Annotated in this window: 55 protein-coding genes (2 of these 55 running past the window's edge); 21 read left to right on the forward strand and 34 right to left on the reverse strand. The window is 44.0% G+C overall.

The window, feature by feature from the left end; all coding sequences use genetic code 11:
* Together QWZ04_RS02645 and QWZ04_RS02650 are read right to left on the reverse strand one after the other, a co-directional pair.
* Positions 1–238: the 5' portion of an oxygen-binding di-iron domain-containing protein gene (locus tag QWZ04_RS02645; RefSeq protein ID WP_290324660.1), read on the reverse strand. Its footprint begins 497 nt before the window's first position; 238 of the gene's 735 nt are visible here — the first part of the coding sequence; its start codon is at positions 236–238; its stop codon lies beyond the left edge, outside the window.
* The gene (locus tag QWZ04_RS02650) at positions 216–845 is read right to left on the reverse strand and encodes a chemotaxis protein (protein ID WP_290324662.1); all 630 of its coding nucleotides are present in this window, start codon (positions 843–845) and stop codon (positions 216–218) included. The genes QWZ04_RS02645 and QWZ04_RS02650 overlap by 23 nt, the downstream gene beginning before the upstream one ends.
* 249 nt (positions 846–1,094) lie before the next feature.
* On the opposite strand from QWZ04_RS02650, the gene QWZ04_RS02655 reads away from it, so the two are divergent.
* Positions 1,095–1,964 carry a glycerol kinase gene (locus tag QWZ04_RS02655; RefSeq protein WP_290324664.1) on the forward strand — a complete coding sequence of 290 codons (870 nt, stop codon included), beginning with the start codon at positions 1,095–1,097 and terminating at the stop codon, positions 1,962–1,964.
* Positions 1,965–2,066: 102 nt separating this feature from the next.
* Here the strand turns inward: QWZ04_RS02655 and QWZ04_RS02660 are convergent, their stop codons facing one another.
* The 6 genes from QWZ04_RS02660 to QWZ04_RS02685 form a co-directional block, all read right to left on the reverse strand.
* Positions 2,067–2,720 carry a DUF2726 domain-containing protein gene (locus QWZ04_RS02660; protein ID WP_290324666.1) on the reverse strand — a complete coding sequence of 218 codons (654 nt, stop codon included), beginning with the start codon at positions 2,718–2,720 and terminating at the stop codon, positions 2,067–2,069.
* A gap of 227 nt (positions 2,721–2,947) precedes the next feature.
* The gene (locus QWZ04_RS02665) at positions 2,948–3,757 is read right to left on the reverse strand and encodes a hypothetical protein (RefSeq protein WP_290324669.1); all 810 of its coding nucleotides are present in this window, start codon (positions 3,755–3,757) and stop codon (positions 2,948–2,950) included.
* A 138-nt stretch (positions 3,758–3,895) separates the two neighbouring features.
* On the reverse strand, positions 3,896–5,008 hold the full coding sequence (locus tag QWZ04_RS02670; RefSeq protein WP_290324671.1) for a hypothetical protein: 1,113 nt from the start codon (positions 5,006–5,008) through the stop codon (positions 3,896–3,898).
* A 123-nt stretch (positions 5,009–5,131) separates the two neighbouring features.
* Entirely contained in the window at positions 5,132–6,064 is a 933-nt protein-coding gene (locus QWZ04_RS02675) for a PfkB family carbohydrate kinase (RefSeq protein ID WP_290324673.1), read from the reverse strand.
* A gap of 112 nt (positions 6,065–6,176) precedes the next feature.
* Positions 6,177–7,547, reverse strand: a complete 1,371-nt coding sequence (locus tag QWZ04_RS02680; protein ID WP_290324675.1) for a PTS transporter subunit EIIC — start codon at positions 7,545–7,547, stop codon at positions 6,177–6,179.
* A gap of 15 nt (positions 7,548–7,562) precedes the next feature.
* A complete protein-coding gene (locus QWZ04_RS02685; protein ID WP_290324677.1) occupies positions 7,563–9,053 on the reverse strand; it encodes a glycoside hydrolase family 32 protein in 1,491 nt (496 codons plus the stop codon).
* 188 nt (positions 9,054–9,241) lie between these two features.
* On the opposite strand from QWZ04_RS02685, the gene QWZ04_RS02690 reads away from it, so the two are divergent.
* A complete protein-coding gene (locus QWZ04_RS02690; RefSeq protein ID WP_290324679.1) occupies positions 9,242–10,252 on the forward strand; it encodes a LacI family DNA-binding transcriptional regulator in 1,011 nt (336 codons plus the stop codon).
* A gap of 354 nt (positions 10,253–10,606) precedes the next feature.
* Here QWZ04_RS02690 and QWZ04_RS02695 read toward each other — a convergent pair whose 3' ends face one another.
* Positions 10,607–11,122 carry an ankyrin repeat domain-containing protein gene (locus QWZ04_RS02695; RefSeq protein ID WP_290324681.1) on the reverse strand — a complete coding sequence of 172 codons (516 nt, stop codon included), beginning with the start codon at positions 11,120–11,122 and terminating at the stop codon, positions 10,607–10,609.
* The gene (locus tag QWZ04_RS02700; RefSeq protein ID WP_290324682.1) at positions 11,113–11,571 is read right to left on the reverse strand and encodes a hypothetical protein; all 459 of its coding nucleotides are present in this window, start codon (positions 11,569–11,571) and stop codon (positions 11,113–11,115) included. Before QWZ04_RS02700 ends, QWZ04_RS02695 begins: the two co-directional genes overlap by 10 nt.
* A gap of 386 nt (positions 11,572–11,957) precedes the next feature.
* Here QWZ04_RS02700 and QWZ04_RS02705 point away from each other — a divergent pair, with 386 nt between their 5' ends.
* Entirely contained in the window at positions 11,958–12,545 is a 588-nt protein-coding gene (locus QWZ04_RS02705) for a class I SAM-dependent methyltransferase (RefSeq protein ID WP_290324684.1), read from the forward strand.
* Entirely contained in the window at positions 12,545–15,439 is a 2,895-nt protein-coding gene (locus tag QWZ04_RS02710; RefSeq protein WP_290324686.1) for a DEAD/DEAH box helicase family protein, read from the forward strand. The genes QWZ04_RS02705 and QWZ04_RS02710 overlap by 1 nt, the downstream gene beginning before the upstream one ends.
* A gap of 89 nt (positions 15,440–15,528) precedes the next feature.
* On the opposite strand, the gene QWZ04_RS02715 is transcribed toward QWZ04_RS02710, so the two are convergent.
* The 5 genes from QWZ04_RS02715 to ectA form a co-directional block, all read right to left on the reverse strand.
* Positions 15,529–16,344, reverse strand: coding sequence for a DUF3859 domain-containing protein (locus tag QWZ04_RS02715; protein WP_290324688.1), 816 nt, complete (start codon positions 16,342–16,344; stop codon positions 15,529–15,531).
* A gap of 207 nt (positions 16,345–16,551) precedes the next feature.
* Entirely contained in the window at positions 16,552–17,043 is a 492-nt protein-coding gene (locus tag QWZ04_RS02720) for a M48 metallopeptidase family protein (protein WP_290324690.1), read from the reverse strand.
* Positions 17,044–17,216: 173 nt separating this feature from the next.
* Positions 17,217–17,603, reverse strand: a complete 387-nt coding sequence (locus QWZ04_RS02725) for an ectoine synthase (RefSeq protein WP_290324692.1) — start codon at positions 17,601–17,603, stop codon at positions 17,217–17,219.
* 14 nt (positions 17,604–17,617) lie between these two features.
* The gene (gene ectB, locus QWZ04_RS02730) at positions 17,618–18,883 is read right to left on the reverse strand and encodes a diaminobutyrate--2-oxoglutarate transaminase (protein WP_290324694.1); all 1,266 of its coding nucleotides are present in this window, start codon (positions 18,881–18,883) and stop codon (positions 17,618–17,620) included.
* A gap of 19 nt (positions 18,884–18,902) precedes the next feature.
* Positions 18,903–19,445: a diaminobutyrate acetyltransferase gene (gene ectA, locus QWZ04_RS02735; RefSeq protein ID WP_290324696.1), complete on the reverse strand. Its 543-nt coding sequence runs from the start codon at positions 19,443–19,445 to the stop codon at positions 18,903–18,905.
* Between the two features lie 400 nt (positions 19,446–19,845).
* Between ectA and QWZ04_RS02740 the strand changes: the two genes are divergently transcribed.
* Positions 19,846–20,799, forward strand: coding sequence for a hypothetical protein (locus tag QWZ04_RS02740; protein WP_290324697.1), 954 nt, complete (start codon positions 19,846–19,848; stop codon positions 20,797–20,799).
* 265 nt (positions 20,800–21,064) lie between these two features.
* On the opposite strand, the gene QWZ04_RS02745 is transcribed toward QWZ04_RS02740, so the two are convergent.
* Both QWZ04_RS02745 and QWZ04_RS02750 read right to left on the reverse strand, forming a co-directional pair.
* Positions 21,065–21,307 (reverse strand): hypothetical protein, encoded by a 243-nt coding sequence (locus tag QWZ04_RS02745; RefSeq protein WP_290324699.1) that lies wholly within the window; start codon positions 21,305–21,307, stop codon positions 21,065–21,067.
* Positions 21,308–21,472: 165 nt separating this feature from the next.
* Complete coding sequence (locus QWZ04_RS02750) at positions 21,473–21,850, reverse strand: hypothetical protein (protein ID WP_290324701.1); 378 nt, start codon at positions 21,848–21,850, stop codon at positions 21,473–21,475.
* A 252-nt stretch (positions 21,851–22,102) separates the two neighbouring features.
* On the opposite strand from QWZ04_RS02750, the gene QWZ04_RS02755 reads away from it, so the two are divergent.
* Positions 22,103–22,288, forward strand: coding sequence for a hypothetical protein (locus QWZ04_RS02755; protein WP_290324703.1), 186 nt, complete (start codon positions 22,103–22,105; stop codon positions 22,286–22,288).
* An 89-nt stretch (positions 22,289–22,377) separates the two neighbouring features.
* Here QWZ04_RS02755 and QWZ04_RS02760 read toward each other — a convergent pair whose 3' ends face one another.
* Positions 22,378–22,674 (reverse strand): EF-hand domain-containing protein, encoded by a 297-nt coding sequence (locus QWZ04_RS02760; RefSeq protein WP_353958844.1) that lies wholly within the window; start codon positions 22,672–22,674, stop codon positions 22,378–22,380.
* 275 nt (positions 22,675–22,949) lie between these two features.
* On the opposite strand from QWZ04_RS02760, the gene QWZ04_RS02765 reads away from it, so the two are divergent.
* Entirely contained in the window at positions 22,950–23,501 is a 552-nt protein-coding gene (locus QWZ04_RS02765) for an aldolase/citrate lyase/malate synthase family protein (RefSeq protein ID WP_290324704.1), read from the forward strand.
* A 122-nt stretch (positions 23,502–23,623) separates the two neighbouring features.
* Here QWZ04_RS02765 and QWZ04_RS02770 read toward each other — a convergent pair whose 3' ends face one another.
* The 5 genes from QWZ04_RS02770 to QWZ04_RS02790 form a co-directional block, all read right to left on the reverse strand.
* The gene (locus QWZ04_RS02770) at positions 23,624–26,023 is read right to left on the reverse strand and encodes a beta-mannosidase (protein WP_290324706.1); all 2,400 of its coding nucleotides are present in this window, start codon (positions 26,021–26,023) and stop codon (positions 23,624–23,626) included.
* A gap of 225 nt (positions 26,024–26,248) precedes the next feature.
* Positions 26,249–27,049: an ion transporter gene (locus tag QWZ04_RS02775; protein ID WP_290324708.1), complete on the reverse strand. Its 801-nt coding sequence runs from the start codon at positions 27,047–27,049 to the stop codon at positions 26,249–26,251.
* 134 nt (positions 27,050–27,183) lie between these two features.
* Entirely contained in the window at positions 27,184–28,359 is a 1,176-nt protein-coding gene (gene rlmF / locus QWZ04_RS02780; RefSeq protein ID WP_290324710.1) for a 23S rRNA (adenine(1618)-N(6))-methyltransferase RlmF, read from the reverse strand.
* Positions 28,360–28,454: 95 nt separating this feature from the next.
* Positions 28,455–29,324 (reverse strand): response regulator, encoded by an 870-nt coding sequence (locus tag QWZ04_RS02785; RefSeq protein ID WP_353958842.1) that lies wholly within the window; start codon positions 29,322–29,324, stop codon positions 28,455–28,457.
* Positions 29,317–30,027 (reverse strand): Hpt domain-containing protein, encoded by a 711-nt coding sequence (locus tag QWZ04_RS02790; RefSeq protein ID WP_290324712.1) that lies wholly within the window; start codon positions 30,025–30,027, stop codon positions 29,317–29,319. The genes QWZ04_RS02785 and QWZ04_RS02790 overlap by 8 nt, the downstream gene beginning before the upstream one ends.
* Positions 30,028–30,257: 230 nt before the next feature.
* On the opposite strand from QWZ04_RS02790, the gene QWZ04_RS02795 reads away from it, so the two are divergent.
* Entirely contained in the window at positions 30,258–30,485 is a 228-nt protein-coding gene (locus tag QWZ04_RS02795; protein WP_290324714.1) for a glutaredoxin family protein, read from the forward strand.
* A gap of 2 nt (positions 30,486–30,487) precedes the next feature.
* Here the strand turns inward: QWZ04_RS02795 and QWZ04_RS02800 are convergent, their stop codons facing one another.
* Positions 30,488–31,360, reverse strand: a complete 873-nt coding sequence (locus QWZ04_RS02800; RefSeq protein WP_290324715.1) for a LysR family transcriptional regulator — start codon at positions 31,358–31,360, stop codon at positions 30,488–30,490.
* 139 nt (positions 31,361–31,499) lie between these two features.
* On the opposite strand from QWZ04_RS02800, the gene QWZ04_RS02805 reads away from it, so the two are divergent.
* The 3 genes from QWZ04_RS02805 (at position 31,500) to dbpA (ending at position 34,834) form a co-directional block, all read left to right on the forward strand.
* Positions 31,500–32,708: an MFS transporter gene (locus QWZ04_RS02805; RefSeq protein ID WP_290324716.1), complete on the forward strand. Its 1,209-nt coding sequence runs from the start codon at positions 31,500–31,502 to the stop codon at positions 32,706–32,708.
* A 48-nt stretch (positions 32,709–32,756) separates the two neighbouring features.
* Positions 32,757–33,323, forward strand: a complete 567-nt coding sequence (locus QWZ04_RS02810) for a DUF1415 domain-containing protein (protein WP_290324717.1) — start codon at positions 32,757–32,759, stop codon at positions 33,321–33,323.
* Between the two features lie 113 nt (positions 33,324–33,436).
* Complete coding sequence (gene dbpA, locus QWZ04_RS02815) at positions 33,437–34,834, forward strand: ATP-dependent RNA helicase DbpA (RefSeq protein ID WP_290324718.1); 1,398 nt, start codon at positions 33,437–33,439, stop codon at positions 34,832–34,834.
* A 56-nt stretch (positions 34,835–34,890) separates the two neighbouring features.
* On the opposite strand, the gene QWZ04_RS02820 is transcribed toward dbpA, so the two are convergent.
* Positions 34,891–35,259, reverse strand: coding sequence for an MmcQ/YjbR family DNA-binding protein (locus tag QWZ04_RS02820; protein WP_290324719.1), 369 nt, complete (start codon positions 35,257–35,259; stop codon positions 34,891–34,893).
* A 167-nt stretch (positions 35,260–35,426) separates the two neighbouring features.
* Between QWZ04_RS02820 and QWZ04_RS02825 the strand changes: the two genes are divergently transcribed.
* Entirely contained in the window at positions 35,427–36,002 is a 576-nt protein-coding gene (locus tag QWZ04_RS02825) for a nucleoside triphosphate pyrophosphohydrolase family protein (protein WP_102521338.1), read from the forward strand.
* A gap of 153 nt (positions 36,003–36,155) precedes the next feature.
* On the opposite strand, the gene QWZ04_RS02830 is transcribed toward QWZ04_RS02825, so the two are convergent.
* On the reverse strand, positions 36,156–37,754 hold the full coding sequence (locus QWZ04_RS02830; RefSeq protein WP_290324722.1) for an isocitrate lyase: 1,599 nt from the start codon (positions 37,752–37,754) through the stop codon (positions 36,156–36,158).
* A 149-nt stretch (positions 37,755–37,903) separates the two neighbouring features.
* Entirely contained in the window at positions 37,904–40,072 is a 2,169-nt protein-coding gene (locus QWZ04_RS02835; protein WP_290324724.1) for a malate synthase G, read from the reverse strand.
* A 178-nt stretch (positions 40,073–40,250) separates the two neighbouring features.
* Between QWZ04_RS02835 and QWZ04_RS02840 the strand changes: the two genes are divergently transcribed.
* Positions 40,251–41,858, forward strand: a complete 1,608-nt coding sequence (locus QWZ04_RS02840; RefSeq protein WP_290324727.1) for a DUF3612 domain-containing protein — start codon at positions 40,251–40,253, stop codon at positions 41,856–41,858.
* A gap of 54 nt (positions 41,859–41,912) precedes the next feature.
* Here the strand turns inward: QWZ04_RS02840 and QWZ04_RS02845 are convergent, their stop codons facing one another.
* Positions 41,913–43,391: a DEAD/DEAH box helicase gene (locus tag QWZ04_RS02845; protein WP_290324729.1), complete on the reverse strand. Its 1,479-nt coding sequence runs from the start codon at positions 43,389–43,391 to the stop codon at positions 41,913–41,915.
* A gap of 255 nt (positions 43,392–43,646) precedes the next feature.
* Here QWZ04_RS02845 and QWZ04_RS02850 point away from each other — a divergent pair, with 255 nt between their 5' ends.
* The 3 genes from QWZ04_RS02850 to QWZ04_RS02860 all read left to right on the forward strand — a co-directional run bounded on the left by QWZ04_RS02850 (position 43,647) and on the right by QWZ04_RS02860 (position 45,953).
* A complete protein-coding gene (locus tag QWZ04_RS02850) occupies positions 43,647–43,847 on the forward strand; it encodes a hypothetical protein (RefSeq protein ID WP_102521334.1) in 201 nt (66 codons plus the stop codon).
* Positions 43,825–44,163: a hypothetical protein gene (locus QWZ04_RS02855; protein ID WP_290324734.1), complete on the forward strand. Its 339-nt coding sequence runs from the start codon at positions 43,825–43,827 to the stop codon at positions 44,161–44,163. The genes QWZ04_RS02850 and QWZ04_RS02855 overlap by 23 nt, the downstream gene beginning before the upstream one ends.
* 347 nt (positions 44,164–44,510) lie before the next feature.
* Complete coding sequence (locus QWZ04_RS02860) at positions 44,511–45,953, forward strand: glyceraldehyde-3-phosphate dehydrogenase (RefSeq protein ID WP_290324736.1); 1,443 nt, start codon at positions 44,511–44,513, stop codon at positions 45,951–45,953.
* A 118-nt stretch (positions 45,954–46,071) separates the two neighbouring features.
* Here the strand turns inward: QWZ04_RS02860 and btuD are convergent, their stop codons facing one another.
* From btuD to cobT, 5 genes are all read right to left on the reverse strand, one after another.
* The gene (gene btuD, locus QWZ04_RS02865; protein ID WP_290324739.1) at positions 46,072–46,821 is read right to left on the reverse strand and encodes a vitamin B12 ABC transporter ATP-binding protein BtuD; all 750 of its coding nucleotides are present in this window, start codon (positions 46,819–46,821) and stop codon (positions 46,072–46,074) included.
* Positions 46,808–47,803, reverse strand: a complete 996-nt coding sequence (gene btuC, locus QWZ04_RS02870) for a vitamin B12 ABC transporter permease BtuC (RefSeq protein WP_290324781.1) — start codon at positions 47,801–47,803, stop codon at positions 46,808–46,810. The genes btuD and btuC overlap by 14 nt, the downstream gene beginning before the upstream one ends.
* Positions 47,804–47,871: 68 nt before the next feature.
* A complete protein-coding gene (locus tag QWZ04_RS02875; protein WP_290324741.1) occupies positions 47,872–48,978 on the reverse strand; it encodes a succinylglutamate desuccinylase in 1,107 nt (368 codons plus the stop codon).
* A gap of 115 nt (positions 48,979–49,093) precedes the next feature.
* Positions 49,094–49,627 (reverse strand): bifunctional adenosylcobinamide kinase/adenosylcobinamide-phosphate guanylyltransferase, encoded by a 534-nt coding sequence (gene cobU / locus QWZ04_RS02880; protein ID WP_290324783.1) that lies wholly within the window; start codon positions 49,625–49,627, stop codon positions 49,094–49,096.
* A 109-nt stretch (positions 49,628–49,736) separates the two neighbouring features.
* Positions 49,737–50,801 carry a nicotinate-nucleotide--dimethylbenzimidazole phosphoribosyltransferase gene (cobT, locus tag QWZ04_RS02885; protein ID WP_290324742.1) on the reverse strand — a complete coding sequence of 355 codons (1,065 nt, stop codon included), beginning with the start codon at positions 50,799–50,801 and terminating at the stop codon, positions 49,737–49,739.
* Positions 50,802–50,997: 196 nt separating this feature from the next.
* On the opposite strand from cobT, the gene QWZ04_RS02890 reads away from it, so the two are divergent.
* The 4 genes from QWZ04_RS02890 to QWZ04_RS02905 all read left to right on the forward strand — a co-directional run bounded on the left by QWZ04_RS02890 (position 50,998) and on the right by QWZ04_RS02905 (position 55,716).
* On the forward strand, positions 50,998–51,144 hold the full coding sequence (locus QWZ04_RS02890) for a hypothetical protein (RefSeq protein WP_290324743.1): 147 nt from the start codon (positions 50,998–51,000) through the stop codon (positions 51,142–51,144).
* A gap of 217 nt (positions 51,145–51,361) precedes the next feature.
* The gene (locus QWZ04_RS02895) at positions 51,362–53,362 is read left to right on the forward strand and encodes a methyl-accepting chemotaxis protein (protein WP_290324744.1); all 2,001 of its coding nucleotides are present in this window, start codon (positions 51,362–51,364) and stop codon (positions 53,360–53,362) included.
* A 92-nt stretch (positions 53,363–53,454) separates the two neighbouring features.
* The gene (locus tag QWZ04_RS02900; protein ID WP_290324745.1) at positions 53,455–54,153 is read left to right on the forward strand and encodes an NAD(P)H-binding protein; all 699 of its coding nucleotides are present in this window, start codon (positions 53,455–53,457) and stop codon (positions 54,151–54,153) included.
* A gap of 189 nt (positions 54,154–54,342) precedes the next feature.
* Positions 54,343–55,716 carry an L-cystine transporter gene (locus tag QWZ04_RS02905; protein ID WP_290324747.1) on the forward strand — a complete coding sequence of 458 codons (1,374 nt, stop codon included), beginning with the start codon at positions 54,343–54,345 and terminating at the stop codon, positions 55,714–55,716.
* 109 nt (positions 55,717–55,825) lie between these two features.
* On the opposite strand, the gene QWZ04_RS02910 is transcribed toward QWZ04_RS02905, so the two are convergent.
* Positions 55,826–56,344, reverse strand: a complete 519-nt coding sequence (locus QWZ04_RS02910) for a DUF2058 domain-containing protein (protein WP_290324748.1) — start codon at positions 56,342–56,344, stop codon at positions 55,826–55,828.
* 227 nt (positions 56,345–56,571) lie between these two features.
* Between QWZ04_RS02910 and QWZ04_RS02915 the strand changes: the two genes are divergently transcribed.
* Positions 56,572–57,671, forward strand: the 5' portion of a protein-coding gene (locus QWZ04_RS02915) for a bifunctional diguanylate cyclase/phosphodiesterase (protein ID WP_290324750.1). 295 nt of this gene lie beyond the right edge of the window; 1,100 of the gene's 1,395 nt are visible here — the first part of the coding sequence; it begins with the start codon at positions 56,572–56,574; its stop codon lies off the right edge, out of view.

The raw sequence follows: 57,671 nt of genomic DNA on the forward strand, positions 1-57,671 counted from the left end.
TGTCTGGATCTTGATGAGAAGCAAACAAATGGGTGATTTGCTCTATTGGCACTTCCTTCACAACGCTGCCTAACATAGCGGAGAACAACTCTATGCCTCCTGGGTCAAGCAATATGGCTTCGTTTCTGTTTGCTATCATGTATTGGTTGGTGTCGATGATTTTGTCTGGCTTGTCTGGATCTCTTCCAAACACAATCCAACGGTGCGAGCCTTCGCTAAAGAGTACTTTTGATTGCATAAACAGCCTTTGTTAATTCTGAAAACAACTTGAGGGATTGAGATACATGCTTTTGAATCGCGTTCGCCGATTCCGACACACTAGAGGCAATACTATTGAGCTGATCTTGATAGAGCTCCCCAGCTTGAGATGCCTCTACGCTCAACATCGTCGAAATAATTTGTGCCGTACGAAGTTCACTATAGAGCTCTTGAAGGAGGTCATTGAGCGCCTTAGCTTCTTTCCTAAACTCCGTAATGAGCAACATGTGCTTCTTGCGGGTTTTTTCATAAGCAGGCCCGATACTGGATATATGATCAGCATCTGAATATTTACTATAAACAACGTGGTATTTCGACAAGGCCAACGCTGAACGGTTTTCCGCGGTTGCGATACGGCTTAACCTTTGCGCTTTACCATTGATGATTTTGGACGAATCCAGTGTGGTTCGCACCAAGTCGTCGATTGAGTCGGTAATTGGGCGAAAACCCGCTGCGCTCTCACCCGCTCTGAGCGCCAACGCACGAGCGTTACTCGCAATGAGCAGCAATCGCTTGGCAATCACCATTCCCTTATTCAATTCAGCTGCGACCTCTGCAGCGGTTACAAATACTCTTTTATCTGACATTGCTCGTGATCTTATTTTTATATCGATTCACAATTAACTATAGACCAAGTTTCATACCCCGCTATAAATCGTTATGATATTAACGCCTTAAAACCAAAATGCGGTATGAAAACCTCGTATATCACACACTTTCTATAACTCACAATACTCACATAATGGCGAGTTGAGGCTGTGCTTTGCTGAATTTAGTGCAGTGAGTTATGATACCTGTATAAATAAACAGATCAGATAAATAGATCAGAGGTTCATGTGGACAAAAAGCTCTCGACGTCGAAACTAGCGCAAGCTCAAGACATAAAATCAGGTGAACTGTTTAAGCAGCTAGAATCCTTTGGCTACATCAGCAAAAAAGACGATGGTTGGCAGCTCACCCAAGCCGGTACTTCCGTAGGTGGCGAATACATAACCTCGACAAAATTCGGTCAGTATATTGTTTGGCCAAGTGACTTCACACTGCCTCGATTTGATGCAAAAAGTGACAAGCACACGGCATCTCAAATTGGTGAACGTTTTGATTTACCCTCGCAAAAGATAAACCAATTGTTTGCAGAACTTGGCTGGATCACCAAACACGGAAAAGGCTGGCACCTTACCCACCTTGGCCAACACTTTGGTGGTTTACAGCGTGAAAACAGCCAGTCAGACATCCCGTTTGTGGTTTGGGACACGGCTATTTTGAGCAATAAGCGATTAAGAAACTCAATAAATGAAGTGCAAGGCAACAACACTAGCCACTCGTCCACCGACAAATCCTACAGCTCATTCAGACAAAAATTTGAAGCCAAGTACCGCACGGCAGATGGCCATTACGTGCGGTCCAAACAAGAAATGTTGATAGACAATTGGCTATACATGACGGGACTCGTCCATGCTTACGAGAGAAAACTGCCCATAGAACAAGAAGTTTATAGCGATTTCTACTTGCCAAAAGGGCAAATTTACATCGAGTTTTTCGCACAGCAGCTGGATACAGAGCAAGAAAAGGAAAAACAAACCAAATTAGCGCTCTACCAACAATTTGGTTTGCATTTAATCGAGTTAAACGAAGAAGATATTGAACACTTAGATGCAGTAATGCCAAAGTACTTACGCCAGTTTGATGTATCGCTAGGCAAATAACGGCCGTTTTAAAATGAAAATACCGCCAGACACAAACATGAGCCTTGGCGGTACTTAGTAAATCTCACATCAAGCTAATGAAGGGTTAAACGATTCGTGACCTTAACCCCATTCAACTTCTTCAGAATATTCTTCGTTGTAACCGCAAGCTGGCCGGCTACAAGTATAAAAGCGTCGGCCTTTGAACTCACCTTGGTTAGACACTCTCATCACCATTGGGCTGTTACACTCTTTACAAAAACGAATCTCAGGCTCGATAGAAATCGTATCTACGTATTCGGCTAAAATCTTACGTAACCGCCCTACCTGGTAGCTGTATTTAGAGTTAGCACCAATGAGCGGAATGCCCGCCGTTTTACACACATGAATCAGCAGCTTTTCTCGTTCGGCTTTGGTCTTGTCTAATTGCGAACCGTCGTTAAAGTCGATCACACATAGTACCTCTAGTGTACCAGGGCGACAAATCACAAAGTCGATGTGCTTACGAGCAATTCGGTTAAACGCAGCTGCCCAGCGTTTCTTATTTTTACCTACCGGAGGCGTGACGACGTCAGCCATGTGTACTTTTGAAAACACCACCGCTTTGTTATCTACTGCGGCTATTAACGCATTGTAAAACGCACTTTCCGACTGACTAAGTAGCCGACCTACTTTCTTGTATGGATAGGTGATCGGCTCGTAATTCTTCGCAAAATAGCGCATGTACATCATAAAAAACGCTACAAGCACAATCAGCAAAATAGCAACGCTTTCCATATTCATTCCTTATCTAAAACGGTTTTCTAACCGTTATTCATAAACACATCGTTCGTGGCTTGCACCCATCGGGTACACTCAAAAACGGCGCTTATTAACATTTCATGGGTTAGGAATGAGTATATCCGTATATAGCAAAGTTCGAGAGTCATTTTTCGCATTCATTCAAATACTTGCCACCGTATGCAACAAATGAGCGTAAACCGCTCAACCTCGCCGCCCTTAAACTATTCAATTGGCGTGACAAGCTTGATAACACGCCTGTCTTCAATGTTTAAGTGCTCAAAGTCTTCATTCCAATGCTTTTGAATAAGACGATCAATCAAACCACTGCGCTGAGCTTTATACAGTGCACTCTCAATTAAATCGGTTTTATAGCTGTCTACGGCGCTTAAATAAAAAACAAAGTCCCTGTCGTATTCAAGCATCAACTTTTGTTCAATATCGAGGTGCAAATTGTATTTGGCTTCATTGACGATTTCGATCACCCCTCTTGGGAAGTAATTCACGCCACCGTGATTAGACAACATATGGTACAGCTTGCGCCACTCGCCATCCTTTAAAAAGTAATTTAGATCGTTTTTCTGCCATACCAACGCATCAAACCAACCAACACCGAGCCCAGCGACTAAGCCGCTTCGCTTTAAATCATCAAGGGATTGAATTCGAGTGTAAAGTGGCTGCGCCCCTTTTGGGATGAGCATAATCCGCTTGCCAATTAAGCCATTGGTCAATGGCACATCAACTCGATGGTATAGTAGGTCTTGCTGTTTTGATTGAATAAGCCACATAAGCGACAGCTCTCCCTTTTCCAACATCTTGACCACACGCCGTTGGGAAAAATGTTTAGGAGGAGAACTGATGGTCAGATCAACGTCAATATCGGCTAATGCCAAAGTAAGAAGCTCATGATAATAACGATGGCTACCATCACTAAAAACAGGCATGGTGAGGTGAATAGACTGATTAGTAGACCATGCAAAGCCATGAAACGATATTCCCAATAACAGGATCAGTACTTTGCACAATTGCTTCATATAACATCCGTTTTCATACTTTCGTACTAAAACTATAGAAGCACAATGGCCATGCTCCAAACTACAAAGTAAAAAAACCTGTTAATGGAGTGATTTAGCCTGAGCCAAAATAGCGAATATCGTTAAGAGCCGATACCATTAAGGGCAATAGCTCGAAAATTCGTTCGACAGTATCAGCATCATATTGCGTTTGTGCTTATAGTGTTCAATCAAACTCGCCACAATCACTTTCATGATCGCCTCACCCTGATTGGTTTCAAGCAAATGATTTTCCGCATCACGTAACACTTTGGCGGCTTCTTGATAAGACTGTTTCGATCCCATCGCAACCTGTTTGGCCGCGATACCCACATAAATACGGCCACTTGTTTCTGGATAAATCGCAGTGATGGATTGAGCCAGTTTAAGCCCCAGTTCAACTGCGCCTTGCTCATCATCAAACCAAGCTATCGCCAAATCCCACTTTTCAAGGTGGATGTACAAAGCCAGTAACTCAGAGTAAAAGCCAAACCGATGGGTACCCGTTTGGCCCGTTTTATGACCGCTTATCAGAATGCTCTGCGCGTGTTCAAATAAGTTAAAATCAGAGCCGTTAATACCGGATAGCATCGACTCTACCTCTTTGTAGGCATCAAGTTCGGGACGTTTTACGTAATTTTCCCACGCTAAGTCCCATGCCTTTTGGTTATCACCAAGCGCGACCAAGACTTTGACTTCCATTTTTGCGCACTGCGTTAACTCATAGCCATCAGAGGCGACTTTTTTGGCTCTCACTAGCCAGTCTTCCGCGTCAAACTCTTCATCATGAGCTAAGCATATTTCACACAGCGCAAGAAATTCAAAGTACTGGTCGGCAATGCGACCTTTCAGGCGAACCACTTCACGCCATTCCCCTAATGCTTCTGCACGTTCAATTAGGATCATCGATAGCCCATAAACGCTTAACTCCGACAGCCCTTTATTCTCAAGCTGATAGCTACTTAACCTTGCTTCGCATTTGGCGTAAAACAGTGCTAACTGGTCATCAGTTAGGTTGAAGTCCGCAGGGATGGTTGGGAAAAGACCAAATTCCGAATCTTGTTCGAAAGACTTAATCAGCCAGTCTACTTTTTGGGCGTCTTGCCAATCCACATTGGAAAATGAGCGTGTAATCATCTCAAAGATCTTCACCTCCAATGAGGCGCGGTAGCCACCAGAGTCATCCAATTTGAGTAAAACACTTCCATTGATGATCAGAGTGACACCGATCAACGCGATGTTTACCTAATCTATTTTGGTGACCTGTGCATGATTTAATTTACCCGATATTGAGGATACGGTAATCGCCCACACAACAAGCATTAGGCGCACTCAGGCGCCTAATTACAACAAACATTAACACTGGGTGAGCCATTGATTCAGTTGCGACAGATTAGGTAAGGCACTCATTGCGCCTTTCTTTGTGACAGCAAGCGCTCCGCACCCATTCCCCCATTTCACCGCATTTATGATGATTTTCTTCTTACACCAATGATCATAGGAAGATAAATATGCAAGCAAACCGGCAACAAACGCGTCACCGGCGCCAGTGGTATCGACAACATCACTAACAGACTGCCCTTCAACACGAATGGCTTCGTTTTCATAGTAAACGAGTGCCCCTTTCGAGCCCAAAGTAATGATAATGACCGGGATACTGACAGAACTTAGCGCGCTGATGGCCTTTTCAATCGAATCCGTTTGAGTCAAAAAAGTGATCTCTTCTTCAGAGAACTTAACCACATGAGCGTGCACAATCGCCTGCATTACGATGCTTCTCATTTCTAGAGGATTTTGCCACACATCTTGTCTTAAATTCGGGTCGAAGCTGACATAGCCGCCGCTTTCTTTAACTTGAGTCATCGCATTCAAGGTACTGCTGCGGCTAGGTTCATTAGCGAGTGCATTAGAGCAAGCATGCAGCCACTGGCATTCTTGAAATTTAGGCACATCTTGATGACTCATGAACTGATCAGCACTGGGGTTGACCATGAAAGTAAAGGTACGCTCTCCTTGATCATCTAGGTCGACTAGAACCGTTGAAGTGCGGTTGTTTTTATCAAAACCTAGGTGCTTTATATCGACTTGTTCTGCCAAGAATACATCCCGCATGAAATAACCAAATGGGTCATCACCTACTCGCCCAAAAAACGCAGTCCTGCCCTCTAACCTTGAAATACCAACGGCTACATTGGCGGGTGCACCTCCTGGGCATTTTAAATAATGCTCTTTTCCATCGGGAATGAGATCTAAAACAGCGTCGCCCGTTGTCCAAACTAAATGTTTCATCTTGTTGCCTCAAAAGTCACTTAACTAAAGAAACCCGCATCAGGACAATACGGGTTTAAAAGGGCAAGAAAAACCATAGGGGGTTAGCTTTTCCTGCCAGTTTAAAGGCGGATTAACCGCGTCGAATTGGGTTGTAGAATCGAGTTATTAGGAATGATGTCGTAAATGCACTGGCGATCACACCTAAGTACCCCAAAATGGAACCGACGGAATCGGTATACAACAAGATGCCAGGAATAAACGTAATGCCCATGCCCGTTGCGCTGATGCTAAATACGTAGGTAAACAACCCACCTACCGCACCGCCAACCATGCCAAAACCAAACACCTTGGAGTACTGCAAGTTCACACCAAATAACAGTGGCTCTGTGATCCCGAACAGTGTCGACATTGAAGCACTGTAAGCATTCCCTTTCTTTAGCTTATCTTTTAATAATGTGGCAACCGCAATAGCCGCACCAAATTGCCCTGCCATGGATGCTGTACCCAGTGGCTGTAAAGGGTTGAACCCGGTTTCGTTCAGCAAGCCAATTTCAATCACACCGATAGCATGATGCAAACCAGTAATCACGATCATTTGTTGAATCGCACCATAAGCGATATAGCCAATTCCCATAGGCATGTCTAACGCCATACGAACAAGGTAGTTGCACCCATGCTCAACGCTTTGCAATAGCGGACCAAAACAAAAGAGAATCACAAAAATGGCAATGGTGATGGTCAAAAACGGGGTCAGAATCAAATCCATCGCGGCTGGCACAAATCGACGCAAATTTCGTTCAAGGTAAGAGACAAACCACCCAGCAAAGATTGCAGGTAACACCGTACCCTGGTAACCCACTAATGGAAAATCAATCCCAAATAACGACACCATCATCGGGTCAGCGCCACCGCCAGCAACAACCCACGCATTCGGTAATTGAGGTGCCACCATCATTAAACCAACCACGATGGCGATAATTTGATTGCCACCGAATTTCTTGGCCGCCGAGAACGCAATCAAGACCGGCAAAAATGCAAACGCGGTGTCAGTCAACATGCCAAACAAGGCCAACACTTCAGGCGCAAACTCTACGCCAGAATGCAGCATCATTCCGCGCAAGCCCATCAATAAGCCCGTCGTCACCAATGCGGGGATCAGAGGAATGAGGATATCCGCTAATGTTCTGATCACTTTTTGACTTACCGTCATATCAGCAAATGCATCGTTCTTAAAATCGCTCGATTCGACATTGCCACCCAGTTTGTTCTTTAGCATGTCAAAAACATGAGAAACTTTACCCGTACCAATAATAAATTGATGCTGGCCGGACTGATAAAAGTAACCGCTAATTTGTTCAATTGCTTTGGCTTCGCCTGTGTTCACCTTATCGTTGTCTTTTAGAATGAGCCTTAAGCGCGTTGCGCAGTGCTCTGCATTTCTTATATTATCGATACCACCGATACTTTTAAGTATCTCATCTACGGTTAGTTCATAGTTCACAATATTCACCCGTCATTATAATATAGTGTAGCTTATATCCATATTCACACTTGTATTTCCATTACAACACACATTCAAAAAGTGAGCGGTATCGTTTGGAAAAAACAAACTCGTAAATACATACTTCCCTTTATTAACGTATATTTCCAATATGCTTTGGTCACATATTAACGTTATATCTTCAATTTGATCTTCATATTCACATTCTCGTATCGAACCAAAATCCCAATCGGACTCGTGATGATCGTAATTCGTTCTATTTAAAATAAGACGGTTACTCTTTTGGCAAACAATAAATTCGATTTTATTATTACCATCATCTGACAGGGCTATTTTAACTCTCACAGCCTCATTGATATCACCTCGTTCTGAGTTGTGCTGAGTAACATTAATGTTTGCCATAAAAGACAACGAGGTTAATTCAAAGGTATCGCTGCCATTATCAGTTATCGACAAGCTGCCAGCTTTTGACAGTGTGTTGAACAAACCGCTGGTCGGTACTTGATGCAGTCGTTCACGTTTTATCGAGAGTTCTCTTGCTAAAGTAAGGCAGTTAATCCAACCATGTTCCTCGGTTGGCAAACGCTCGTCGGTTCCAGCCCATGCGATGAGTGTCGCGTTGCTTGGCGAGTTAGCCATGGTTTGCGGGGCATAAAAGTCGAAACCTTTATCTAATTCGTCCCAATGCTCCACTGAAAATTCAAGGTTGTGCCAGTCCATCACCCCAAGGCAATACACCACATTATTGAGATTATGAAACCTTGTTCCCTCGGGTTTTACTCCCTGAGGAGAAAAGATCAACACATCTTGACCATCCACTTGCAGCAAATCAGGGCATTCGTACATGTAACCAGGAAGCAATGCCTCAGAATACGATAAGGTTAGCTCACCTTTAAACGCCCAACGAGACAGATCTGAAGATTCATAAACAATAATGCAACCTTGTAAATCGACCTCCCTTTGTGCGCCCAACAACATATAGTAATGACCATCGTGTTGAATTACTTTCGGGTCTCGGACGTGGCCCGTATAACCCTTAGGCACTGAACGAATAATTGGGTTAGCCCCACTTTTATGTACTGCGCCAGTGTTACTTAACGTTGCTACGCATTGATTTGCATCTCGACCATGTTCTGTTTTTAAATTTCCAGTATAAAACAAGTAGGCATTATCATTGTCGATGAAAGCAGCGCCAGAATATGCCCCATGAGACTCATACCCTAGCGTTGGTGATATTTTAACGCCTTTATCTTTCCACTCTACTAAATTTTTTGACACCACATGACGCCAGTGTTTCATGCCATGAAAAGTACCAAATGGAAACCATTGGTAAAATAAGTGATATTCATTATTAAAATAACAAAAACCATTTGGATCATTGAGTAACCCATAAGGCGGATTTATATGAAACCGGGGACGCCACTTTTTATTAGACGAAATAACATCAAAAGAATTGAGTTCTTTTTCTGTTGCCGTCTCTATCGTTCTGTATTTATTATCTTGCACAAACTTAATTCCCGATTTACTTTGTTAACACGAATATTAGAGAAGACGACAAACACTGAAAAGAGACGGCATGGAATTAAACGGCGTATTTTCCATAATGTCGTCAGAAGCATATTTAATTGTGATGTAACACAAAATCTTGTTACATCACGACTAAACGAATAAACTTAAACAAAAAAGGAAACACAATGACGATCAGAGATGTAGCCAAGCGTTCAGGAGTCTCCATCGCGACGGTATCCAGAGTGTTAAATGGCAACGCCAACGTCTCTGACGCCATCAAATTAGCGGTAGAAAATGCGATTGAAGAACTGAACTATCAGAAACCAGAGAAGAAACGTAAAAAAGCGACCAAACTGTTTGCGGTCATTGTTCGCAACATTACCAACCCATTTTTTGCGCAAATGATCGACGTTCTTGAAGAAGAAGCCTATAAACACGGTAGGAGTCTATTACTGTTTAATAGCCGTAATAACCTGCAGCTTGAACGTACGTTTTTAGCAGAGTGCGAGAACCATAATGTGGATGGCGTTTTCTTAATTCCACGTTCTTTGAAAAGTGAACACCTCAGCACTTTACAGGATTTCCCTTTCCCTGTTGTGCTATTAACGGCCACCTCCCCATTGGTTTCTGGAGTCGGAACCCACCATAAATACGGTGGTATGCTAGCGGCGAAGCACCTATTGCAACAGGGGCATCGCCGCATCGGATACATCGGCACAGACACCCAACAGTCGGATCGTTTTATTGGTTTTAAACAAACTCTAAAAAACAAAAACACCGAATTATCAGAACCGCGAGTGTTGAGCCCTTACACCACTGAAACATTGGCTAACTTTGTTGAGCAACAAATACTGACCCATGAATCACCGTTAAGTGCCATATTCTGTTCAGACGATATATGCGCCAGTCAGTTATTCATTTTACTTCAGCAACATGAGAAAACGTCCGCGGTAGAGATCATCGGATTTGACGATACATTTATCTCTCAATCGCTTGGGTTTTCTAGTATCAAACAGCCCATCAAGCAAATTGCACTCATTGGCTTCGACATCATGATCAACACGCTTAACTCCGAGCAAACCAATGCAGAAACGATCCTTTTAGAACCCACATTAATGCTCCGCAGGCTTCCATCAAGCCCAACCATAGCCAGAGAAACTGAAATACTTCGGTCTACAGGCCTTGGCGCACCTTAAAAAGGAATGACTAACCAATGGTTAAACAAACAAATATCAAATTGATCTCCATTTGTTAGCCTGAATATAAATTTGGCGTCACTTTCTCATCTATTGATGCTGTCCACCGAAGTGGCCTATTAGATGAAAAACGAAGACCACCACTACTCAACAAAAGCCTTTATATTTCAAACCAAAATCCGAACTTTATAAAGCAACAAAGCTTTGATAAACGCCTAGCCAAACTATTGGATTACGACACCGACAAAGAGAGCCTGCTCACAGCAATGGAGTACCATGTGTTGCTGGGAAAAGAGAACAAGAAGGTGAGTGGATTTCGGGTGGTTGGAATGTAAGTTTATGTAGCATTAAAAATCACTGCATGGATTCCAGCGTAGCGATCATTTTACCCAGTTCGACACTTGCTCTCTTCTTTTGAAGTCTATAAGCAAACTGCAGTGCATTATCTTCAGTTGCTGAATAGACTTGGTTGATGTCGACTCCATTTTTAATCAATAGATTAAATGCTTCTAACTCTCTTGAGAGGATTGCACCGTGAATCGTCGGAATTTCAACACCATTGATCCGTTGGGAAGAATTCACATCTATACCATGGTCGATTAGAAGCTGAGCCAAAGCCAATGTTTCTGGTGTCGGATAGCTGAGCACCGCACTTAAAGACCATTCCTCTTCGACTGACAAAAGCAGATCCTCACTTGGCCCCAATGTCTCAATTACCCATAAGCACTGTGCAGGCGTGGCGCCTAACAAATCAGCTCCCATCACACAGGTAAAAAATTGTTCCTCACGGATTGAGCTCCCGATAATAACAACGACACATACACTCATGAACAGAAGAAACCGCAACCACCACTTCTTAATTACGCCCATAGTCTTTGCTTACCACTGCTAATATTATAAGTCGGTATCAATAACGGCTTTTCGTTATTACACGCAATTCCGTCGAGAAACATCGCCAGCTGACTCCTGAAGTTACGGTTTATTGCGCTCATAACCAACTGGTAGATTTTAATTTTTCTCAAATCGTTCGTCGTGGCGTGATCAAAAGCATGAGATAAGGCTCCTTTTGCCAATTCATTAAGTACTTTTGCAATTGGCTTACGTGGGTTTATCGTGCTTCTCCAAGTTGCTTCGATAAAACCAATTTTGTATGAGGTATCCACCGCTTCTACAAGTAACCCTTGTGCGAACTCTCTTACTTTATCGTCAACCACCATGGATTCGATTCGGCCTCTTTCAACCGGGAAAAAGAAAATCAATATTTCTTTTGTTTCCGATTCTGAGTAAATCAGTGTTTGGAATTTCTTTAGCTGCTTCATTGTTAACCTAGATATAAATGAGTTACCGCCATTTTTTCACCTCTTACATTTAAGGAAAAATCAAAATGCACAAAAATCAAACCACATCGCGTGGGTATGTAACTAACGGATATCTCTTTGCTAATTTCTGGAATGAAGCAGAGTAACGATCATGCTTTTTTAATGCTCTTGTAGGGATGTGGTATTGCTAATGTTTTTCAATACTATCTCTAATAGATTGCGACCAACGAGGTGTTAGAGGAGAGACCGACCATTTATTATGACTAATTGCGATGACAACACTTGGTTAAACTCACTAAAAAACCATTGATATTCCACATTAAACATTAACCCGAAAACTGATATTATTGTTCATAGGCATCTACTTAAATGAGCTTTACCCGCATATGACTTCAAGCTACTACAACTCGAACGCACAGGAATTTTACGCAGGAACCGTTGACGTAAATATGGCCTCCCTATACGCCAGATTTGTTCCGTTATTATCGACAGGCGCAAAAGTCTTAGATGCGGGTTGTGGCTCTGGTAGAGATACGAAGCATTTTATAGATAATGGCTTTATTACAACCGGATTTGATGCCAGCCCAGAGTTAGTCGCGTTAGCAAGTGAGTTAGTTGACCAAACCATTCAATGCGACACTTTTTTAAGCTTTACTACCGATATGAAAGCTTTCGATGCTATTTGGGCATGCGCTTCTCTTTTGCATGTCCCATATAATGATTTAGAGAAGACCTTCTGCCACCTCAGTCAATTCCTTAAAAATGACGGCATTTTCTATTGCTCATTCAAGTATGGGGATAGTGAACTTGAACGACATGGCCGTCGCTTTACGGACTTGAACGAAAACTCATTGAGTACCCTGCTTAGCAATACTCCTTTATCGATTGCAGAAAACTGGATTACGGGTGATCTTCGTGAAGGTCGTGAGTCAGAGAAGTGGTTAAACGTTATCTTAAAGAAAGAGAGTAAATAGTGCCTAATATTTCATTAACTCTAAAACATGACGTTTTGGTTACGGGCGACAAGGATCACTTACTTGATCAATTGTTGTACGCCATCAACCATGCAACAGAGATTGAAATTGCTGTTTCATTTATTCAACCTTCCGGTTTGGATTTATTATTACCAGCAATCAATGAAGCATTAGAAAGACAAGAGGCGCGTGGTTATCCACTTAAGCTAAAAATCCTAACATCAGACTATTTACATATCACCAACCCGATAGCTCTTAGATCTCTAATGCAGCTTGAAGGCAATAACGTTGAAGTTAAGATTTTTCAGGCTGGTAATCATAGTTTTCATATTAAGTCGTATATCTTTGTTCGTACTAATGAAAACGAGAGTTTCTATCAAGGCTCTGCTTTTATTGGCTCTAATAACATGAGTAAAAGCGCCCTAACACACGCTCACGAATGGTGTCTTAGATATGATCACAAGCCACCAACTGACTCAGAGCAAGCCAAGCAGTTTGCTCTTATACGTGAAAAGTTTGCTGGTATCTTCAACCACAAGTCTGCAATAGCGTTGACAGATCAGTGGATCGATAATTATATTAAGATCCGTAAAAAGCCTACTCTTCACGCGGTATCTGAGGTTGGTGACTTAGAAGTAGAGCCATTTACTCCGAACTGCGCTCAGGAAGAAGCTCTTCAAGCACTTTCTAACTCTCGAATGGAGATGAATACTCGTGGACTTGTAGTGCTCGGTACTGGCATGGGGAAAACTTGGCTCGCTGCATTTGATGCTAAGCAAATGAATGCCAAAAAGATCTTATTCGTTGCTCATCGAGAAGAAATTCTCACGCAAGCGCTCAACACTTTTGCCAAATTATGGCCTGAAAAGTCTTCTGGTTATTATCATGGCAAGTCTAAAGAGCGTAATAAAGAGATGATGTTTGCATCCGTTCAGACCCTTGGAAAAGCAGCGCACCTGAATCAGTTCAAGCCAGAACACTTTGATTACATCGTTATTGATGAGTTTCATCACGCGAGCGCCAAAACATACCTAAACATCATTAATTACTTCACCCCTAAGTTCATGCTCGGTTTAACAGCAACGCCAGAACGTACCGACCAAGCCAATATCTTATCGTTATGCCACGATAACTTGGTATTTGACCGAAACCTCGTTCACGGTATTGATGAAAAAATCCTCGCACCATTTCATTATCACGGGATTTGGGATGAATTTGTAAACTACGAAGAAATCCCATGGCGCAATGGTAAGTTTGCCCCCGATGAACTTGATGCGCAATTTGCCACTCAAAAGCGTGCTCAACATATATTTAAGCACTGGGAATTACACCAACAGTCACGTACCCTCGCCTTTTGTGTATCCAAAAAGCACGCTGATTTTATGTCTGTCGCATTTAATAAGACATTTTCTAAAAAAGGATTTAGGTCTGTTGCTGTTTATAGTGGCTCGAAAACATTGCGTAACGAGGCATTAACTCAGCTCGATCGCGGAGAAATTCAAGTTATCTTCTCTATCGACTTATTTAATGAAGGTACGGATCTTCCATCTATCGATACTGTTTTAATGCTTCGCCCGACGGAATCGAACATCATATTCCTGCAACAACTTGGGCGTGGTCTTCGTTTACATCCGAATAAAAAACACCTCGCTGTTCTCGATTTTATTGGTAATCATCGTAGCTTTTTAAATAAGCATGAAATTCTTGGTATCAGCCTATCAGGCAAACTCACAGATCTAAGTAAAGTCTCCGGTGCTGCCCCGCAACTTGGTGATGGCTGCTATCTTAATATTGATCTTCAAGTCACCGATTTCTGGCAGACTCTTGCTAGACAATACAGAAAAACGGCACTTGAAGATTATATAAACCTCGAAGCACACTTAGGTCATAGACCAAGCGCTGCAGAGTATTTTCATTCTGAAGTCGATCCGCAGTTAAGCAAAGCAACTAAGCAGCATGGCAGTTGGTTAAATTTGGTCGCCCAACAAACAAATGATCCTCTTATGACCGAAGTCGTTACGGCTTATCATGACTTCCTGCTCTATGCAGTACAACAAACCAAAATGACTAAATCATTCAAAGCGATTTTGCTTGAAGCCTTTTTAGAACTCGATGGATTTCGCACGCCACCTAGTGTCGAGCGACTTTGTGAGAAAAGCTGGCACGTATTGTCTGGCTATCCGTTCTTACACAAACTTGAACTGCCAGAGGCAGAACGCTCGCTGCATTCCACTCACAAAGAATGGTTTAGCTATTGGAAGAAAAATCCCGTTCATCACTCAATCAAGGCGGACCAGAAAACCAATATTTCATGGTTCACTAACGACAATGGTCTATTTAGAGCTAATTTTACAATTCAAGACCGACATGTTGATGTATTGGCTGACTTGGTCAAAGAATTAGTCGATTACAAATTGGCCAAACACGTGGACAACAAGAAGCAAAAGATAACTCCACTTGAGCAACCCGATCAAGATAACCTCATCTCACTGCCTTATTATCCTGATCTTAAAATTGCTTGTGGTCACTTTAAAACGGGTAACACAGAAGACTGTGAACACATTGAGGTCAGTGAATACAATGTCGATGCGTCCAAACACTTTCTTGCTCGCGCGTCTGGAAACTCGATGAATGGTGGAAAGAATCCAATCTTAGACGGCGATTTGTTACTGCTTGAGTTCGTTTCTTCAAACAGTGCAGGATCTATCACCGGAAACACGATGGCCATCGAGATGCTAGATGAAAGCGGAGACAACCAATACTTATTGCGGGTTATCGAAAAACGTGGAAGCAGTGACTACTGGTTAAAAGCAAACAACCCTGATTACAAAACGATTCCCGCGAACGATTCAATGAAGACCTTAGCGAGACTCAAGAAAGTAATGAAGGGATAACATATGTTCGTGCCCTGAATTCGAAGTATTGCGGACGAAGAGCATGTCCGCACTACTTCTTAGCATAACGCTGACCCAGCGACCTAGACCTACTTCCTAAAACACGCCTTTACCTCACTCTCATTCAGCTTTGCGCTCGTCATTCTGCTGCTTGCCATGCATACGGTGAAGTGGCTATAAAACGTTTTTACGACTTCTGTTTGGTGGGGGTTTTGTTGCTTGGTTTTATCTTTGGCGTAGCTGGCACAGGTGCCTCTAAGCGTTGCCATGCCTGCTTCACAGCGTTGCTGGGTGTCGAACGCCATGCAAGTGCTAAACCTTGGATTTTTGCATAATAGCTTTTCACCTTCTGTTGCAATGGCGGCAATTTGAGAAAGCCGCTCTGTTGCTTCAAAGTTGTCTTTAATAGATGAGTTAAGCTGTTCCATGTTTGCCACGGTAAAAGACTGGCTCGCGAGCAGGTTGCCTTTAAATCGGATTTCAAGTTTCCAGATCCCACTTTGAATCTCGTACTCTTCTCCGAAATACCACATGGCTAGATTTTTGTTGTGTGGGTACATGGTGTCGGGCCAACTAGATGTTGTCGTCTTTTGCTTGGTTTTAGGGTCAGTAATGCTGGGGTGTGACATGGTCACGGTGATAGGCAGTTTGGTCACCTCATCGCCCTTTGGCAATATCAACTCATAACGAAAACCGATGTACTGCCCAACTGTCGGGTGCATCAGTTTGCCTTTGTCTATGTTGTATTGTTTACCTTGTTGGGTAACAAGGCCACTTTCTAGAATCGTGACGCTAGGAAGTTCGTCACTTTTGGTCGGCACAGTGGCCAAGATGGTGCCGTTGGCTGAAGCCATAGCTGTGTACAAGCTAAATATTAAAGTGGTAACGAATGTTCGAAAAACCATGAGATTGCCTACTGCGCTATTTTGAGGTGAGCCGCACCGGAAAGTTTATAGTAGGCACAATAATCTGGATGGAAATGAAATGCGACTCTAGCGCTAATTATTTGATTCAGTTTGGGTTGTTAATCAAATAACCCACAATTTGAGCCTGTTCGCTCAAGCGCCAAAAATGAAGACACAGGAGATCAATCGTAATCCATAGTTTGTCTTTTACAGTTCAAGAGACGTTAAGTACAGCCTTGCATCCAACTCTAGTTGGTGATAATCCGGCTCCATATGGCAACACAGTTGGTAGAAAGATTTATTATGGTCTTTCTCTTTTAAGTGTGCGAGTTCGTGCACCACCAGCATGCGCAGTAATGGCTCTGGGGCGGTTTTAAACATGGTCGCAATGCGAATTTCATTTTTGGCTTTAAGCTTGCCGCCATGCACACGAGACACAAAACTATGTAGGCCAAGTGCATTGTTCACCATGTGAATTTTTTTGTCGTACACCACTTTAGATAAGGGCGATGACTTTTTCAGGTAGCGGTTTTTTATCGCCATGGTGTATTCGAATAAGGCTTTATCTGAGGTGATGGTGTGATTGTTCGGGTATCGTTGCTTTAACCACGGCCCAAGTTGCTTTTGCTCTATCAGAGTCGAGATCTGTTTAAGAATATGCTCTGGGTAACCTTGAACGTATTGAAGTTGGTTTTTCATGCTGCACGCTAACAATAAATGACGCGCTATTGTACTGGGTTTTGCGGTGACTGTCCTTTTAGGTGTCAGCTGTTTTAAGCATCGAGACTGTTTTAAGGTAGTTAATGGATAGCGGTTAAACCAATAAGTGAGGCTAAATGCCTCACTTATTGGTGATTAACGATAATCTAAAGCTAGTCAACTAATGGGTATACGCCATTTTCGTCGTGCACTTCTTTTCCCGTGATTGGCGGGTTAAACACGCATGCCATGACCATTTCTTTGTCTTGATATGCTCTTAGATAATGTTCATCATTTTTATCTAGAATGTATAAGGTGCCAGGTTTAATCGGGTAAGTTTTTCCACCTACAACTTCGATTTCCCCTTCTCCGCTCATGCAGTAAACCGATTCGAGATGGTTCTGATAATGAATGTGCGTTTCTGTGTTTTGATAGATGGTTGTAATGTGAAAAGAGAATCCCATTTTGTCATCTTTTAGCAGCATGCGGACACTTTCCCATGTTTCCGATACTACTCGGCGCTCGCTGTCTCGGCACTCGTCTAATGTTCTAACTATCATCTTTGTTCCTTCAATTAAGATGCTTTTCTAAAATGCTTGGCGGCAACCAGATCTACCGCATTTTCAAATATTTGTAGACCTTGATCTAGTTCAGATTCGGTAATGGTCAATGGGCAGAAGAATTTCACCACTTCGTCTTCTGGGCCTGCGGTTTCAATAACCATTCCGTTCTCAAAACATGTTTTGGCGATTTGCCCGGCCAATTCACCGTTAAGGCACTCAATACCAATCATCATGCCTCTTCCTTTCAGCTGCACAAAAAGTTCTGGGTGGCGTTTAATACAGAATTGGATTACCTCAGATATTTTGTTTGAATTCTTCGCTATGTGAGTTTCAAACGTTTTATCAGACCAATAAATTTCAAGCGCTTTTGTTGCCGTGACAAATGCATGGTTGTTACCACGGAATGTTCCGTTATGCTCACCAGGCTGCCAAATGTCGAGCTCTGGCTTTAGAAGTACGATGGCCATTGGCAAACCATAACCACTGATCGACTTTGACAGGGTCACGATGTCGGGCTTGATGCCTGATGGTTCAAAACTAAAGAAGGTTCCTGTTCGGCCACAGCCTGCTTGAATGTCATCAACGATGAGCAAAATGCCATTGTTTTTACATACTCGGCTTAATCGTTGTAGCCACTCATTAGATGCAACGTTCAGCCCACCTTCCCCTTGAACCGTTTCAAGAAGTACTGCGGCGGGTTTATCCATACCTGCTGAGTTGTCTGCTAGCATGGTTTCAAACAGTTTTAGGCCGTCGATGTCTGCGTAACCTTCAAATGGCATTCGCGTCACGTTATTGAGACTAAAGCCCGCACCTTGACGATGATGTTGGTTGCCCGTAGCGGCCAAAGCGCCAGCAGTGCAACCATGAAAGCCATTAGTGAACGCCACAATGGAACTGCGGCCAGTAACTTTGCGAGCAAGTTTTAACGCCGCTTCCACAGCGTTAGTTCCCGTTGGGCCGGTGAACTGCACTTTGTAATCGAGATTTCTTGGGGCAAAAATGTAGCGTTGCAGAGCACTTAGAAATTCAGCTTTCGCGTCTGAGTGCATATCCAGCCCGTGGGTAATGCCGTCCATCTCAATGTATTCAAGCAGAGATTGCTTCAATTCAGGGTTATTGTGTCCGTAGTTTAGAGATCCTGCTCCAGCAAGAAAGTCCAAGTATCGTTCATTTTCATCGGTTTCTAGCCAGCATCCTTTTGCTTTGGCAAACATGACAGGAAAACTGTTTGAGTAAGAACGTACTTTCGATTCTTGCTTGTTAAAAATATCCATGATGAGACCGTTTTAACTCCTATTTTTTAAGAATGAGCGGGATCCGATACAAATACTCCGTATCGTGCTTCCCTTTAAAGTGTGCTTTTTCATCTAGAAATGTGCTTACTTCGCCGCACTGCCCGTTTTGCATATCGAGCTTTTTGAATAGTGCCCACGAGGCGTCGTTATCTTCGGTGATGGTGGTTTCAATCGCCGTCACTGCTTTCAAGTTATCTCGTCCAAGCAGTTCATGCAGCATGCTAAAGGCTAGCCCATGACCTCGATGACGAGGAGACACCGCTACTTGCCACACAAACAAGGTGTTGGGCTCATCAGGCTTTCGGTAACCCGATATAAACCCAGCGACCTCGCCGTGATGCCTTGCAAGAATGCAAGTGCCACGAAAATGCGTGGATTGAAGGAAATTACAATACGATGAGTTGACATCAAGGGGTGGGCATTCAGCGATGAGGCAGGAAACATCGTCTCCATCTTCAGCTTTTGGTTCTAAAAACGTCCATTCTTTAACGGGATCTTCACTTGTCTTTTGATTCATCACCCAAGGTGCTGATGTGATCATGTCTAAATACATTCCTTCGTGCTCTAATTAAAATTATATTTTTATTACGCACACAATGAGCGAAAAAATCACAATGGATCAATAATAGTGGCCATAATGAGATCCAGATCTCAATAAAAACACGTTTGGAGACCATTTAATATAATTAGTACACTAATCATTTTCATTAAGCGTTCTTTTTAGGCGCTCAGTTTTTTGCACTTTTTCTATTTTTGAAGTGAGTTTTGAAGTGATTTTTTGCCAGTTTCTGTCCGAATCTCAGCCTACATTTCACCAGTAACTCGAAGTGCTATTGGCGGCCAAATTAAAGCGTGTTTTAAAGGGGGATTTAAAGATTGATCACACCCACCAGGCTGATATATGCTGCCAGCCCTTATTTATTGGCTTCGGATCAAGGCTCATGGCTTCTCCTCAATGCATCGACATTCCGTTTAACTCTCGTCACACCTGCTGGTTTTGTGGCGAACCAAGCCATGTCTACGCCCCCTTTCCTAATAAAAAAACACGTGCCAAGGTCGATCATCAGGCTATCGAGGTTCCAAGCTGTGATGAGTGCTTTTCCCTTAGCCAAACCAGCGATGCTAGCTCGGTGCTGCAACTGCAAAACGAAGTGAAACATGGCTTGTTAAAAAAGTACTCGCAAGCGTTGGCGGTGGGCCTTAACTGGACCAAAGAAGAGTTAGAAGACTCTGAATTCACTGGTGCGGCGCTAGAGGGTTTTAGACGCAGTGCATGGGCCATGTACGAAATAGCTAAAGCGCGAATCGATTACCAAGGTTGGCTGCTGTCGCTTGATGATATGCCTATGGAAATCTACGACGAATCCTCATGCTTCGAATTTGACGGCATGCGTTACCTAAATCTCAACGCGTGCATAGACCATTACGCCACTTCATTGAGTTTAGATAAACCATTGCTCGAGCAGTTAACGGATGTGGTTGGTATTGAACGTTTCAGCTATGCCATCCAAATAGCGAGATTGAACCCACGTATTTCGGAAAGAAAACGCAACAGCATTATACAAGAGATAGAGCAGCAAGAGTTGGAACGAACAGAAGCACTCGCTTTGCAAATTCAAGGTAGCAACCAAAGCAGACACGAGCCAGAAGCAGTACTGGTGTCGGGCGTGGTAGCCGAACCTGATGCCATTGCATGGCTAATGAATAACAACGTCACTACTTTGGCAAAATTGATTCAATCAGAAGATGATTTTTTTGATGCCTTTCAACATCTTGGTGGCGTTGGTGCGTTTGCTAAGTTTGATGGCGTACAGTTGTACTTAGAGGCTAGACAAGATGATTCTTGGGTAGAGCAACACGATATCAATAAACCGATGTGGGATACAATATTGTAACGCTTTGACGTGCGTTAGGTACATTAACCAGCAGTGCAAAAACACCAATACAGACCAAGCACGAGCGCTTTTGCTCTGCTGGAATAATGCTGCAGTTAAGCTATCACTCGCGTATTTATCACGCAACTGAATTAATTATCAGTAAGCGCCGTCATACATTTTTTGCGAGCTAAATTTGAAAATGGTTTCTTAATGTAAATTATTGCTTGATTTGGCGTTATTTGAGCCAAGTCTCAACTCAAACCAATAACTTGAGTTGTGTCACCTATTTCAGCTTTCCATTCAACTTTCGTGACAATCGGCTTTCACAAGCCACTACTCGTATGGTCGAGCCATTTTTACTTAAGTTGTCGTTGACTCTGTAGGCATCCGGTAAGACGATCGGCTCAATACGCTCAGGTTCGACAACTTTCAAATGCGGTCTAAATTGCTTGTTCTTGGCTAAACGTTGCATGGTAAACAATATTGCTACGCCTGTAAGTGTAAAGGCAACAAACATCCACTCCATAATAACCCTCTTCTGACTATTGCTGTGTTTAGGCGTGACGGCCATCATTACTCAACTGCCGTAGGCCTCCTAGCTCGTTTTGGTAAAAATAAGAGCCAGCTCAACAATCCGATTCTATTTGTTCGATATGTAATCAAACTTAACTGCAAACCCAACTGGGCCTAATTATTTCTTCGCCTGTTGCGCCAAATTATCATTTTTGCTGTAGACCAGTTTAATAACCTCGGCACCGTTTTTTCGCTTGATGGGCGGTCTGCTTTTTTTGCTTTCAGCCAATCGGTTAACGTTGGTGTTTTTGTTAACATTCGCAGCTGTCGAAATGGCAGCGTTAGAGGAAACCAAGTGCAAACGTGTAGGTTGTTTCGTTTCGATGTCGCCCACGTCATTCAATTTAATTCCAGATAAAAGCTGGTTTTCAGAGTACAAATCCGGCTCGATTTCTTGCTGGCCTGCACGATGGTTCGTGCGTTTAACAAGCCACACTAAACCCCAAACAATAATCGCTAAGACTACCCCAATCACACCATAAATAATTGGCTCCATTACTCGCCTCTCTACCCATGCCTTTCTCTAATCATAGGCAAGAATCGGCATCTGCACACTTTGATGACAGTGCAATTGATAAATTTGATTATTGGTTTCGTCTTCGATGGCTCACTAAGTTGAACGATTGTAGCGGCATAACAGAAATAAAAAATAACCACACTGATAGCAAGTAAATTGATTTAGATCATTTTTAATCCCGCTTTTTCTGGTTAGTGTGAATGTGAACATACTGTAAAGGGAGAGCCAGATATGTTAAAACAAGATCCTCGTTGCTACACAGACGTTTGTGTTAATGGTCGTTGGTTTCACTATGACCACTGCGGTACAAAGGCTTATATGTTAAAGGGTGGCGCATCACCGGAGATTGACTTAGGTAGGGAACCAACGTCAGAAACTGACTTGATTGATATGTTACAAAGCCTTAACGAAAAATAGGTAGTCGTTGGTTTTACTTCTGTAACGTAGCAATAAACAAAAGGCGCTTAATTGCGCCTTTTTGGTGTTTGTCGTGATCGAATATGCGGCTACTGCTGATTAAACCACGCCGAGAACTCTTCAAAATCGATACTGCTATTGCCATCCAAATCAATTTCTTTAAATCCCAACTTCCAAGAGTCGCCCTGCCCGAGTGAATCTAACGCTTGTAGCAGCGCTTTAAACTCGCTGAGCTCTATTTTACCGTCTTGGTCTTTATCAAAATAATCGAAGTTCTCTTGCAGTTCTTGGGTTGAAATAACGGTCATGATGTTTCCCTCTTTTTTACTTATGAAATCGGTGTTGTCAAAAAATGGAACAACAAGATCTACACACCTATCACTTATGCCTTACTAGGATACTACGCCCTATTTATTGTTATGGGGATGATTTGATTACTTTTCTAGTTCTTTATGCGGTCATTCTCTGAGTTACCGTCTTAATCTCATTGTGTAAAATTCACTCGATATTTTTGTAAAATTTACACTGTATAATTTTTATTGTGAAATCTTGGTTAAAAGTTGGTTAATCTAAAAATGTACAGAGTCACTAGCGCAAACAAACAGCGAAAAGTCATTCTGTTCTATCAATACTGATAAATACCATTACCGAGGACACCACTATGACGATGTCAACAGCTACGAATAACCAAAACCTACAAACCGAGCCTATGTTTGATGCGAACGCTGTCCTCAATGCTGAAAATGTGAAAGCACAAAGAGCGACAGAAAAACAACAACGAGCTAAAGAGATCCTAGACTCTGCATTTCCATTAGATGAAGGCTCTCACCAGGACGTAACCAATTACATGGTTTACTACTGTAACCTTGTTGCATGTTTCGCTGATGGCCGTTTAACCAGCCTTAAAAATCCAAGCCAATTTGTAGCACTTGCTGGGCACAAATTGGAACCTGATTCTATCTTGCTTAAAGATGATCAAGGCAGCCACTTAGAAATCCGTTTGGGTGCTCGCCAAGGGCTAAAAACATTAGCAGAAATCACAGACGTACAACTTGAATCTAGAACGTCTCTTTGCACGCAAAGCCAATCTAGCCACCGATACTGGATTAGCCTAATGGAGAGCGGCGCTAAAGGTGACCCTATTGCTCACAGTGTTGAGAAAGAGTTCACCAGTAAAAGCGGCGATGAGTACACGCTAAACCGTTACTGTTAGGAGAATAAGGCGCTGGGCTAAAGGCGTAAGGAAAAGATCAAAAGAAAAGCCTAAGCAGTATTCCTTTATAAAAAATGAGCTCTTGATGAGCTCATTTTTGTGTTTCTAGTTACCACACTTTGCTAATAGCTGCTGACTAAGTCGTAAATTCGCAGTGACTCTTTTAGGCTTTGTTCGTCATCACCTATGTACTGGATCTCTTTTGGTTCGTTGGCTAACAAGGTGAAAGATGAATCAGAGAATCTCCCTTTACCATCATGTTCTAGGTGTACAAAAAATGCCGGTTTGTTACTGGTTAACGTCACCGTTTTGTTTTCAACTCGGCACTCTATTTGCGCTTTCTCCATTGGCAGAACCTTAGGTACATCAGCAAACCAGCTCGATTCGATGTCACCGTCATTAAAACTAATGTGCAAAAAGCCGATATTGGCACTGAGGTCTTTTTTAGCCAGCTCCCAAATGGGTTGGTTACCATCGGCGGCGATGGTGGTGTTCACCGTCCACTCTTTCAGCACCTCTCCTTGCCAGGTTATCCAACTTATTTTGCCTTCTAACTTTTCTGTGTGTCTGGCATCGTTAAGCGCGCTTAGGGTGATGTTGTTGCCTTTATCTACGTAGGTGACGTATAACGGCGCAAAAAATCGTTTCGCATGGTATTGCAGTTGCTTCCAACGGCCGCTGTATTCTATGCTCGACCAAGAGCTTACAGGCCAGTTATCGTTTAGTTGCCAAAACAACATCCCTCGACACACCGGCTTGATGGCGCGCCAATGATCACACGCGGTTTTGATTGCCATGGCTTGTTGAACTTGGCTCAGGTAAAGCATGTTTTCAAAACCCGTTGGGAAGCGGAAGTATCGGGTAAAGTTTTCCGCGATAATGCTATTACCACGAGGGTTTTTCTGATGGTTCTCAAAGGTTGGCGAGGTAATGTTCCAGTCGCTCTCTGGCACAAATTGCTTTACCTCCGCCAGTGATGGCCAAGATTGATAACCAAACTCACTGCAAAAACGTGGGTTCACTTTTTGATACGCATCGAAAGATTTTCCAGAATGCCACACATCCCAAAAATGCATGTCGCCTCTGGTGTCGTCGTGCCATGCGTCGCCGTAATCTAACTCTCCATTACAAGGAGAGCTTGGCCAAAAGCGTCGGCTGTTGTCTTCTTCAAAAATGACTTTTTCTAAATGACGACTTAAGCGGTCGTAGTTAACGGTGAATTTTTCTCGTTGGTGTTTAGATTCATCGTACCAACCTATGGCTCCGATCACTTCGTTGTCGCCGCACCACAAAGCAATACAGGCATGATGCTTAAGACGGTTAATTTGGTAGCGCAACTCGCTTTCTACATCCGCTAAAAAGACGTCGGTCGACGGGTATAAAGAGCAGGCAAACATCATATCTTGCCAAACCAGTAGCCCAAGCTGGTCGCACTGCTCATAAAATACGTCGCTTTCGTATTGCCCACCGCCCCACACGCGGATCATATTCATGTTCGCATCAACGGCATCTTGCAGTAATACTTCGTAACGGTCTGCAGATTCTCGTTGGGGCAAAGCATCCATAGGGATCCAATTCGCCCCCTTGGCAGTAATAGGCCATCCATTCACTTTAATGGTCATGGCGCTGCCGATGTGGTCGTTGTCTGTGACGACTTCTAGCTCCCGCAGGCCGATTTTTTTCTCTATTACTTGGCCATCTAGCTCTATCAACAGATCGTATAGTGGTTGTTCGCCATAGCCAACAGGCCACCAACGGTTAGGGTTGTTGATAATGAATTCAACGCGGGTACTCTGACAGTTAAGGTCGGTTCTAACGCAGTGAGATTGCTCGCCAAGCGTCACTTGTAAGTCACTGCTGTGGCCGTCATCGTGGAATACGTCGACAGAAACGGCCACCAAGTCATCTGATAACCACTTTTGCTGGCAATCCATTCCGTGTAAGCGAATGTGATTGACTACGTCTGTTTTTATTTTGTCGTAAATGCCACTGACCATTAAACAAATGCCCCAATCCCAACCGGCATGGCACTGCGCTTTACGGAGCGTGTTCATATGAGGGACTTTGTTGTTGCCCTCTGAATATGGGATAGGAAATGGCAATTGACTTGCGCGTGTCGCGGCTTCTTCGTCTGCCCTTGCAAACTCGAATTGCAATACATTGCTACCCAACTTCAAGTGAGGGCGAATATCGACCTTATATTGCTTGAACATGTTGCTGCATTGCAAAACGTCAACACCGTTCACCTTAAACACGGCTAAGGTATCTACTCGTGACAGGCTAATGTCAATGGCGGTCAGTGCCAAGTCTTGTTCAACCACATTAATAGTACGAGACAATAGCCAGCGAGACTCACCAACCCATTGGACTTCTTGTTCTAGGCAGCCGTAGTATGGGTCTGGTATGACTCCAGCTTTAATAAGCGCACTGTGGTTGTCCCCCGGAATAAGGCATGGAACCGAAATTTGAGGGTGTTCAGGTGAAGAGAGTAACCAGTTTCCATTTAGATCAAACACAGACATATTGAACCTCGCACAGAGACATAAACCGTAAAATGCGCTTGAGTAGCCAAGGTAGGATGAGTTAGCTACTCGGATTCCATTATCTTAATGTAATTTATTGCATATAAATACCGAACGCTATAAAACTTGTGAATACTTTCAATTTATGCGTGAATTTGACCGAAAACTGACGTTACAAAACGAATCAATTGCCCGTGCTACATCATTGTAATCAATAGCTTTGTTTTACTTCTCCCCCGGTGTTTGTTGCTGTTTTTCTTTCTCAATAGCTTGGGCTTCTTTGGCAATCAACAGCACTTTTAGTTCGGATATGTCTTCTTTTAAATCGCTCACGTCTCGTCTTAAGTTGGCAATGATGTGCTTGCCTTGATCGTCCGCATCATCGTCAACAAACCATGACGCAACAAAGCCCGTGAAGGTACCAAAAAGCCCCACACCGGTGGTCATCAACATCGCGGCGACCACACGCCCCTCAATCGTTACTGGGTAGAAATCGCCGTATCCAACCGTGGTGATCGTGACAAATGCCCACCAAAATGCATCAGCTGCGTTATCAATATTTCCGCCCTCGACATCGGTTTCAAAAATCAAAATAGCAATCGCACCAATGGTGAGAACTAAGATAGAAACAAAAACCACGAACGAGAACGAGCTCTTCACTTTATTCCGCATATAGACCGAAACAAGGTGACGAGTTGAGCGGATCACCCTTAACAGGCGAATAACACGCACGATGCGCCCAATCTGAGAATAGGAAGCCATGGGTATAGAAGATAAGAGATCGATCCAACCCCAGGTTTTAAAGTAATGCCACTTATTCGATGCGTGCTTTAATTGGACCAAAAAGTCGATGAAGAAAAAGAGGCAAATGAAGCCGTCGGTCCATTGTAGGATTTGTTTAACGTCGTCAGGCAACGACAACGTCATTTGAGCAGTGAGAGAAATCAGTACAAATACCGATAATAAAAGGATGAAGAGCTGAAATGGGCCTAACTGTTCTTCTTTGTTTACTCGCGTACTGCTCATCGATCCCTCTATATGCATATAAATCTAAACGGTTTGATCTTACGTTGATGGGTGTCGAAGTCAATTCGGGCATTCACATTGAGTTAGAGCGAGCTTGGGATTAAGAAATTTCGAAATCAACCTTGGCTAGTGGCTTACTTCCACTTAGCACTGGCCCACAATTGCTGCTGCTCTGGTGTTAAGAAGCTCCAAGCAACAAAACGCGTGATTTTTTGACCGTGCTTCATTTCGACCACTTGAATGTTAGTCACGCCAACCTTGTCCAACGCACGCGTTAACTGACGAACGTTTTCTTTTTTTGATATTAGCGTTGTAAACCACAAGCACTGATTTTTAAAATCGGCACTTTCGAACGCCATATTGCGAATAAACGTTTCTTCCCCACCTTTGCACCACAACTCGGCGTTTTGCCCGCCAAAATTCAGTGCCGACTGTTTTTTAGGTTCAGGTTTCTGGCCTCTTTTCTCGCGGTTTATCGCCAGGTTTTGCAGTTTTCGCTGCGAGCCTTTATTCGCTTCCTCTTGAGATGCATGGAACGGCGGGTTACACATGGTGAAGTCGTAAAACTCGCCATCTTTAATGATGTTAGCAAAGAAATTCTTATTGTTCTCTTGCAGTCTGAATTGCAGCTTTTGGGCTAAGTGAGCGTTATTTTGAGCAATGTTTTTCGCATTCTCTACCGAGATAGGATCAATATCGCTACCCACCATGCCCCACTTATAACAGCTTGATGCTACGATGGGATAAATCGCGTTCGCCCCTGCGCCAATGTCTAAGCCGGTTACTTTCACACCAACAGGCAATTTGCCCTTGTTGCATTGCGCCAGTAGGTCGCCAATATGGTGAATGTAATCAACGCGACCAGGGATCGGTGGGCACAAGTAACCCGTTGGGATATCCCACTGCTTCACACCATAGTGTAGAGCCAGCAGAGCCTTGTTGAGCATTTTTACTGATTCATCATCCGAGAAATTGATCGATGTATCGCCATGTGGGTTGGCAAATGTAAACGGAGCGAGTTCAGGCAAAGCTTCAACCAGTTTCGCGAAGTCGTATCGCCCAATGTGGTCATTCCGAGCATGTAACTCGGTCATGGTTAGGGTTTTTACGTGCAGGCCAAGGCTTAATGATTCGTTATCCGCCGTATTTGCGGGCGCTTTTCCCTTACTTAGGTTTTTGCGTTTAGCGGTTTGATTTTTACTCGCAGCAGTTCCCTTATTCACAGGACGCTTTGAAGAGGTATGATTGGTCGAAGCTTTTTTAGGCGCAGATTTAGGCATAATAACGAATTTCAGTAGAAAACGAGACAATTTACCTCACATTGAACAACGTATGTCGACAACATAAAGGAAATACAAAGAGCGCGCTATTGTACTGGGTATCAAAGATAAAGCTACGAAAGTGGCTAAGTTTTCACGTTCATTTTCGTGCTTTGATCTTGCTCGGCGTACTCTGAGGCAATTATCGCCAATTGTTGTTCCACCAGCAAGAATGCTTCGATGACTTCACTGTCAAAATAATTGCCCGCAGAAGACAACAAGACTTCGACTGCTTTATCGTGAGACAACTTAACAGGCTGTCTCTTAGATGAAATCAACACGTCGTAAACTTCAGCGACCACCATTAAGCGTGAGTTCAATGGGATCTGATCTCCCACTACAGATGACAGATGTCTGTTGCTGCCGACATTCTCCGCTAAAAGCTTTACGTATTTCTGAATTCTGACTCGACGTTTTTGTTGGCTACTGCTGTATTGAGCGTCGGCCAGAGAGGCCATTGCGGTCATTATCGCTTGTTGCAGAATATCTTGTTCGCGAGTGCGCTCACGGATACGCAATTCTAGCTCGTCTTTTTGCTGCTCTAGACGCTCCATGGTCGTTTTTAACTTCAGGTGTGTGCTTACTCGGGCAAGTAAGATGGGCGGGCTAAGCGGTTTTTGAATGTAATCCACCGCCCCCACATCAAAGCCTCGCTGTTCGTCTTCTATTTGAGAGCGGGCGGTTAAAAACACCACAGGGATACCGGCTGTTATTGGATTATTTTTCAGCCTTAAACACACATCGTATCCATCCATCATGGGCATCACAACATCGAGCAAAACTAAATCGGGCATAAACCGTTCGCACAACTCTATGGCTTGCAAGCCACTGACTGCAGCTAACACTCGGTAGTCGTCTTTTAGAATTTGCGTAAGCAGCGTACGATTGTCTGCAGTGTCGTCCACAACCAAAACGGTTTTCGATTTCTTAGCTTGAACCATTGTCTGTTCACCCACGTTTAATTTGCTCTAATTCTGGCCATAATTGGCGTAAGATCTTACCCGCGACTTCGAAATCACATTGATGAATGCTTTTATAACACACCTCGAATTTCTGACCACCCAAGGCTTGGTCTAACTCGGTATAGTGGCGTTCTGCGTACTCAATGGCGGATGTATCGTAGTTATCGAGAAAATAAAGTAACTCGGTCAACACTTGCTTCACTTGGCCTGTGTGGTTATCGGATAGGCAATTGAAAGTGGAAACGGTGCAGGTGTTGTGTCTTCGTTGCGACAGTTTTGTTTGTGGCGTTTGTTCCGTTTGAATAACGGCGTGAAGTTGCTCGAAGAAGGTGCTTAAATCGCTGGTCAACTGTGCTAACTTTTCAATGACACGCTCACCGTGAGGGTTGGCTTTTAATAAAGATTCTAATTCACGCGCTTTGTCTGAAATACCCATTGCCCCCAAATTTGCACTGGTGCCCTTTAACGTATGCAGGCACATAATGGCGGACGGATAATCCTGTTGCAGCATAGCCGAGGTCATACGCACTTCAAAATCTACTTCACTTTCTATCCATTGACTCAACAGCTGATGGTAAATGCTGTTATTTCCGCCAAACCTTGCCAATGCCTCAGAGACATTAAGCCCACTCACCGACTCGAGTGGCGAAACCTGTTCATCATTGCTGTGTGTTGCATTTATTGAATGATCAATCATTTAGTATCTGCACCATTGCTTGCCAACATTGAACCCGACACTGGGCAACTGCACCCATATTCACCACTAGAGCCTACCTGTCTAAGCATAGCCAATGAGCGAAAATGTGCTCATATATCTCTGCAGTGTCATATTATTATTTGTTTTTTTATCAGCATAGACTACGCAAGGCTTTTTCCCTATGCTACTTTAGGCTAGAATCTCGCGCTCAAAGCGAAAGAGAGATGATCATGAAAAGAGTTGTTTTGTACATCAGCGATAAATGCCCACATTGTAAAGATGCGCAGCGTTATCTTGATTCTAAGAAAATCGCCTACCGTTTAACCAATGCGAAAATGCAAAGAGGAAGAAAAGAACTGCAAGCTATGGGCGCTCGTTCTGTTCCTGTATTGAAGATTGGTGACCAAGTGATGGTTGGTTGGGATGTAAAAACCTTCGACCGCATGTACACCAGCTAGTACTACGATCTTTGGCTTTTGACGTACTCGATGAACGTACGCTCAGCAATGGATAAATAGCCTGTTTTGCGCCACGCGAGTGCAAGATCAAGATAAACAGGCTGTTTAAATGGAATGCCCACTACACCGGTTTCATTGTCGGTAACCAGTTTAAGCAACGCAGTAATCGCAAACTCTCGTTTGACGATCTTGAGGATCATCGGCACTAGGTTAGTCTCAAATGAAAAATGCGGCTGATACCCCTGCGCCACACAAACTTCATCAATAAACTCTCGGTGAAAGTAGCCCGCTTTAAACATCACCAACTCTTGAGAGAAAAACTCTTGGTAAGTGATATACGGTTTGTCCGCGAACGAGTGCGTTGGAGATGTAACGGCCACCATCTCTGATTTTAAAATGGAGTCAGTCTCTAGCGACGACGGAATATCTTCGTTTAAGATAACAGCAAGATCCAACTCCCCATCTAATAGCATCTTTCTCAAAGACTGTGCACCCGCTTCTACCATGGTGAGCTTTAAATTTGGGTAACGGGACTTAAAGCCCATCAAGATTTCTGGGAAATAATAAGACCCCATCATACTCGGTACACCTAGCTTTACTTCGCCTTTTTCCAGCCCTTTTAACTCTTGCATGGCAAGGTGCGCATCGTCGAGCTGTTGGATTACTCGCTTAGCATAGGGCAACAAGACTTCTCCCTCTTGAGTCAGCGCCATGGTTCTCTCATCTCGGCGAAACAAGCGCACGTCTAATTCGGTTTCTAGCTTTTTAATTGCCACGCTTAAGGCGGGTTGAGCAATATGCAGTTCCCGTGCGGCTTGAGTCATATTGCCGGTTCTTTGTATGGCCAAAAAATAACGTAACGGTTTGCTTTCCACTTTGTTCCCTCCCACGATGGTGATAGCTTGTTGATGATGGTGATAGTTTTTAGTTATTGATGCGATAATTACAATATATTTTATATATCACAATCACTTTGATAACCTGATCACATATTCAAGCCAACCTAAGCCCATTATGATAGAACCTAAAACGCCCGCTTACCGTCGCGTCAGCTTTGCCCTTGCCTTTGGGTCTTTTTTGGTTTTTTGTAATCTCTACTTATTTCAACCTATGCTTCCGCTCATGGCCGATGCCTTTTCCGTGTCTGCAACGCAAGTTAATTGGCTGCAAGCTTCTAGTACGCTGACCTTAGCGGTGTGTCTTGTGCCGTGGGCGGTCTGCTCGGAAATGTTAGGGCGTCGATTTGTGATGCTGCTTAGTCTGTTTCTATTGCCGGTGGTTGGCCTAACCATGTTACTTAGTAGCAGTATTGTTGGGTTATCTCTCGCACGCGGTGCTATGGGTGTGGCACTCGCTGGGTTCGCCGCTGTGGCAGTTGCCTATATGGCAGAAGAGTTCAGCCCAAAAGCACTGGCATTGGCCGTTGGCACTTACGTCAGCGCAAATTCACTCGGAGGCATTGCTGGCCGAATTTTTGGTGGCGTAGTTTCAGACTGGTACAACTGGCAAACCGCAGTTGTCGCTATGGCTGTGTTTTCCCTACTCGGCGCTTTGCTCGTCATGAAAGCTTTACCTGCTCAGCGCCACTTTAAGCCACAGCGTGGTTTGTTCTTCCATCACAACAAAAGTGTGATTGAGCATTTAAAGCAGCCCAAACTGCTGTTGGCTATGATAATTGGAGGGTTAAACTTTGCACTGTTTGTTAACCTATATTCAGTCGCGGGCTTTCGCTTGGTTGCCCCGCCTTATAATTGGCCTGTCAGCCTCGCCTCTACCATTTTTCTTTGCTATCTCGCCGGTACACTCAGTGCACGACTTAGTGGAATTTGGAGCCAAAAACACAGCAAAATAATAGGAATGGTTGTCGGTACGAGCATCAGCTTGCTGGGTATGCTGGTGGCCTATGTTGAATCTGTCTCCGCTATTTTAGGTGGGCTAATGCTGGTGAGTTTTGGGGCGTTCTTCACTCACTCTCTTGCTTATAGTTGGGTAAGCCAGCAAGCCAAAACGGCTAAGGCTACGGCCACTGCATTGTATTTGGTTCACTATTACATTGGGGGCAGTATTGGTGGCTTCTGGCTGATCTATTGCTGGCAACACGGCGGCTGGATAACAGTGATTGAGGGTGCATGCCTATTGTATATAGGTATTTTCGTTCTGTGCTGGCGTTTACATCAACGGGTGACCATTGAAGCGCAAGGAATGTCTCCGCAACAGTGTTAAAGCTATGCTACCCTCTAGATCATAATTCCAAGGAGAAAGTATCGCTTTATGCCAACCACCATGACACCGGAAGATCAAAACATTCATGCTCAAGTAAACCAATGGCTAGAGGATGTCGTCATTGGGCTCAATTTATGCCCATTTGCAGCCAAACCAAACCGCAATAAGCAGATTAAAATTGCGATCAGCCATGCCACTGAAGAACAAGCCCTACTTGAAGACATTTTGGCTTGGTTGATGGAATTGGATTCAACTAAGGCCGAAGATCTTGAAACCACGATCGTTACCGTGCCAAATATGCTGCAAGATTTTTTCGACTACAACTTGTTCATTGATTGGGTTGAAGCGTTAATCAAGCAACAAGGCTGGGATGGTATTTTCCAAGTTGCGACTTTTCATCCAGACTACTGCTTTGGCGGCACCGATCCTGAAGATGCAGAAAACCTGACCAACCGTTCTCCGTATCCATTATTTCACCTGATCCGTGAAGAAAGTATGGCAAAAGTTTTGAAGCATTACCCTAACCCTGAAGACATTCCAGACACGAATATCGCCCGAGTAGAATCACTGACTTCTGAAGATAGGCGTAAGCTGTTTCCTTACTTATTGAGTTAATGCCAAGCCTAGGTAAGTTATTTGCTGCTTTAGACTAATTAACGTTTGCAATATTGCGTGTAGGTCGTTACTTTCCACCTCCATATTCTTTTGTACCACAGTAGGAAGCCACTTTGAGCCAATTACCGTTTTCTCAACTAAACCTGAAACCTGAATTAGCTAGCAACCTTGATTCTTTAGGTTACGAGCACATGACACAAATTCAGGCAGAAAGCCTGCCTCTTATCCTTGAAGGAAAAGACGTGATTGGTCAGGGTAAAACTGGCTCGGGTAAAACGGCTGCGTTTGGTCTTGGTCTTCTACAAAACCTGAACGTGAAGCGCTTCCGCGTGCAAACCTTGGTGTTATGCCCGACTCGCGAACTAGCAGACCAAGTGGCAAAAGAAATTCGTAAACTGGCTCGTGCGGTTCACAACATTAAAGTGCTGACATTATGTGGCGGTATGCCAATGGGCCCGCAAATTGGTTCTTTAGAACATGGCGCTCATATTTTGGTTGGTACCCCGGGCCGTATTCTGGATCACCTACAAAAAGATCGCATCGATTTAAGCGAATTGAACACGTTAGTGCTTGATGAAGCCGATCGCATGTTAGAAATGGGCTTCCAAGATGCACTAGATGCCATCATTGATGAAGCACCAACCGATCGCCAAACACTGCTATTTAGTGCAACGTACCCTTCAGCTATTGAGTCTGTTGCTAAACGTATCATGAACAAGCCAACGCTGATTAAAGTAGAAGCGACACATGATAACTCGACCATTGCACAGCGTTTTTACAAAGTAGACGACTTCGAACACCGTCTAGATGTAACCCGTTTACTTCTTCTTCAGCACCAACCTGAATCTGCGGTTGTGTTCTGTAACATGAAAAAAGACGCGCAAGAAGTGGCCGATGAACTGGCACATTACGGCTTCAGTGTTATCGCGTTACATGGTGACTTAGAACAACGTGAACGTGACCAAGCGTTACTGCAGTTTGCAAACAAGAGTGCTTCTATCTTAGTTGCAACCGACGTCGCAGCTCGTGGCCTAGACGTTGAAAACCTAGATGCGGTCATCAACTTCCAATTGGCCCGTGACGCTGAAACGCACGTTCACCGCATTGGTCGTACTGGCCGTGCTGGCGCGAAAGGCATTGCATGTAGCCTATTTACCGAAAAAGAAAGCTACAAAGTGGCTCAAATTGATGAGTACATGGACACCGCGATCATGCCTTCTGCTCTACCGAGCGAGAAGTACTTCGATAACGAACCGTACCAAGCTCAGATGATCACGATGCAAATCGACGGCGGCAAGAAAGACAAAGTACGCCCAGGTGACATTTTAGGCGCGCTAACGGGCGAAAATGGCATTGCAGGTACTGACGTTGGCAAAATTAACGTAACAGCAGTAAGCGCATACGTTGCCGTGAAAAAAAGCGTAGCGAAAAAAGCATTCAAGAAATTGGAAGCAGGTAAACTGAAAGGCAAGCAGTTCCGCGTACGCTACTTGTCTCAAAAGCGTTACTAAACACCGACTTTTATTATTAATTTATTGTTACTGACCTAGCGCCCTGCTGGGTCAGTTTATTTTGCCAGCAAAGCCTCACGCTGAACTTTCGGCAATTTAGACACCACCAACTTATACGACCCATCAACCAGATCTTTAATCATTCCCTCACTGACATCACCTTCCATTGTAACGGTAATCCAATGCTTTTTGTTCATATGATACCCGGGAATGATGGCATCAAATTGTTCGGTGAGTACTTCTACATCTGCGGGAGTGGCTTTCAATGTGATACACAGTTTTTCCTTGTGAAAAGCAATAAGCGCAAACATCTTGTCACGCACTTTGAACACGCTAGCCTCAGGGCCAAATGGATAGCTTTGATCGCTTCCACGAGACTCTAATACGTAGTCGGTTAATGCTTGTTCATTAATAATACTGGTCATTTTCATGCTCCCTTTCTCTCAGGCTAAGATCCGTCATTCCCTATGATGATCATACTGCCTTGATCTAACAAGATTTTGAATCGCTTTAACTAAAAAAGTTGATGCAGACGGTTATCTCGATTGCCTTAATCTGCTAGTATGCGGAAAAAATTTTGGAACTCAAAACTATGCAACTGACTCTGCTTACACAAGAACTGTACGATCACCTTTACCGCGACATCACTGAATTCCGTTCAACGTTCGATCTTCCAGTAAACGACGCGGCAAGCCTTGATGCTAAAGCGGATCAACTGCACTCATCTCTTGCGATTGAAGAGCTAACTGAGCTTGCAGAAGCCGATTGTAAAGTAGAACAAGCAGATGCCATCATCGATTCTGTTTATGTTTTGGTTGGTCGCCTAGTGCATTTAGGCCACAGCAAAATGGAAGACAACCTTGCCATTAGCTACTTGATCGACCTATTGCTTCACGTTGCTGCCAACCGTGGTATTGACTTCACACCTTGCTGGGATGAAGTTCACTCTAGCAACATGAGTAAAGTATGCCGCAATGAGCAGGAATTTTTAGACACGCAAGAATTCTACGCGAAGCAAGATATTGAGCTGATGTCGGTGACTAAAGGAAATTACGTTATCGCAAAATGTGCGAAAGACGTAACAACAGACAGCAAAACCATTCGCCAAGGTAAGGTTTTAAAATCGGTTTACTACCGCCCTGCTGATTTGGCAAAGCTGGTTAAATAACCCAAAGCTTACAGAAAAAATAAAAGCCAACCTGATAATAGGTTGGCTTTTTAACAATGAAGTCTCAGTACATTATTGGCTGGCGATTAACGCACACTCCTCTCCATTCTTATTCTTAAACGTCTGTTAGCTTTCGTTTACGCGACCTTACGGTTAAGCAAACTGGTTCATCGTATTGTTTTCACCGGACGCTTTCAGTGCCTGTTCACCAGAGAAGTACTCTTTATGGTCATCACCAATGTTAGAGCCTGACATATCTTGGTGTTTAACCGATGCCAATGACTGACGAATTTCTTTACGTTGAACTTCTTTAACGTAAGCCAACATGCCTTGCTCACCGAAGTAGTCTTTCGCTAGGTTATCTGTTGAAAGCGCAGCGGTATGGTACGTTGGTAGCGTAATTAGGTGGTGGAAAATACCCGCATCTCGCGCTGCATCACGTTGGAAGCTTTGGATTTTCTCATCCGCCGCTCTTGCTAGGTCAGACTCATCGTACACGCTGCTCATCAGTTGATTGCGGTCGTAAGCTGATACGTCTTTACCTTCTTCATTCCATGCATCAAAGATTTGCTGACGGAAGCTCATTGTCCAGTTAAACGACGGGCTGTTGTTGTAAACCAGTTTCGCATTTGGAATTACCTCACGAATACGGTTAACCATGCCTGCAATTTGCTCTACGTTTGGTTTTTCAGTTTCAATCCAAAGTAGATCCGCACCGTTTTGCAACGAAGTAATGCAATCTAGTACCACACGATCTTCGCCTGTATCTGGCTTAAAGCGCACCAAGCCATTTGGAAGACGCGTCGGTTTAATGTATTGCTCACCTTGCTTCAGAACCATATCGCCGGTTTCTAGCTCAGACAAAGACGTAATTTCTTGGCCATCGATGAATGCATTGTATTGCTCAGCCAAATCACCAGGAGATTGAGATACTGGAATTTTTTGCGTAAGACCAGCACCTAGTGAATCGGTACGCGCCACGATAACCCCATCATCAACGCCCATTTCTAGGAATGCGTAACGAACCGCATTGATTTTCGCCAAGAAATCTTCATGTGGAACCGTTACTTTACCGTCTTGGTGACCACATTGTTTTGCATCCGATACTTGGTTTTCAATTTGAATACAACATGCACCTGCTTCAATCATTTTCTTCGCAAGTAAGTACGTTGCTTCTTCGTTACCAAAGCCAGCATCGATATCCGCTACAATTGGCACAACGTGTGTTTCAAAGTTGTCGATTTGGTTTTGAACTGCTTGCGCTTTTACCGTGTCACCAGAGTCACGGGCTGCGTCTAGATCTTTGTAAAGGTGGTTAAGCTCACGTGCATCTGCTTGTTTCAGGAACGTATAAAGCTCTTCAATCAACATTGGCACGGTGGTTTTTTCGTGCATTGATTGGTCAGGCAGTGGACCAAACTCTGAACGAAGCGCTGCAACCATCCAACCTGAAAGGTAAAGGTAGCGACCACGTGTAGTTTCAAAGTGCTTCTTAACCGAAATCATTTTTTGTTGGCCGATAAAACCATGCCAGCAACCTAGAGACTGCGTGTATTTAGCCGAATCTTGGTCGTAAGATTCCATATCTTCACGCATGATTTTTGCTGTGTATTTAGCAATATCTAGACCTGTGTGAAAGCGATTTTGCAAACGCATACGAGCTACGTATTCAGGGTTAATCGCCGCCCAAGTTTGGCCTTGCTGCTCGATAGTGTTCGCTGCGTTGTTAGTTTCCGTTCTGTAATTTTCCATGGTATTCCCTCTTTAGCTTCACTTGGTGGACTTGTTAGAATCCGTTGACGTTGTTGGTTTTAAGTTCGAAGTCCTAAACTCTAAGTGCTAAGTGCTAAGTGCTAAGCTCTAGGCTCTTCACTTCGCTTTTAGTACTTCGCCTTTAGTACTTAGCTTTTAGCTCTCCGACGATAGTCGTGCAGTAATGGTTCGGTGTAACCGCTTGGTTGCGCCGCGCCTTTAAAAATAAGGGCTCTTGCTGCTTGGTAGGCAAGGCTGTCTTCTATATCTGGCGTCATGTCTATGTAACCTGGCGCCCCTGCGTTTTGTTCATCAACCACTTTTGCCATACGAGCTAAAATGGTTTCTACTTGGCTATTGCTGCATACCTTGTGCGTTAGCCAGTTAGCTATGTGTTGGCTCGAAATTCGCAGTGTTGCTCGGTCTTCCATTAACCCTACATCGTTGATGTCTGGCACTTTTGAACAGCCAACGCCCATCTCTATCCAGCGAACCACGTAACCTAAAATGCCTTGAATATTGTTCTCTAACTCACGTTCTACATCTTCTGTAGATAGCTGTGTTTCTTGAGGCATGAGTGCAATTTTCAGCATTTGCTTACGCAGCCTCGGGCGGTCAAACTCAAGTGCTTGTTGCTGCTGAGACACACTCATTTGGTGGTAATGCAATGCGTGTAACGTTGCCGCTGTTGGCGATGGTACCCAGGCGGTTGTTGCACCGGACTGAGGGTGTGCGATTTTCTGCTTCATCATTTGCGACATTTCATCTGGCATTGCCCACATTCCTTTACCGATTTGCGCTTTACCTGAAAAACCACACGCAAGGCCAATGGCGACGTTATTTTGCTCGTAAGCGCTAATCCAAGGTTGGTTCTTAATCTCGCCTTTTGGCAAAAATGGCCCAGCCTGCATACTGGTGTGAATTTCATCACCAGTACGGTCCAAAAATCCGGTGTTAATGAACACCACTCGAGATTTTGCCTCTCGTATACACGCTTTCAAATTCAAAGACGTGCGGCGCTCTTCATCCATAATGCCGATTTTGATGGTGTTCTCTTCCAAGCCCAGCATTTGCTCAACACGACCAAACAGTTCGCATGAAAACGCCACTTCTTGAGGCCCGTGCATTTTCGGTTTTACGATATAAATGCTGCCTGTTCGGCTATTTTGTACTCGGCACGCTTCGCGGTTTTTAAGCTCGATGCTTCCAATTAATGCGGTAACTGCGGCATCTACAATTCCCTCTGGTGTTTCCTCACCATCTGCGTTAATCACCAAGTCGCTGCACATCAAGTGGCCAACGTTGCGAATTAACAGCAGAGAGCGACCGTGTAAGGTGTAATCCTCGCCTCTTTTACCTGTGTAAGTGCGGTCTTTATTCATTCTTCTTGTTAGCGTTTTGCCGCCTTTGCTGAATTCAGCAGACAGTGACCCGGTAACTAAACCCAACCAATTTCGGTAAGCGTCTACTTTGTCTTCTGCATCTACCGCTGCAATGGAATCTTCGAAATCCATTATGGTAGACATGGCGGATTCAATTTGAATGTCGTTTACACCCGCTAAGTCTTGGCTACCTATTGCACCTGCACTGTTAATAACAATTTCTACGTGCAGACCGTTGTTTCTCAATACAATTGATGTTGGTTCGCTTTCTAAAGAATTGGCAGCCACAAATTGTCCCGGTTTTTTAAGCCCGGTCTGGCTGCCATCAGGGAAATAAGCCAACAGGTTTTTGAAATATACGGTGTAGCTTTCAACATCGTGATGAGATCCCTCACTCAGTGGAAATGCTTGGTCTAAAAAGTCTTTTGCGTATCCAATTACGCGCTTGCCACGAGCCGGGTTGTATTTTTTACCCGGTTGCAAGCCTGCTTCTTTTTGGTTAATTACGTCGGTGCCATACAGTGCGTCGTACAGGCTACCCCAGCGCGCATTGGCTGCATTCAAAGCAAAGCGCGCATTTTTTACTGGCACTACAAGTTGAGGGCCGGCGATTTTTGCAATTTCGTCATCAACGTTTTCTGTTTCTATTTGAAAATCATCGCCTTCTTCTTCTAGGTATCCGATTTCTGTTAAAAACGCTTGATACTGCTGTGAACTGAATGAACGGTGCTGTTTGTGAAACTCATTTATTTTATGTTGTAGGTCACTACGCGTTTGCAACAAAGCCTGATTCGTTGGGGTAAGATCGTTAATTAGATTTGTTAGATCTTTCCAAAACTTGTCGGCATTCATGCCCGCTAGTGGTAGTACTTCTTCGTTCACAAACTGATAGAAGCCCTGATGGATTTGACATTCCTTTGTAAGTGGTAAGTTCATGGCTTCCTTCCTTTTCATCCTTGATTCGATGTTGTTTACATCGAGTTAACTTTCTCATTCAGTGACTTAGTTCTCTATTTGGATACTAATTGCTCACTTGTTATCTTTTACGCTTTTACTTTAACTAAAAAATAACTAAAATTTCACAAAGAAAATTACACAGTGTGAATTTTACAATATGAAAGCTAACAAAAGTCTATTCCGTCAGTCCCATTTTCTAGGTACAAAGATACGTAACCTACGGAAACGTAACCATTTAACTTTGGATGATCTTTCTTCAAGGTGTATAAAACTGGATGCCGAGTATGCGCCATCAGTTTCTTATCTTTCGATGATTGAACGTGGAAAGCGCGTTCCCAGTGAAGAAATGTTGGAAGTGATCGCCGCCGTTTTTCAAAAAGAAGTGAAATGGTTTCTTGATGATGCCGAAGAGCAGCAAGACATGGTGCCGGAAAAAGGCACTCGCGGCGGTATTCGCGGTATGGCGCTAGAGCCGAGCTTTTTGTTTTCCAATGAGATTCTACAAATAGCCATTCCTGAAATGCTGGCGCAAACAGGCACCACCGGCAGGCAATTTGCCCATCTGTTAATTCGTGCGCACCAAGAGCACCACCAAAACCATTTTCCCGATCTCGAACGCGCTGCTGAAGAAGTGGGGAAAAAGCGCATGCCGTTAAGCGTTTCTGATCTCATGGAAATCTGCACTGATATTGGGCTAAACATTAAGTGGTTTAAAGAGGCACCGCAAAGTGTCACTGACGACAATGTTCGAGGCACGCTGCGAAACAAAGCCGATTCAACCGAACGACAACGTGTTGTGCGCTCGTACTTTGAAGCACCAAACACCCTGCACCTCAATACCATGCTCAAGAAAGATGAGATCAGGTTAAAATACGATATCGCCGTCAATATTGGTCATATGGTACTTCACGATGGTGACGGCGAAAAAAGTATGGTGGTGGCAGACAGCAACCCAAGTTATGGCATCCGAGACGAAAAACAAGGTTCGGTAGAACTTGATTCGACTAAGATCCTGCATGCATGGCGTGATTTCGAATGTTCATTTTTTGCAGGTGCGCTGCTCTGCCCTCGAGTCCCATTCAGGCAGTTGCTTGATCGTAACGGTTACGAGTTAAGTGTCGCCAAACTTGCTGGCGTGTCGGAATCCATTGTCATGCGCCGTATGACAGCGGTGTCTCCGTACCCACATTGGCACTATTTCGACGCCTATAACCCAGGAAAACTTAAAGCCGTGTATCGCGGTAATGGTATACCGCTACCTTGGGGCAACATGAAAATGGTGGAAGACCCATGCCAACATTGGTCGGTCTTTCGTATGGTGACTAAGGATAAAGACTTTAATACCAGCGTTGCTCAAATTTCGATCCTTCACCAAAACAATGTGCCCCACATTTATTGCTGTGAGTCGGTTAAGGTTCAAGATTTAGCCGGTAACCCGCACGTCCTGTGCAGCGGTGTTGATTTAAACCCAGCCATTTCAGCTCAAGGGCACGACGCCGTCGCCATCGCTAATATTTTAAAAGACGCTTGTGTCGAAAACGGCGGCACTGCCGTTATTCCGTTAAAAGTGCGTAAGCTTTTGATGACCGTAGCGCGTATTTTGAACATTAACTGGATTGAACGCGGCATCGATAACCGAGCACGTTTGATTTGTTCACGTGGTGCTCAATGCCCAAGAAAACCTAAATGTTATGCAAAAAAACGAGCCGAGAAAGCCAAGGTAATTGATGTTAAGACGACAGGCACAAAAAAAGCAGCAACCTAAGTTACTGCTTTAATATTTTCTTTTAATGACGTCCTGAGCTAACTTCTTGCTGAATTAGCTAGCGCTCTGCTGTGGCTTACGGCGACGCTGTTGGCCATTACCATTTCCGCTAGGCTTATTACCTGAACGTGGTTTACCTTGGCCAGCAGGCTTTGGCGATTTTTTAAAGTTGCTGCCGTTATTCTTGTGATCACTTGCCGTTGCTTCACCACCTTCTTTTGAGTTACCAGAAGATTGGCTAGCATTGTGACCAAAGTGACGCTTATTTTTGCCCGCAGGTTTATGACCGCGTCTTGCTTCACCAGAACGTTGACCATCTTGATGACCGTTTCTTGAATGATCTCTCTTCGGCTTTTTCGCTTTGACCGGACGACTATTCAAACGTGACTCTGGCAGTGTATTAACTGGTGTAAAACCTTCCAGTTCAACACGTGGGATCAGCTTTTGAATCAAGCGCTCAATGCCAAACAAGTCATCGGCTTCATCAGCACACACTAAAGAATACGCTTTACCAGACTCACCAGCACGGCCGGTACGTCCAATACGATGTACGTAGTCTTCTGCAATGTTTGGTAAATCGAAGTTAACCACTTGCGGTAATTGCGGGATATCAAGACCACGCGCTGCAATATCGGTTGCAACAAGAACACGAACGTCGCCATTCTTAAAGCCTTCTAACGCTTTAATACGTGCGCCTTGGCTCTTATTACCGTGAATTGCAGAAGATGAAATACCTTCGTCTTCTAAAAATTTACTCAGTTTATTGGCACCGTGTTTTGTTCTAGAGAATACCAGCACTTGTTGCCAGTTATTGTCTTTCACTAAACGAGCCAAAGCCGGAGCTTTACGTTTCTTGTCTACTGGGTAGATAAACTGCTCAACGGTTTTTGCTGTTGCGTTACGCGGGCTAACTGAAATCTCAACCGGGTTCTTAACCAAGCCTTTAGCCAGTTCACGAATGCTGTCTGAAAACGTCGCTGAGAACAGCAAATTTTGACGGTTCTTTGGTAGCAGGTTAAGGATCTTGCGAATATCGCGGATGAAACCCATATCAAGCATACGGTCGGCTTCATCTAGTACCAACACTTCAACTTGAGAAAACTTAACCGCGTTTTGCTGATGCAGATCCATCAAACGACCCGGGGTTGCAACCAAGACATCTGAACCTTGACGCAACTTCATCATTTGTGGGTTCGCTTTTACACCACCAAAAATAACGTTTGAGCTCAGGTTTAGATATTTGCCGTATTTTACAACACTGCCATTTACTTGAGCTGCTAGCTCACGCGTTGGTGTTAATACCAAAGCACGAACATGATTGCTTTTTGCTCTTTGGCCTTTTGCTAAACGCTCTAGTATCGGCAATGTAAAACCGGCAGTTTTACCCGTACCTGTTTGCGCAGCTGCCATGACATCTTGACCTGAAATTACTGCAGGGATCGCCTTTTCTTGGATCGGCGACGGCTTATCATAGCCTTGTTCTTCGATTGCTTTCAGGATAGATGGGCATAGCCCCAAAGAGGAAAAACTCATATAAAAATCTCAGTAAAGGAATTTAGTTGAAGGTGCTCAACAAAAGTGCGCCATTTTGCGCCTTTTACCCTTGAACAGCAACACAATTGTGACCAAAGTCCAAATTAGCCACGTATTGCTGATGCTAAACACGCACAAAAGTAGATGACCTTCAGAGCAAAGTTGAATAAACAGTTCATCTGCCATTCAGATAACTTTGCGTAAGATAGGCTCTAACAGCTACACATTGTTAGCTTTGTTGATTGATGAGGAACTATGAAAAGAATATTACTTACTGTTGCTTCACTGTTTGTTGGACTTATCACTTTGTTTACCGGCCTATTTATGGCGGTGTTTATTGGCATTGCTGCGTTAATTACGGGCAAACGCCTACAAAGTAAAATGCAGAAGCAGCAACCGTTCAATTCTGATTCAAACGTGATTGAGGGCGACTATGAAGACATCAGCAGAAAGTAAACGAACCCGATTCAAACGAGCGCTGCGTAAACAAACCGGCTTAGCGTTTTATCTATCCGCAGCGATTACTGCAGCGTACATCAGCTACACGCCGAACGATGGCAATGTTTCTGATGCTAGCAGCGCAAGTAGCCAAGTGGTACAACGCCATGTTAGTGAGACAGATGCTTACTTTTCAGATCACAAAAATGCGAATTCACTCGCAACGATTAAAACAGAATCGGCCCAAAAACAACCTGAAAACAAAGCACAACCCACAACATTTGAGCTGTCTAATTTTAATGATTTTAAGTCAGCAAATACGTTCTCTATCTAGAATATCAACGCCATTTTTGGCGACTTAGATCACAGTGAGTTCATGTAACTTATTACTTGTTTATCTATCACTGTGATCTTTACATTTTTCATCGCAAATTAACTACGCATTCCTCGCATAAAACTAAGCGGTTATAACATAACTTTTCAAACTGCTGGCTTGTTATAGCCATAAAAAGTAACAATTTGGCTACATTAATTTTACTAGCAGATTAAGCCTTTCAAACCTACAATCCCGCCACATAAAAATAACAAAAGAAAAACATTGCTCACAGAGCAGTGATCCCTCAATCGGCCGCCTTTGTACCCAACAATAACGGCCCAAAAACGTGAAAGGTCCAAACAGCGATGAGTCCTGAAAGTTATCTTCTCGATTGGCAAACAAGCCAAACTAATTCCGAAGCAATTTCCCCTATCCTTGGTCAGCTATACCGTCACAAAGGCGTCGAAGTAACGGTCTTTGGCCGCATGATGATCAATGCCTCTACGATTGATATCATCAAAGCGCACCGCTTGGCACGCCGCTATGTTGGCCAAGACATCACAACCGACCAGACGTTGCCTATTATCCAACAATTGAACAATATGTCGCTTTCTCCTTGCCGCATTGATGTTGGCCAACTGGCTTATGATTATTGGCAACATCATGATGACCTAAACAATCTTGATGATTACCTCCAAACAGCATTAGAAACGCCCCTCAACCAAGCGCCAATGACCGAGCCTAAAGACGTCGTTTTATACGGTTTTGGCCGTATTGGTCGCTTACTCACTCGTTTATTAGTAGAAAAGAGCGGCCAAGGATACCCGCTTCGCCTGCGTTCGATTGTTGTCCGTGGTGGTAAGAAAGGTGACTTAGCCAAACGCGCTAGCTTACTGCGCCGTGATTCCGTCCATGGCAACTTTAACGGCAGCATCATGGTTGACGAAGAACGTAAAGCACTCATCGTGAATGGAAATTACATTCAGTTTATCTACGCTAACAGCCCAGCAGAAGTTGACTATAGCGTTCACGGAATCAAAGATGCTTTGGTGGTCGATAACACCGGTGTTTGGCGCGATAGCGAGGGATTGAATAACCACTTAGCGTGCAACGGCGCAGGTAAAGTATTGCTTACTGCACCGGGCAAAGGTGACATAAAGAACATCGTATTCGGTGTAAATGAGTCTGTGATTCAACCTGAAGATACCATTATTTCAGCGGCTAGCTGTACCACCAATGCCATCACACCAGTACTAAAAGCAGTACATGATAAATATGGTGTGCTTTCCGGCCACATTGAAACAGTGCATTCATACACCAATGATCAGAACCTGATTGATAACTTCCATAGTGGTGAACGCCGTGGTCGCTCAGCTTCATTGAATATGGTGCTTACATCGACAGGGGCTGCGAGTGCGGTAGCGAAAGCCATGCCTGAATTAACGGGTAAATTGACCGGTAATTCCATTCGTGTACCGACACCTAATGTGTCCATGGCCGTTGCGAACTTGAACTTAGGCAGCCAAGTAGACAAAGATGAGTTAAACGAATATTTACGTGCTATGGCACTGAATTCGGCGCTCTCTGGCCAAATTGATTACACCGAATCTACCGAAGTGGTTTCCACTGACATTGTTGGTTCTAGACACCCAAGTGTGGTGGATGGCGCGGCGACGATTGCTCAGGATAACCGATGCGTCCTATACATCTGGTATGACAATGAATTTGGTTACAGCTGTCAGGTTGTGCACTGCATGGAGCAAATGATGGGGGTACGTTTTGAAACTTACCCGCAGAAAATTCGATAATGCTTGAGCGGTCAATAGCAAAACATTGATCGTTTAATTTTTACGTTAATCCGATACCCCTGCCGGTTTTCACTTTGTGAACATCGGCAGTGTTCGAATCAGCGGGCAGTAAACATATCTAGCCAAACAATAGATATGAGCGTGTGTCCGAATCCAATTTTTCTACTTTGGTTTGATAAACATCAGACAACAACGCCGGTGTCAGCACTTGTTCGCTACGGCCATAGCCTCTCACTACTCCTTTATCCAACAGCAATACTTTATCCGCGTGACGCAACGTTCGATTGAGATCATGGTTAGCCATAACCACGCTTAAACCCAGCTGCGCTACCTGTTGCACCAACTCGTACATCATGCTTTCTTGACCAACATCTAACGGAGCTGCCGGTTCGTCCAAAATTAATAATTGGCCATAAGGGTTCAATGTTGGCCATATTTGAATGCACAAAGCCGCAAGACGCACTCGTTGCCATTCTCCACCGGAAAGCTCATTCACTGAACGTTCCAGTTTATCTTCGACTTTTAATCTAATGCATATTTCAGACACAGCTTTGGCTACGGCGTTTTCTTCCGCCATACCGGGCACAGACAAAGACAAAAAATGATGAACATTTAAAGAAAAAGCCGGTCTTGCCTGCTGCGACAAATACGCACGTTTGGTTGAAAGCACATCTAAGCTTAATTTAGCTACGTCTTCACCTTGAAGTTGCATTTTTCCATCACATTCCAACAGACCCGACATCGCCGCTAACAACGTACTTTTACCACTGCCATTGGGACCGATAATATGCAGAATTTCGCCTTTTTCAACCTCAAAAGAAAGCGGTAACAAGCGAGTTCCGACCGATAAATCACTAACGCAAATCATGATTTTTTAATAACATCCATATAAAGATTGGCGCGCCAATCGTCGTCGTAACGACCCCTAACGGCAATTCAGCTGAGATAAGCGCAATTCGGGCGATAATATCGGCAAAAACAAGTAATGCAGCACCCGCGATAACAGACATAGGCAGTAAATAGCGATTTTCACACCCAAACGCCAAACGTAATAAGTGAGGAACAACCAAACCAACAAAACTGATGATACCGCCTAACGCAACCGACATGCCCACCAGCAAAGACACCGCAAAGATCAACTGCCAACGTAGCTTAGCTACATCCACACCCAACTGTTTGGCGTGAACTTCGCCAATCATCAGTTTATCGAGCTTTGTTCCCTGCCTACACAACCAAATAATAATCGGGATCATCACTAAGGTTAAGCTGTGCTGGGGCCAACTAGTGCCACCTATACTGCCCATTAACCAATACATGAGGATTCGTAAACTCATGTCGTCACTAAAGTAAAACGCCCACGTCACGCCCGCGCTAGACAATATGCCGAACGCTACGCCAACCAATAATAAGCGTGGGGTACTGAGACGCATGGTTTGTGCAACAGTCACGATCAGAAAGGTAAAAACGAGCGAACCAATCACCGCCGAAAGCATGTATACCTCGGGGCTAGGCGCAAATGGCAGAAAAAACAGCACGACGACCATGGCAAGGCTAGCGCCACCAGAGATCCCTAATACACCGGGTTCAGCAAGGGAGTTACCTAATAACACTTGAAGACTGGCGCCAGAAACGGCTAATGCCGACCCGATGGCGATTGCCGCGAGTAACCGAGGCAACCTTAATTCCATGAACAGCATTTGGTGAAGGGGCTCTGTGACGTTCATTGGCGTAATAAAAACTTCACCAATCGCCAAGTAAGCGAGGCTAAGTAAAACCAATAACCCGACAGCGGTGATAAAGCTGTGTCGCCAGTGATTTTGTTTTTGCAGCAGTAAACGATTAAAGTCCATAGGGGCATGTTCAAGCAAAGGGGCTGATACCTTACCGATTTAGTAAAGAATTGAAAACCCCTAACACATCAATTGTATACCAGTTGTTCGTTTTCAAACTTCCCATCGGCTTCAACAACCATCAATGCCGCTCGCTGACCTATCGCTACGTTGGCGTTAGGAAAGACCACGGCTTCACCCTCGGCATCGGCATACAATAAAGTTTCACCATCAAACCCTATCAACTCCCCCATTGAAAAAGCCGTGAAATTGGCGACTTTGTTATCAAAAGTGAAACTAAATTCTTCTTGGGTTCGGTTAATAGTACGATTAACACGGTACAGCTTAATGGCGTCTAGCCCCTGCCCATCGTTGTGTTTAAGCACAGAATTACTGGCGCAAATCAAATCCGTTAGGCCTTGCTTGAAGCTTTCAATACGCGATAAATCATTGCAGCCAAGTTTCGCCACCTGCCCCAGTTCCATGGTTAATGCTTGCGCCGCAAATACGTGACCAGAGTACCAGCTAAATGTACTGCTCGCCGCGTTAGACAACAATGCCGCTTCAATTTTAGAATTAGTTAAGAACGTGAATAATTCTTGGCTTCTTACTTTATGCTCGGTATGTGGGCTCACTGCAAACGTATAATGCTGTGACGTTCGAATTGCACAGTGCAGGTCAAGATGCCAGCGTAGATGTGCCTCTGTGCCGTGATAAAAATCAGTCACATACTCTTTTAACGCCTCAGCAATTACTGACTCAACTGTTTTTGGTACTACGTCGGCTGAGTTTTTCTTAGCTGGATCGCCCTTAGCCGGCTCTTCCAGAGGTGATGGAGATTTTTCACCAAACAAACGATTGAGATTCTCATCAATAAACCGTGTTTCTGCATTGGTAGACTCGGGGTGAGCAATAATGAATAAGCAACGGTGAAGAGGTTGAAGTGAACCGCTAATGATGTCTTCCACCATTTGAGCGACTAATTCTATTGGCGCGGTTTCATTGCCGTGAATACCCGTTGAAATGATAATGTGCTTGGTTTTTAAACCGACAGTCTCGGGTACATATTCAGCCACGCCACGCGCTAAGATGTTTAGTTTTGCGCCATTTGACAGTGAGTAGACACCTTTGGTTGCATTCAGTTTGAAGTTCAAGGTGTCGTTTAGAAATGAGTTTTCAAAAATAGCGGTTTGCATAGTTACTCCAATCAGCAAACAAATAGGCACACCGCTACATGTTAACTCATTGTAAATACAAAGTGTAAGGTAAGTAACCAGAAGCTAGGTTAGATCACCCAGCAAGATCTCCCGCTTACTTCATTTTAAGAGGTAGACCAGCGGCAACGAAAGTGACATTGGTTGCGATTTTGGCGATTTTTTGATTCATCCAACCCGCATGGTCAACAAAAGTTCGAGTGACTTTTCCCATAGGAATAACCCCTAACCCCACTTCGTTTGATACCAATAGAATATCCGCTTTGCAGTGCGCTATTTCACTCACTAGCTCGTCAACTCGGTATTCAATCTCAACACTGCTTGCTTCATCGCCTAACTCAAACAGCACATTATTGAGCCACAATGTGAGGCAATCGACCAAGATGACGTCTTTACTGGTAAAACTTTCCAGTACTTCTGGCACCTTGGTTGGGCACTCATGAAGTTGCCAACGATGATCTCGTTGTTGTTGATGCAGCACTATGCGTTTTTCCATTTCAGTATCAAAGGAAATGGCTGTCGCAATATAATGAAGCTGTTTGTCTTCATCCCTGGCGATGTCTAACGACTGTTTTTCCGAGTAACTCGACTTACCGCTTCGAGCGCCGCCCAGAACTAAGTGAATCATTATATTGCTCTCTCTGGTATCAATGGATTGCCCAGTTATCTAGTTATCTAGTTATCTAGTTATCTAGTTATAAAATAGCTATCTAACTTGTCGCGATGACAACACTCACGAGTTACACGGTAACGCCTGCGCTTTCAAAACTCGCCATGTTGTTATAAAACTCAGCAGCTGCTTTTACGAGAGGAAACGCCAATGCAGCTCCTGTACCCTCACCTAACCTTAACTCAAGATCAATAAGAGGATTTGCTTGCAACGCTTCTAATGCTCTTGTATGTCCCGCTTCTTTAGAGTGATGAGCAAAGATCATGGTTTCTCTAGACGATGGATCAATTAACGTTGCGACTAAAGCGGCAACAGACACAATGAAGCCATCGACCAATACCGGTACATTGTGCTTGCGTGCCGCGATGAATGCGCCCACCATTTGCACAATTTCAAACCCACCCAATTCCGCCAAAGCGTATTTGATCTCTGCTCTATCGTACTGACTTAGAAATCTTTCAACGCCTTGTTCAATGAGCTGTGTTTTTTTGTTTAATTGCTCTTTGGTAATGCCCGTGCCAACTCCAACGCATTCAGATACGGGGTGTTGCGTAACTGCCGATAATAAAGCCGTTGCACTTGATGTATTCGCGATCCCCATTTCACCAAACATAAGGAAGTTGCTTCCCCCTTTAACGCTGTGTTCTACAATGTCGGCTCCGAATGTTAGGCCTTTTTCTACATCGTTGATCGTCATCGCCGCATGTTTTGCCAAGTTTGCAGTACCTGACCCCAAACGCTGCTCGTGATAGCAATCAACTAATGGAAATGACTCCGGCGCGGCAAGCGGCGCTAATATACCGGCATCAACCACGTGCAGTTCAATATCGCCTGCACGACAAAAACAATTGATCGCCGCCCCACCCGCTAAGAAATTCATCACCATTTGCTGGGTCACTTCACTAGGCGCAATGCTAACGCCCTCAGACGCAATGCCGTGATCACCTACGAAGACCAACATCGTTGGTTTAGTTAGCGTAATGGTCTCAGCAGCACTTTGTTGAGCTTGGCTTTGAATGACGGCGAGCTGAAAAGCGACCTGTTCCAATTGGCCAAGTGATCCAACAGGTTTAGTTTTCGTGTCGATAATGTGCTGAATTCGGGTGTTGAATTGGGCGTCTAACTGCGGGGACATATTCGTTTCCTTACAAAATTGAGCTTACAGTTTACCCTTAACACTAATAGCAAACTACGAAAATATACTGACTTGTCATGCACCTATGGGGGGCTTTATATCATTCCCAAATTGATTGTTCTATTCTCGTTTTGCCTAATGTTCTTTAGGTCCATTCCAATTTTGCATCCAAAAACCCTCTATATTAGGTGATTTAATGGCATCAAATATGCTTATTCTACTGACTGCTTGCAAAAATTCAGTTGAAGGAGAAACGCATGCTTTTAACCCCAAAGCCAAAAAAGCCGACGAGTTCAACAACACGAAGAAAAGTGCCGAACTCAAAAAACAAGACGAAAGATAAAGACCAATTACCTCTTTCAATAACATGATTGATTAAACAAAATTTTGAATTGAAAATCGTGTAAAAAGTGAACTTGATCAAAGACCAGTTATTGATTCAGTAAATTAACGGATGAATAGAATAATGAGACGGTAAAACGGCAGAATTAGACTAAGCTAATAGAAAAATACTACGTCAAGTAGAAAATCTATCAGCTCAATGTCAGAAGGAGAGGCTTATGCTAAGCCTATTTCGCCGTTTTCCGCTATACGTTACTGTAACGGTTATCGCTGGATTACCTATAGTACTAGCGATATTAATCGCGCTCACGTTTGTCTCTCATTTTAATACCAAAGCCCAACAAACACTGCAAGATAGCGACGTTGTTTCGCTTATCGTGCTGTACGATAACTTAGCACACAACCTTGCAGTAGAACGCGGATTAACCGCAGGTGTACTCGGAAGTAAAGGCAAAGGCCCACAAGTGACAAGCCTTGCTGAGCAACGTAAAAAAGTCGATGTCCATGTCTCCAACTTACTCAATAACACAGCGTTTCGCATTTCTGACTCGATGACCCACGAATTACTGCAAGATGTGAAACAACAACTGAACAACTTAAGCAACGTTCGTCGTCAAGTAGATACTCTTCAGCCTACGTTATCTCCATTCGCCTACTACTCAAACATCAATCAACTTGCGATCGATAACGCGACGTTGTTACTTTCTCAAATTAGTACCACTGAAGTGACCGGTTTGGGTGAATCTCTGATTGCCGTAATGACCATGAAAGAACGTGCGGGGCAAGTACGTGGTGCGCTAAATGGAGTTTTTGCTCGCAAATCCGCAACGGCAGGGTTATACAGCAACATTCAAAACTATCTTCAATCTGGGGGTTATGCTGAACGGAATGCGACGTTAACCATGCCTGCAGAGTTCATCAGTGAATTAAATAAGGCAAAATCTCACTCCGCCTGGAAGCAAGTCGAAGATGTTCAACGGCAATTTTTAGCGCAGAAGGCTTCCTTAGGGGCAATTCAAGGCCCAGACGCACCAAGTTGGTTTGCCGCTGCAACCAGCCGAATCAAGTTAATTAATGGCGTTCGCAACCTCATTCAACAAGAAATGATCGCGCTTTCCGTTAGCGAACAAAACAATGCCACTTTCAATCAAAATCTAACATTAGTTACAACGATTGTTCTGTCACTTACGCTGATCGGTTGCCTCTACATGTGTGTCCGCATGCTTCGGATTACGGTTGGCAGTGCGACAAAAACTTTAGCTGCTATGTCAAAAAATCGTGACCTCAGCCAATCGTTGGATGAATCTGGTAACGATGAAGTGTCTCAAATTTCCATTAGTGTGAATCAACTGACGACAAATATACGTATTCTGTTGGGGGACGTGACCAACACCAACGATCATAGTCTTGAAAAGCTCGAGTCCATTGTCTCTGGCTCTCAACATTTGGTACGTAGCAGTCAAGATACTTCAGGTAAATGCGCGAGCATCGCCGCGGCCATGACTCAACTGACTCAATCTAGTACCGACATTGCTGGCTCCGCAAATGGTGCTCTACTTGAAACGGAAAGGATGAATCAACAAGTTGAGCAGTGTTTAGCTCAAAGTGAAGCTTCGTTTGATAATGTACAAAGCCTCTCTAGCCAAATTGACGAAACTCAGCAGTGCATGGAGGAATTAGAGAAAGACGCGCAAAGTGTGAGCACCATAGTAGCCACGATTGGCAGCATTTCCGAACAAACCAATTTATTAGCGCTCAATGCTGCTATTGAGTCGGCCCGTGCAGGTGAACATGGCCGTGGGTTTGCTGTGGTTTCATCGGAAGTACGCGATCTAGCTCAGAGAAGTAAAGAAGCCACTGAGGACATCAGTGCCCTACTCGACAAAATTTCAACCAACACGGCTCTTGCTGTCACCAATATGCGTAAAAGTACAGACGCTAGCCAACATACTTTTGCCTCGGTTAATTCAGTAAAAGACAGTGTTTCTCAGCTTGAACATGTTATTGAGGCCGTGAGCGAACATATTAATAGCATCGCTAATGCCACGACTGAGCAATCGAAAGCCAGCGAAGCCGTCGACCAAGATATTGATAATTTGAATGAAATTTCAGACAAAACAGGCAGCCTCGCATCAGAGATGACCAACACGGTGATTCATTACCAACAAGAAGTGGATGTCGTTCAGCGTCAATTGGGAGAGTTCAAACTGCATTCTTAGGACCATTGCGTGGTAAGGCTGTGCGCTCAAAAGCATTTTGCTGATGTTTAATCCTATATAATCATCGACTCACTTTCTGCTTTGGTCACGAGATGCACAACCTAAATGAGAACATTTCAGTCATGATCGCCGGTGCCAGCGGCCTTGTTGGCCACAGTGCCCTAACCCTGTTGCTGTCGGATAATAATGTCTCCGCCATTCATGCGCTCGTCAGACGATCCCTCAACATGACCAATACAAAGCTGATTGAGCATCAAAACAGTTCATTGTCTCTCACTCAGTGGGACGATAATACCCAACAGCCCGAGTTAGGTCTTATATGCCTTGGTACCACCATCAAAGACGCCGGCAGCAAAGAAGCGTTAAGCCATATAGATTATGACTTAGTTTGCCAAGTAGCTCATACCATGAAGTTGTTGGGTACCAAGCGATTAGCCGTGGTATCGAGTGTTGGTGCACATCCTCACTCCCCCTCGCATTACCTGCGTTGCAAAGGCAAGATGGAGCAAGCACTAAGAGGGATGGGTTTCGAGCGTCTGATCATTGTTCGTCCAGGGCCACTGCGCGGAGAACGATCAAAGCCGAGAGCAGGTGAAATCATCAGTGAAAAACTACTCACGCTCTGTCGCCCATTACTGGTAGGCCCGCTCACAAACTTCCGCCCGATCTCCGGAGACGAGGTTGCCACGGCGATGCTGTACAGCTTATTTCAGACTGACCACGATTTTGACGGCACGACTCAAGTGCTCGATAGTAAAAAAATGTGGGCATTATTGAGTCAATATAGATAGATTCGATGAATACTTCACCACTCTGGTGACAATACAATCAATTGTATAACCAAACATTATATCTAATCACAAACACGACTTTGTGATCTTAAGCACTGGCAGTAACCTACCGTTCTAGAATTTCATTCTTTATATGACTTACCGAGTAGATATTTATAAAATCTACCACTTATTTTAAGGATTACATCTATGTCAGTGGCTGTTATTGCGAATCTCGCTGTGTTTGCTGCCCTTCTTTTCTTTCTCAGTTTGCAGCAGAAAAAAGGCTCAACGCTTTCTCGCCAAGTTCTTTTTGGTTTAGTTCTCGGTAGTGCCTTTGGCCTAGCGTTACAACTTATCTACGGTGAGGGCCACAGCGCAATTGCCGCGAGCCTTGAGTGGGTGAATGTTGTCGGCCGCGGTTACGTTGGCTTACTGAAAATGATCATCATGCCATTGGTCTTGGTCTCCATGATTGCGGCTGTGGTTAAACTGGAAAATTCTGGTTCACTCGGGAAAATCAGCGGACTAACCATCTCTGTTTTGCTCGTCACCACTATGATTTCTGCAGTGGTTGGTATTGCTGTCACTCAAGTATTTGGCTTAACTGCGGAGGGGTTAACTGAAGGTGCTCGTGAAACGGCCCGCATCGCTACGCTGGAAAACCGCATAGGTAGCGTTGCTGATTTAACCATCCCACAAATGCTGGTGAGCTTCATTCCAACCAATCCATTTGCTGATTTAACAGGTTCACGCTCTACTTCTATCATCGCTGTTGTGATATTCGGTATTTTAACTGGTATTGCTGCGCGCAAGGTGATGATCGAAAAACAAGAGCTTGAAGCACCAATTCGCACTTTTGTTGAAGCTGCACAATCTATTGTAATGCGCCTAGTGAAGATGATCATGGCCCTCACTCCATATGGCATTGCAGCTCTTATGGCTAAGGTAGTCGCAACATCTAGCGCGTCTGACATTCTTAACCTGCTTGGTTTCATCGTTGCGTCTTACGTTGCAATCATTCTGATGTTCGTTGTTCACGGTATCTTGGTTTCGTTCGTTGGCGTAAACCCAAAAGAGTATTTCCAAAAAATCTGGCCAGTACTGACTTTTGCATTCACATCTCGAAGCTCTGCGGCGACGATTCCACTGAACGTAGAAGCTCAAATTACCAAGCTTAACGTACCACCAGCCATTGCAAACTTGTCGGCTTCATTTGGTGCGACAATTGGCCAAAACGGTTGTGCCGGGATCTACCCTGCTATGCTGGCGGTCATGGTTGCTCCAACCGTCGGCATCGACCCGATGGACATCAACTTTATTCTGTCTTTGATTGCCATTATTACAATCAGCTCATTCGGTATTGCCGGAGTGGGTGGCGGCGCAACCTTTGCTGCGCTTATTGTCCTACCAGCAATGGGCTTACCAGTAACAATTGCCGCACTTCTGATTTCGATTGAACCATTGATTGATATGGCCCGAACTGCGCTTAATGTATCCGGTGCGATGACAGCCGGTACGATTACAAGCCGTCTGTTAAAGAACAAAGATAAAACGCCAGAGCAAGAAGCTCAACAAGCGTAATACCTTAGCAATAGACAAAACAAAACCGGCACTTCAAATGAAGTGCCGGTTTTTATTTGCTCGGTCAACCCAATAGGCAATATCCCGAATTGAGTTTAAATATTCGCCTCTACCACATTAGATCGTCTGGTACGACGAAATCTGCGTATGGGTCATCTTCTGCTGGAATCTCTTCTGCTGTGTTGTTTTCGATGATGGTCTCTTCATCGCGCATCAGAATTTTCTTTGCAACAACACCAGGAATGACGGCATAGCCATCTTCATAGCGCGCAATTGTAAGAATACCTTTCACCAGCTGCGTATGAATCAAGGTTTCTACATACATAGACTTAACCAATGTGCCATCGGTAAAGTTATATTTAATGTCGCCTTGTTTTAGTTCAAGCTTGTTCATTTGTACGAGCTGTTTCACTTGAGCTTTGAACTCTCTTGCGAGCTGCTCGTCTTTACGTTGTTGATTCAGTGCTTTGTCTTTTTCAAGTTGCGCCGCTTTGTTCGCTTCAACCGCTTCGACCGCTTCTCGTTTTTGAACTCGAGATTTTTTCGCGCCTTTCTTTGCTTTTTTGAGTTTCTTCTCGTTTACTAAACCCGCTTTAAGCATTTGTTCTTGTAGCGTTAACTTTGCCATTATCTTTCCAAATTAGACATCTCTTGCCTAATTGTCGCATGACTCAAACATTGAATTCAACTAAGGAAACCACACGCATATGACTGACAAGACTCGTGGTTTTGAGTAAAGCTCACATATTCGACATAAAATATTCTTTTTGTGTGGTTGATATTTATTCATTTTGGCAGATACTTAATAAATAGACATTCGTTAAACTTAACGTTAATCAAGGAGCTATCTATAATATGGGCATGACTTTTACCGAGACTACCGACCTAGACATAGGCACCGTACAGCTGGTATTTGAACATATAGATACACCAATAATCGTTTCGAATATGGCGCGCCAGTTTGTTTACATGAACCAATCTGCTCGTTCGCTATTCGGGTATAGCAACAGCGATGTGGTTGGCAAAAGCACCATATTACTTTATGCCAACGACAGCGATTACGATAAGCAAGGCCTGCGCCGCTTCAATGCCCACACCAATTATTCAGATTCAACCGACGCGGTTGATTACATAAATTCAAATGGTCATGTCTTTAAAGGGCAACTGTCTGGTGGTGCCATCAAAGACCGAAACGGACAACCACAGTTTTTCGTCGCGATAATCAAAGATGACTCCCATAGAGTGGCAGCCGAAGTCGCATTGAATAAACTTCATGCGATTACATCATCCCGAGATCTCAACTTTGAGCAACGCGTCAAAGCCATTTTAAATTTGGGTTGCGAACACTTCGGTTTGCCAATCGGCATCTTCAGTAAGATCGATGGCGAAAAATACGTTATCCAATATGCGGTACATCCTGATGATGCCCTTGATAGCGGCCTAACATTTGAGCTTGGGGTAACCTACTGCAGCCATGTGTACCAAGCCAACGACGTTCAAGGCTTTAACCATGTATCCCACAGCCGAATTGCCACCCATCCCTGTTTTTCCAGTTTTGGTTTAGAAGCCTACTTGGGGGCGCCGATTTTTGTCGACGGCCAGCGTTACGGCACGCTGAATTTTTCTAGCCCAGAGTCAACGCGCTCATTTACTGGCCAAGATATTGAATTAGTTCGCATGTTCGCCGAATGGGTAGGCCATGAGATTGCTCGTAACAATGATATTGGTGCATTGAAACGTGCTCATAATCAACTGAAGGTGGTAGCTAACACAGATGCTCTAACCCAACTTTCTAATCGAGGCTGTACTGAGTGTATCTTGAAAAAACAAGTTAACCTTTCGCATCAATACGAGAAAGACCTTGTTGTAGCCATCTTCGACTTTGATCACTTCAAAGCAATTAATGATAACTTTGGCCACAATGCCGGAGATGCCGCTCTGAAACACTTCTCGCG

It is taken from the genome of Vibrio tapetis subsp. quintayensis, from assembly GCF_030409945.1.
Taxonomy (GTDB): domain Bacteria; phylum Pseudomonadota; class Gammaproteobacteria; order Enterobacterales; family Vibrionaceae; genus Vibrio; species Vibrio quintayensis.

Bases quoted from the DNA above. Each gene is read 5' to 3' on its own strand.
- QWZ04_RS02910 (WP_290324748.1), bottom strand. From the start codon at position 56,344: ATGGCAAAGTTAACGCTACAAGAACAAATGCTTAAAGCGGGTTTAGTA.
- QWZ04_RS02750 (WP_290324701.1), bottom strand. From the start codon at position 21,850: ATGGAGCCAATTATTTATGGTGTGATTGGGGTAGTCTTAGCGATTATT.
- QWZ04_RS02825 (WP_102521338.1), top strand. From the start codon at position 35,427: ATGCAACTGACTCTGCTTACACAAGAACTGTACGATCACCTTTACCGC.
- QWZ04_RS02650 (WP_290324662.1), bottom strand. From the start codon at position 845: ATGTCAGATAAAAGAGTATTTGTAACCGCTGCAGAGGTCGCAGCTGAA.
- QWZ04_RS02850 (WP_102521334.1), top strand. From the start codon at position 43,647: ATGAAAAGAATATTACTTACTGTTGCTTCACTGTTTGTTGGACTTATC.
- QWZ04_RS02790 (WP_290324712.1), bottom strand. From the start codon at position 30,027: ATGATTGATCATTCAATAAATGCAACACACAGCAATGATGAACAGGTT.
- QWZ04_RS02765 (WP_290324704.1), top strand. From the start codon at position 22,950: ATGACGATGTCAACAGCTACGAATAACCAAAACCTACAAACCGAGCCT.
- btuD (WP_290324739.1), bottom strand. From the start codon at position 46,821: ATGATTTGCGTTAGTGATTTATCGGTCGGAACTCGCTTGTTACCGCTT.
- QWZ04_RS02705 (WP_290324684.1), top strand. From the start codon at position 11,958: ATGACTTCAAGCTACTACAACTCGAACGCACAGGAATTTTACGCAGGA.
- QWZ04_RS02690 (WP_290324679.1), top strand. From the start codon at position 9,242: ATGACGATCAGAGATGTAGCCAAGCGTTCAGGAGTCTCCATCGCGACG.
- QWZ04_RS02715 (WP_290324688.1), bottom strand. From the start codon at position 16,344: ATGGTTTTTCGAACATTCGTTACCACTTTAATATTTAGCTTGTACACA.
- QWZ04_RS02845 (WP_290324729.1), bottom strand. From the start codon at position 43,391: ATGAGTTTTTCCTCTTTGGGGCTATGCCCATCTATCCTGAAAGCAATC.
- QWZ04_RS02665 (WP_290324669.1), bottom strand. From the start codon at position 3,757: ATGAAGCAATTGTGCAAAGTACTGATCCTGTTATTGGGAATATCGTTT.
- btuC (WP_290324781.1), bottom strand. From the start codon at position 47,803: ATGGACTTTAATCGTTTACTGCTGCAAAAACAAAATCACTGGCGACAC.
- QWZ04_RS02700 (WP_290324682.1), bottom strand. From the start codon at position 11,571: ATGAAGCAGCTAAAGAAATTCCAAACACTGATTTACTCAGAATCGGAA.
- QWZ04_RS02720 (WP_290324690.1), bottom strand. From the start codon at position 17,043: ATGAAAAACCAACTTCAATACGTTCAAGGTTACCCAGAGCATATTCTT.
- QWZ04_RS02755 (WP_290324703.1), top strand. From the start codon at position 22,103: ATGTTAAAACAAGATCCTCGTTGCTACACAGACGTTTGTGTTAATGGT.
- QWZ04_RS02805 (WP_290324716.1), top strand. From the start codon at position 31,500: ATGATAGAACCTAAAACGCCCGCTTACCGTCGCGTCAGCTTTGCCCTT.
- QWZ04_RS02775 (WP_290324708.1), bottom strand. From the start codon at position 27,049: ATGAGCAGTACGCGAGTAAACAAAGAAGAACAGTTAGGCCCATTTCAG.
- ectA (WP_290324696.1), bottom strand. From the start codon at position 19,445: ATGATCACATCAGCACCTTGGGTGATGAATCAAAAGACAAGTGAAGAT.
- QWZ04_RS02860 (WP_290324736.1), top strand. From the start codon at position 44,511: ATGAGTCCTGAAAGTTATCTTCTCGATTGGCAAACAAGCCAAACTAAT.
- QWZ04_RS02675 (WP_290324673.1), bottom strand. From the start codon at position 6,064: ATGAAACATTTAGTTTGGACAACGGGCGACGCTGTTTTAGATCTCATT.
- QWZ04_RS02770 (WP_290324706.1), bottom strand. From the start codon at position 26,023: ATGTCTGTGTTTGATCTAAATGGAAACTGGTTACTCTCTTCACCTGAA.
- ectB (WP_290324694.1), bottom strand. From the start codon at position 18,883: ATGGATATTTTTAACAAGCAAGAATCGAAAGTACGTTCTTACTCAAAC.
- QWZ04_RS02875 (WP_290324741.1), bottom strand. From the start codon at position 48,978: ATGCAAACCGCTATTTTTGAAAACTCATTTCTAAACGACACCTTGAAC.
- QWZ04_RS02840 (WP_290324727.1), top strand. From the start codon at position 40,251: ATGAAAGCTAACAAAAGTCTATTCCGTCAGTCCCATTTTCTAGGTACA.
- QWZ04_RS02835 (WP_290324724.1), bottom strand. From the start codon at position 40,072: ATGAACTTACCACTTACAAAGGAATGTCAAATCCATCAGGGCTTCTAT.
- cobT (WP_290324742.1), bottom strand. From the start codon at position 50,801: ATGTCCCCGCAGTTAGACGCCCAATTCAACACCCGAATTCAGCACATT.
- QWZ04_RS02810 (WP_290324717.1), top strand. From the start codon at position 32,757: ATGCCAACCACCATGACACCGGAAGATCAAAACATTCATGCTCAAGTA.
- QWZ04_RS02855 (WP_290324734.1), top strand. From the start codon at position 43,825: ATGAAGACATCAGCAGAAAGTAAACGAACCCGATTCAAACGAGCGCTG.
- QWZ04_RS02660 (WP_290324666.1), bottom strand. From the start codon at position 2,720: ATGGAAAGCGTTGCTATTTTGCTGATTGTGCTTGTAGCGTTTTTTATG.
- QWZ04_RS02725 (WP_290324692.1), bottom strand. From the start codon at position 17,603: ATGATAGTTAGAACATTAGACGAGTGCCGAGACAGCGAGCGCCGAGTA.
- QWZ04_RS02905 (WP_290324747.1), top strand. From the start codon at position 54,343: ATGTCAGTGGCTGTTATTGCGAATCTCGCTGTGTTTGCTGCCCTTCTT.
- QWZ04_RS02820 (WP_290324719.1), bottom strand. From the start codon at position 35,259: ATGACCAGTATTATTAATGAACAAGCATTAACCGACTACGTATTAGAG.
- QWZ04_RS02740 (WP_290324697.1), top strand. From the start codon at position 19,846: ATGGCTTCTCCTCAATGCATCGACATTCCGTTTAACTCTCGTCACACC.
- QWZ04_RS02890 (WP_290324743.1), top strand. From the start codon at position 50,998: ATGGCATCAAATATGCTTATTCTACTGACTGCTTGCAAAAATTCAGTT.
- QWZ04_RS02745 (WP_290324699.1), bottom strand. From the start codon at position 21,307: ATGGAGTGGATGTTTGTTGCCTTTACACTTACAGGCGTAGCAATATTG.
- QWZ04_RS02895 (WP_290324744.1), top strand. From the start codon at position 51,362: ATGCTAAGCCTATTTCGCCGTTTTCCGCTATACGTTACTGTAACGGTT.
- QWZ04_RS02900 (WP_290324745.1), top strand. From the start codon at position 53,455: ATGCACAACCTAAATGAGAACATTTCAGTCATGATCGCCGGTGCCAGC.
- QWZ04_RS02795 (WP_290324714.1), top strand. From the start codon at position 30,258: ATGAAAAGAGTTGTTTTGTACATCAGCGATAAATGCCCACATTGTAAA.
- QWZ04_RS02695 (WP_290324681.1), bottom strand. From the start codon at position 11,122: ATGGGCGTAATTAAGAAGTGGTGGTTGCGGTTTCTTCTGTTCATGAGT.
- QWZ04_RS02830 (WP_290324722.1), bottom strand. From the start codon at position 37,754: ATGGAAAATTACAGAACGGAAACTAACAACGCAGCGAACACTATCGAG.